The organism is Pelomonas sp. V22 (assembly GCF_030014915.1).
Lineage (GTDB): Bacteria > Pseudomonadota > Gammaproteobacteria > Burkholderiales > Burkholderiaceae_C > JAUASW01.
This window is the reverse complement of sequence record NZ_JAGIXS010000001.1, coordinates 565,336-620,829: the sequence shown is the minus strand read 5'-3', so window position 1 is coordinate 620,829 and position 55,494 is coordinate 565,336. Positions and strand designations below refer to the sequence as shown.

General features: G+C 67.0%; 49 protein-coding genes (2 of these 49 cut by a window edge). 24 read left to right on the top strand and 25 right to left on the bottom strand.

The window, feature by feature from the left end; genetic code table 11:
- The 4 genes from soxX to J7U46_RS02715 form a co-directional block, all read left to right on the top strand.
- On the top strand, window positions 1-286 hold the 3' portion of the coding sequence (gene soxX / locus J7U46_RS02730; protein WP_282823291.1) for a sulfur oxidation c-type cytochrome SoxX. 350 nt of this gene lie to the left of the window's left edge; the window shows 286 of its 636 coding nt (coding positions 351-636); its start codon lies beyond the left edge, outside the window; it ends in the stop codon at window positions 284-286.
- Between the two features lie 16 nt (window positions 287-302).
- Window positions 303-2,036 carry a thiosulfohydrolase SoxB gene (soxB, locus tag J7U46_RS02725; RefSeq protein ID WP_282823290.1) on the top strand — a complete coding sequence of 578 codons (1,734 nt, stop codon included), beginning with the start codon at window positions 303-305 and terminating at the stop codon, window positions 2,034-2,036.
- A 4-nt stretch (window positions 2,037-2,040) separates the two neighbouring features.
- A complete protein-coding gene (locus tag J7U46_RS02720) occupies window positions 2,041-3,138 on the top strand; it encodes a YeeE/YedE family protein (protein WP_282823289.1) in 1,098 nt (365 codons plus the stop codon).
- A gap of 65 nt (window positions 3,139-3,203) precedes the next feature.
- On the top strand, window positions 3,204-4,103 hold the full coding sequence (locus J7U46_RS02715; RefSeq protein WP_282823288.1) for an MBL fold metallo-hydrolase: 900 nt from the start codon (window positions 3,204-3,206) through the stop codon (window positions 4,101-4,103).
- Here the strand turns inward: J7U46_RS02715 and J7U46_RS02710 are convergent, their stop codons facing one another.
- Complete coding sequence (locus tag J7U46_RS02710; RefSeq protein WP_282823287.1) at window positions 4,104-4,475, bottom strand: carboxymuconolactone decarboxylase family protein; 372 nt, start codon at window positions 4,473-4,475, stop codon at window positions 4,104-4,106. It abuts the gene before it with no gap.
- 139 nt (window positions 4,476-4,614) lie between these two features.
- Here J7U46_RS02710 and J7U46_RS02705 point away from each other — a divergent pair, with 139 nt between their 5' ends.
- Entirely contained in the window at window positions 4,615-4,971 is a 357-nt protein-coding gene (locus J7U46_RS02705; RefSeq protein ID WP_282823286.1) for a metalloregulator ArsR/SmtB family transcription factor, read from the top strand.
- Window positions 4,972-5,001: 30 nt separating this feature from the next.
- Here J7U46_RS02705 and J7U46_RS02700 read toward each other — a convergent pair whose 3' ends face one another.
- Window positions 5,002-6,570 (bottom strand): HAMP domain-containing sensor histidine kinase, encoded by a 1,569-nt coding sequence (locus J7U46_RS02700; RefSeq protein ID WP_282823285.1) that lies wholly within the window; start codon window positions 6,568-6,570, stop codon window positions 5,002-5,004.
- A 92-nt stretch (window positions 6,571-6,662) separates the two neighbouring features.
- A complete protein-coding gene (locus J7U46_RS02695; RefSeq protein WP_282823284.1) occupies window positions 6,663-7,688 on the bottom strand; it encodes a GGDEF domain-containing protein in 1,026 nt (341 codons plus the stop codon).
- A gap of 215 nt (window positions 7,689-7,903) precedes the next feature.
- Between J7U46_RS02695 and J7U46_RS02690 the strand changes: the two genes are divergently transcribed.
- The 8 genes from J7U46_RS02690 to J7U46_RS02655 all read left to right on the top strand — a co-directional run bounded on the left by J7U46_RS02690 (window position 7,904) and on the right by J7U46_RS02655 (window position 18,416).
- The gene (locus tag J7U46_RS02690) at window positions 7,904-8,290 is read left to right on the top strand and encodes a VOC family protein (RefSeq protein ID WP_282823283.1); all 387 of its coding nucleotides are present in this window, start codon (window positions 7,904-7,906) and stop codon (window positions 8,288-8,290) included.
- Between the two features lie 158 nt (window positions 8,291-8,448).
- Window positions 8,449-10,023 (top strand): peptide MFS transporter, encoded by a 1,575-nt coding sequence (locus tag J7U46_RS02685; protein ID WP_282823282.1) that lies wholly within the window; start codon window positions 8,449-8,451, stop codon window positions 10,021-10,023.
- A 172-nt stretch (window positions 10,024-10,195) separates the two neighbouring features.
- Complete coding sequence (locus J7U46_RS02680) at window positions 10,196-11,305, top strand: ABC transporter substrate-binding protein (protein WP_282823281.1); 1,110 nt, start codon at window positions 10,196-10,198, stop codon at window positions 11,303-11,305.
- Between the two features lie 71 nt (window positions 11,306-11,376).
- Window positions 11,377-12,591, top strand: coding sequence for a nitronate monooxygenase family protein (locus J7U46_RS02675; protein ID WP_282823280.1), 1,215 nt, complete (start codon window positions 11,377-11,379; stop codon window positions 12,589-12,591).
- Window positions 12,592-12,660: 69 nt separating this feature from the next.
- Window positions 12,661-13,518, top strand: a complete 858-nt coding sequence (locus tag J7U46_RS02670) for a DMT family transporter (RefSeq protein ID WP_349239481.1) — start codon at window positions 12,661-12,663, stop codon at window positions 13,516-13,518.
- A gap of 82 nt (window positions 13,519-13,600) precedes the next feature.
- Window positions 13,601-15,946 carry a penicillin acylase family protein gene (locus J7U46_RS02665; RefSeq protein ID WP_282823278.1) on the top strand — a complete coding sequence of 782 codons (2,346 nt, stop codon included), beginning with the start codon at window positions 13,601-13,603 and terminating at the stop codon, window positions 15,944-15,946.
- A 99-nt stretch (window positions 15,947-16,045) separates the two neighbouring features.
- Window positions 16,046-17,005 (top strand): SH3 domain-containing protein, encoded by a 960-nt coding sequence (locus J7U46_RS02660; RefSeq protein ID WP_282823276.1) that lies wholly within the window; start codon window positions 16,046-16,048, stop codon window positions 17,003-17,005.
- Window positions 17,006-17,138: 133 nt separating this feature from the next.
- Window positions 17,139-18,416, top strand: coding sequence for a CsgG/HfaB family protein (locus J7U46_RS02655; RefSeq protein WP_282823275.1), 1,278 nt, complete (start codon window positions 17,139-17,141; stop codon window positions 18,414-18,416).
- A 6-nt stretch (window positions 18,417-18,422) separates the two neighbouring features.
- On the opposite strand, the gene J7U46_RS02650 is transcribed toward J7U46_RS02655, so the two are convergent.
- A complete protein-coding gene (locus J7U46_RS02650) occupies window positions 18,423-19,340 on the bottom strand; it encodes a DMT family transporter (protein WP_282823273.1) in 918 nt (305 codons plus the stop codon).
- Window positions 19,341-19,421: 81 nt separating this feature from the next.
- Between J7U46_RS02650 and J7U46_RS02645 the strand changes: the two genes are divergently transcribed.
- A complete protein-coding gene (locus tag J7U46_RS02645; protein WP_282823272.1) occupies window positions 19,422-20,411 on the top strand; it encodes a quinone oxidoreductase in 990 nt (329 codons plus the stop codon).
- Here the strand turns inward: J7U46_RS02645 and J7U46_RS02640 are convergent.
- The 3 genes from J7U46_RS02640 to lspA all read right to left on the bottom strand — a co-directional run bounded on the left by J7U46_RS02640 (window position 20,391) and on the right by lspA (window position 23,332).
- Window positions 20,391-21,890 carry an ATP-binding protein gene (locus J7U46_RS02640; RefSeq protein WP_282823270.1) on the bottom strand — a complete coding sequence of 500 codons (1,500 nt, stop codon included), beginning with the start codon at window positions 21,888-21,890 and terminating at the stop codon, window positions 20,391-20,393. The genes J7U46_RS02645 and J7U46_RS02640 overlap by 21 nt on opposite strands.
- A 76-nt stretch (window positions 21,891-21,966) precedes the next feature.
- Window positions 21,967-22,752: a DUF2189 domain-containing protein gene (locus tag J7U46_RS02635; RefSeq protein ID WP_282823269.1), complete on the bottom strand. Its 786-nt coding sequence runs from the start codon at window positions 22,750-22,752 to the stop codon at window positions 21,967-21,969.
- An 88-nt stretch (window positions 22,753-22,840) separates the two neighbouring features.
- The gene (gene lspA / locus J7U46_RS02630) at window positions 22,841-23,332 is read right to left on the bottom strand and encodes a signal peptidase II (protein ID WP_282823268.1); all 492 of its coding nucleotides are present in this window, start codon (window positions 23,330-23,332) and stop codon (window positions 22,841-22,843) included.
- 160 nt (window positions 23,333-23,492) lie between these two features.
- On the opposite strand from lspA, the gene J7U46_RS02625 reads away from it, so the two are divergent.
- The gene (locus tag J7U46_RS02625; RefSeq protein WP_282823267.1) at window positions 23,493-24,005 is read left to right on the top strand and encodes a DUF1269 domain-containing protein; all 513 of its coding nucleotides are present in this window, start codon (window positions 23,493-23,495) and stop codon (window positions 24,003-24,005) included.
- A 59-nt stretch (window positions 24,006-24,064) separates the two neighbouring features.
- On the opposite strand, the gene ileS is transcribed toward J7U46_RS02625, so the two are convergent.
- From ileS to J7U46_RS02585, 8 genes are all read right to left on the bottom strand, one after another.
- Entirely contained in the window at window positions 24,065-26,911 is a 2,847-nt protein-coding gene (gene ileS, locus J7U46_RS02620; RefSeq protein ID WP_282823266.1) for an isoleucine--tRNA ligase, read from the bottom strand.
- Window positions 26,912-27,015: 104 nt separating this feature from the next.
- On the bottom strand, window positions 27,016-28,050 hold the full coding sequence (locus J7U46_RS02615; protein ID WP_282823265.1) for a bifunctional riboflavin kinase/FAD synthetase: 1,035 nt from the start codon (window positions 28,048-28,050) through the stop codon (window positions 27,016-27,018).
- Window positions 28,051-28,081: 31 nt separating this feature from the next.
- Window positions 28,082-29,902 (bottom strand): ATP-binding protein, encoded by a 1,821-nt coding sequence (locus J7U46_RS02610; protein ID WP_282823264.1) that lies wholly within the window; start codon window positions 29,900-29,902, stop codon window positions 28,082-28,084.
- 184 nt (window positions 29,903-30,086) lie between these two features.
- Entirely contained in the window at window positions 30,087-30,803 is a 717-nt protein-coding gene (locus J7U46_RS02605; RefSeq protein ID WP_282823263.1) for a 16S rRNA pseudouridine(516) synthase, read from the bottom strand.
- A 30-nt stretch (window positions 30,804-30,833) separates the two neighbouring features.
- Window positions 30,834-31,796 carry a P1 family peptidase gene (locus J7U46_RS02600; RefSeq protein WP_282823262.1) on the bottom strand — a complete coding sequence of 321 codons (963 nt, stop codon included), beginning with the start codon at window positions 31,794-31,796 and terminating at the stop codon, window positions 30,834-30,836.
- Window positions 31,796-32,338, bottom strand: coding sequence for a DUF3617 domain-containing protein (locus J7U46_RS02595; protein WP_282823261.1), 543 nt, complete (start codon window positions 32,336-32,338; stop codon window positions 31,796-31,798). Before J7U46_RS02595 ends, J7U46_RS02600 begins: the two co-directional genes overlap by 1 nt.
- Before the next feature lie 39 nt (window positions 32,339-32,377).
- Window positions 32,378-33,487 (bottom strand): acyl-CoA dehydrogenase family protein, encoded by a 1,110-nt coding sequence (locus J7U46_RS02590; protein ID WP_282823260.1) that lies wholly within the window; start codon window positions 33,485-33,487, stop codon window positions 32,378-32,380.
- Window positions 33,488-33,510: 23 nt separating this feature from the next.
- On the bottom strand, window positions 33,511-34,689 hold the full coding sequence (locus J7U46_RS02585; RefSeq protein ID WP_282823258.1) for an acyl-CoA dehydrogenase family protein: 1,179 nt from the start codon (window positions 34,687-34,689) through the stop codon (window positions 33,511-33,513).
- A 145-nt stretch (window positions 34,690-34,834) separates the two neighbouring features.
- Between J7U46_RS02585 and J7U46_RS02580 the strand changes: the two genes are divergently transcribed.
- Complete coding sequence (locus tag J7U46_RS02580; RefSeq protein ID WP_282823257.1) at window positions 34,835-35,806, top strand: isoaspartyl peptidase/L-asparaginase; 972 nt, start codon at window positions 34,835-34,837, stop codon at window positions 35,804-35,806.
- 80 nt (window positions 35,807-35,886) lie between these two features.
- Here J7U46_RS02580 and J7U46_RS02575 read toward each other — a convergent pair whose 3' ends face one another.
- From J7U46_RS02575 to J7U46_RS02560, 4 genes are all read right to left on the bottom strand, one after another.
- Window positions 35,887-36,777 carry a PEP-CTERM sorting domain-containing protein gene (locus tag J7U46_RS02575; RefSeq protein WP_282823255.1) on the bottom strand — a complete coding sequence of 297 codons (891 nt, stop codon included), beginning with the start codon at window positions 36,775-36,777 and terminating at the stop codon, window positions 35,887-35,889.
- 164 nt (window positions 36,778-36,941) lie between these two features.
- Window positions 36,942-39,752 (bottom strand): XrtA/PEP-CTERM system TPR-repeat protein PrsT, encoded by a 2,811-nt coding sequence (gene prsT, locus J7U46_RS02570; protein WP_282823254.1) that lies wholly within the window; start codon window positions 39,750-39,752, stop codon window positions 36,942-36,944.
- A gap of 68 nt (window positions 39,753-39,820) precedes the next feature.
- Window positions 39,821-40,480, bottom strand: a complete 660-nt coding sequence (locus tag J7U46_RS02565; RefSeq protein WP_282823253.1) for a retropepsin-like aspartic protease — start codon at window positions 40,478-40,480, stop codon at window positions 39,821-39,823.
- A 21-nt stretch (window positions 40,481-40,501) separates the two neighbouring features.
- Window positions 40,502-40,996: a YajQ family cyclic di-GMP-binding protein gene (locus tag J7U46_RS02560; protein WP_282823252.1), complete on the bottom strand. Its 495-nt coding sequence runs from the start codon at window positions 40,994-40,996 to the stop codon at window positions 40,502-40,504.
- An 87-nt stretch (window positions 40,997-41,083) separates the two neighbouring features.
- On the opposite strand from J7U46_RS02560, the gene murB reads away from it, so the two are divergent.
- Window positions 41,084-42,112, top strand: coding sequence for a UDP-N-acetylmuramate dehydrogenase (gene murB / locus J7U46_RS02555; protein WP_282823251.1), 1,029 nt, complete (start codon window positions 41,084-41,086; stop codon window positions 42,110-42,112).
- Here murB and J7U46_RS02550 read toward each other — a convergent pair whose 3' ends face one another.
- A complete protein-coding gene (locus J7U46_RS02550; RefSeq protein ID WP_282823250.1) occupies window positions 42,113-43,660 on the bottom strand; it encodes a carboxypeptidase in 1,548 nt (515 codons plus the stop codon).
- A 65-nt stretch (window positions 43,661-43,725) separates the two neighbouring features.
- Entirely contained in the window at window positions 43,726-45,060 is a 1,335-nt protein-coding gene (gene argG, locus J7U46_RS02545) for an argininosuccinate synthase (RefSeq protein ID WP_282823249.1), read from the bottom strand.
- A 155-nt stretch (window positions 45,061-45,215) separates the two neighbouring features.
- Between argG and J7U46_RS02540 the strand changes: the two genes are divergently transcribed.
- Window positions 45,216-46,922 (top strand): long-chain fatty acid--CoA ligase, encoded by a 1,707-nt coding sequence (locus J7U46_RS02540; RefSeq protein ID WP_282823248.1) that lies wholly within the window; start codon window positions 45,216-45,218, stop codon window positions 46,920-46,922.
- Between the two features lie 10 nt (window positions 46,923-46,932).
- Here the strand turns inward: J7U46_RS02540 and J7U46_RS02535 are convergent, their stop codons facing one another.
- A complete protein-coding gene (locus J7U46_RS02535) occupies window positions 46,933-47,781 on the bottom strand; it encodes a DUF924 family protein (protein WP_282823247.1) in 849 nt (282 codons plus the stop codon).
- Window positions 47,781-49,838 (bottom strand): prolyl oligopeptidase family serine peptidase, encoded by a 2,058-nt coding sequence (locus tag J7U46_RS02530; protein WP_282823246.1) that lies wholly within the window; start codon window positions 49,836-49,838, stop codon window positions 47,781-47,783. Before J7U46_RS02530 ends, J7U46_RS02535 begins: the two co-directional genes overlap by 1 nt.
- A 241-nt stretch (window positions 49,839-50,079) precedes the next feature.
- Between J7U46_RS02530 and J7U46_RS02525 the strand changes: the two genes are divergently transcribed.
- Window positions 50,080-50,865: a TlpA disulfide reductase family protein gene (locus J7U46_RS02525; protein ID WP_282823245.1), complete on the top strand. Its 786-nt coding sequence runs from the start codon at window positions 50,080-50,082 to the stop codon at window positions 50,863-50,865.
- Between the two features lie 12 nt (window positions 50,866-50,877).
- Here J7U46_RS02525 and J7U46_RS02520 read toward each other — a convergent pair whose 3' ends face one another.
- Window positions 50,878-51,441: a YaeQ family protein gene (locus J7U46_RS02520; protein WP_282823244.1), complete on the bottom strand. Its 564-nt coding sequence runs from the start codon at window positions 51,439-51,441 to the stop codon at window positions 50,878-50,880.
- 121 nt (window positions 51,442-51,562) lie between these two features.
- On the opposite strand from J7U46_RS02520, the gene J7U46_RS02515 reads away from it, so the two are divergent.
- The 5 genes from J7U46_RS02515 (at window position 51,563) to J7U46_RS02495 (ending at window position 54,970) form a co-directional block, all read left to right on the top strand.
- The gene (locus J7U46_RS02515) at window positions 51,563-52,264 is read left to right on the top strand and encodes a hypothetical protein (RefSeq protein ID WP_282823243.1); all 702 of its coding nucleotides are present in this window, start codon (window positions 51,563-51,565) and stop codon (window positions 52,262-52,264) included.
- Window positions 52,265-52,358: 94 nt separating this feature from the next.
- Window positions 52,359-53,420: an ATP-dependent 6-phosphofructokinase gene (locus tag J7U46_RS02510; protein ID WP_282823242.1), complete on the top strand. Its 1,062-nt coding sequence runs from the start codon at window positions 52,359-52,361 to the stop codon at window positions 53,418-53,420.
- A 156-nt stretch (window positions 53,421-53,576) separates the two neighbouring features.
- Window positions 53,577-53,870: a hypothetical protein gene (locus tag J7U46_RS02505; protein WP_282823241.1), complete on the top strand. Its 294-nt coding sequence runs from the start codon at window positions 53,577-53,579 to the stop codon at window positions 53,868-53,870.
- A 38-nt stretch (window positions 53,871-53,908) separates the two neighbouring features.
- The gene (locus J7U46_RS02500) at window positions 53,909-54,673 is read left to right on the top strand and encodes an SDR family oxidoreductase (RefSeq protein ID WP_282823240.1); all 765 of its coding nucleotides are present in this window, start codon (window positions 53,909-53,911) and stop codon (window positions 54,671-54,673) included.
- 24 nt (window positions 54,674-54,697) lie between these two features.
- Entirely contained in the window at window positions 54,698-54,970 is a 273-nt protein-coding gene (locus tag J7U46_RS02495) for a hypothetical protein (protein ID WP_282823239.1), read from the top strand.
- Window positions 54,971-54,973: 3 nt separating this feature from the next.
- Here the strand turns inward: J7U46_RS02495 and rsgA are convergent, their stop codons facing one another.
- Window positions 54,974-55,494, bottom strand: the 3' portion of a protein-coding gene (gene rsgA, locus J7U46_RS02490; protein WP_282823238.1) for a ribosome small subunit-dependent GTPase A. The gene runs 385 nt beyond the window's last position; 521 of the gene's 906 nt are visible here — the last part of the coding sequence; its start codon lies beyond the right edge, outside the window; it ends in the stop codon at window positions 54,974-54,976.

Sequence of the window (55,494 nt, the reverse complement as noted above, 5' to 3'; positions counted from 1 at the left end):
TGGCGCCAGCTGCTACAACTGCCACCAGATCAGCAAGGAAGAGCTGTCCTTTGGCAGCATCGGCCCCAGCCTCTACAACTACGGCAAGATCCGTGGCGTCAAGGACGTGGCCGACCCAGCCACTGCGCCCATCGTCCAGTACACCTGGACCAAGCTGTGGAATTCCAAGGCCTACAACGCCTGTTCCAACATGCCGCGTTTCGGCCACATGGGTCTCCTGGACGAGCAGCAGATCCGCCATGTGATGGCCTTGCTGCTGGACCCGCGCTCGCCGGTCAACCAGTGAGCGCCGGCAGCCCAGCATGAGCCTTTCCAAGCGCGAATTCCTGCAGACCTTGTCGGCCGCTGCGGTAGCCGGCCTCAACCTCGGCCGCCATGCCGAGGCCGATGCGGCCACGGCCGAAGCGGGGCTCTACGAGCTGCCACGCTTCGGTCAGGTGTCCTTGCTGCACATGACGGACTGCCACGCGCAGTTGCTGCCGCTGCGCTTCCGCGAGCCCAGCGTCAACCTGGGCGTGGGTGGCATGCGCGGCCAAACGCCACACCTGGTGGGCGAGGCCTTGCTGAAGAGCGCGGGCCTGCGCCCGGGTTCGCTGCCTGCCCATGCCTTCAGCTGCCTGGACTTCGAACGCGCCTCCAAGCGCTACGGCAAGGTCGGCGGCTTTGCTCACCTGTCCACCCTCGTCAAGCGCATGAAGGCCAGCCGCCCCGGCGCGCTGCTGCTGGACGGCGGCGACACCTGGCAGGGCTCGGCCACCTCGCTGTGGACGGCGGGCCAGGACATGGTCGATGCCTGCAAGCTGCTCGGCGTGGACGTGATGACCGGCCACTGGGAGTTCACCTATGGCATGGAGCGGGTCAAGGAGATCCTCGACAAGGACTTCAAGGGACGGCTCGACTTTGTCGCCCAGAACGTCAAGACCGCCGATTTCGGCGATCCGGTGTTCAAGCCCTATGTGATGCGCGAGATCAACGGCGTGCCCTGCGCCGTCATCGGCCAGGCCTTTCCCTACACGCCCATCGCCAACCCGCGCTACCTGGTGGCCGACTGGTCGTTCGGCATCCAGGAAGAGGGCGTGCAGGCCATGGTCGATGAAGTGCGCGGCAAGGGAGCCCAGGTCGTGGTCCTCTTGTCGCACAACGGCATGGACGTGGACCTGAAGCTGGCCTCTCGCGTGCGCGGCATCGACGCCATCCTCGGTGGCCACACGCATGACGGCGTGCCGGTGCCGGTGCCGGTCAAGAACGCTGGCGGCACGACGCTGGTCACCAATGCTGGCAGCAACGGCAAGTTCCTCGGCGTGCTGGATTTCGAGGTGAAGGGCGGACGGGTCAGCGACTTCCGCTACAAGCTCCTGCCGGTCTTTGCCAACATGCTGAAGCCCGATGCGGAGATGCAGGCGCTGATCACCAAGCTGCGCAAGCCCTACGAGGCGAAGCTCTCCGAGCAGCTCGCCGTCAGCGACGGCCTCTTGTACCGGCGCGGCAATTTCAACGGCAGCTGGGACCAGCTGATCGTCGATGCGCTGATGGAGCAGCAGGGCGCCGAGATCGCCTTCTCGCCGGGCTTCCGCTGGGGCAGCAGCCTCTTGCCGGGCGAGGCCATCACGCGCGAGCTGATGATGGACCAACTGGCCACCACCTACTCCTACGCCACGCTGACCGAGATGACGGGCGAGACCATCAAGACGGTGCTGGAAGACGTCTGCGACAACCTCTTCAACCCTGACCCCTACTACCAGCAAGGGGGCGACATGGTGCGTGTGGGCGGTCTCAGCTATGCCTGCGAGCCGGGCGCCGCCATGGGCTCGCGCATCCAGGACATGCGCTTGAACGGCAAGCCCATCGAGGCCGGCAAGCGCTACAAGGTGGCCGGCTGGGCGCCAGTGGCCGAAGGCGCGCGTGAGCAGAGCGGCGGCCGCATGGTCTGGGACCTGGTCGAGCCCTGGCTCAAGAACCACGGCCGTGTCAGCACGCGCCGCATCAACACGCCGAGGCTGATCGGCGTGCAGGGCAACCCCGGCCTGCTGGCCTGAGCCCGTGGGCCTGCTGGAAACCTGGATCGAGTCGCTGGGCCAGGCACGGGCCCTGGGTGTGGGTGGTTTGCTGATAGGCCTGGCGTTCGGCTTTTTCGCCCAGCGCTCGCGCTTCTGCCTGCGGGCCGCGACCATCGAGTTCGCGGCCGGCATGCCGGGTGGCAAGCTGACGGTCTGGCTGTTTGCCTTTGCCACTGCCTTGCTTGCCACACAAGGTCTGCTGGCCCTGGGGCTGGCCGATGTGAGCACGGCACGCCAGTTGGCGGCGCGCGGCAGTCTGTCGGGCGCGGCCGTGGGCGGTGCGCTGTTCGGCGTGGGCATGATCCTGGCGCGTGGCTGCGCCAGCCGCCTGCTGGTGCTGGCCGCCCAGGGCAATCTGCGCGCGCTGCTGTCGGGCCTGGTGTTCGCCGTGACGGCACAGGCCGCCTGGACGGGCATGCTGGCGCCGCTGCGCGGGTGGATCTCGGGCTGGTGGACCGTCGAGGGCGGCCCCGCCCGCGACCTGATTGCCATCACCGGCCTGGGACGCGCCGGCGCGCTGGCCCTGGGCCTGCTCTGGCTGCTGGCCGCGATCCGCTGGGCCCGTCGCCAGCGCGTGCCTCCTTGGGGTTGGCTGGGCGCCGTGGTGATAGGCCTGTGCGTCGCGGCAGCCTGGGCCTACACCTCCTTTGTTGCGAGCCTGGGGTTGGAGGCCGAAGCCGTGCCCGTGCAGGCGCTCAGCTTCACCGGCCCCTCGGCCGAGCTGCTGGTGCGCGTGCTATTTGCTTCCGACCGACCGCCCAGCTTCGACCTCGGCCTGATACCCGGCGTCTTCGTTGGCGCGCTGCTGGCGGCTGCGCTGTTCGGCGAGCTGAAGCTCGAAGGCTTTTCAGGGGGCGCCAGCATGCGCCGCTACCTACTCGGTGCCTTGCTGATGGGCTTCGGCGGCATGTTGGCCGGGGGCTGCGCGGTCGGCGCGGGCCTGTCGGGTGCGGCGGTGTTCACGGTCACGGCCTGGGTCACGCTGTCGGCGATCTGGCTGGCGGCGGCCGTGACGGACCGGCTGGTCGACCATCGCGCACCGGGCGTCGAGCATCCGCCGCTGGACCAGGCCTTGCCCTAGGATTTTCGATGCCCCTGTGTATGCCCCCTCGCAGTCTCCGCAGCCTGCTGCCTGTCTTGCTGGCGATGCTGCTGCTCCCGCTGAACGTATCGGCCCAGTCCCTGCAACTTCAGCAACTCAATGCCCAGGCCTGGATGGTGCAGGGCGAATCGGCTCTCGGCACGGCGGCGAACCGCAACAACATCTCCAATGCGGCCTTCGTCGTCACCAGCGAGGGCGTGCTGGTCTTCGATGCGCTCGGCTCGCCCGCGCTGGCCGAGGAACTGATTGCCGCCATCGGCCGGATCACGCCGCAGCCGATACGCAAGCTGGTGCTGAGCCATTACCACGCCGACCATGTCTACGGCCTGCAGGCCTTCAAGGCGCTGGGGGCCGAAGTGATTGCCCATGAGCAAGGGCGCACCTACCTGTATTCCGAGACGGCGGCGCTGCGCCTGCAGGCCAGCCGCGAGCAGCTGAAGCCCTGGATCAACGAGCAGACCAGGCTGGTGCCGGCGGACCGCTGGATAGCCGGCCCGCTGACGCTGACGCTGGGCGGCCTCGATTTCCAAATCATGCCGGTGGGCCCGTCCCATACACCCGAGGACCTGGTCGTCTACGTGCCCCAGCTCAAGCTGCTGCTGGCCGGCGACCTGGTGTTCCGCGGGCGGATTCCCTTCGTCGGCCAGGCCGACAGCGGCCGCTGGATCGTTGCGCTGGACCGCTTGCTGGGCTTCGATGCCGAGCTGATCGTGCCCGGCCATGGGCCGCTGTCGACGACCGCGCGGGCCGACCTCCAGTTGACCCGCGACTACCTCGCCTACCTGCGCCAGACCATGGGCGCGGCGGCGCGCGAGATGGAGCCTTTCGACGAGGCCTACGCACGCACCGACTGGTCGCGCTTCGAGAAGCTGCCGCTGTTCGGCGCAGCCAACCGCATCAACGCGTACAACACCTACCTGCTGATGGAGCAGGCAAGACCGTGATCAGGCTTGCCGGCTGAGCGGCGCAGCGGCCTCGCCACCGTATTGCTCGAAGGCATCGAGCGCATGGGCTGCGTACATCAGCGCAGGCCCGCCGCCCATGTAGACGCACATGCCCAGCATCTCCTCGAACTCGGCGCGGCTGCACCCCAGCTTGACCAGGGCCTCGGCATGGAAGCCGAGGCAGGGGTCGCAGCGCGCCGCCACCGACAGCGCCATGGCGATCAACTCCTTGTGCTTGCGGTCGAGGGCACCTTCGCGCCCAGCCGCCTGGGCCAGGGCCGAGAAGCCGCGCAGTGTGTCGGGCATGTCGGCGCGCAGCCGCGCCAGCGAGGCCGAGACCTCGGCGGTGATCTCACGGTATTGCTTGGGCATGGTGTCGTGTCCATCAGTTGATGCGCATATGTTCGGCCGTGCGCACCGCAGACAGCTTGATCCAGGCCAAGGCCGTGTCGCCAAGCGCAGCGGCGGCAAAGAATAGAATCGCGCCACCGCCTCTGGAGCACCGCCGTCCATGGATGCCAATCCGCTGCAAGACAAGGTTTTCGAGTCCGTCGCCGAGCTGTTTTCGCTGCTCTCGACGCCGATTCGCCTGAAGATCATCAGCGCGGTCTGCCACGGCGAGAAGAACGTCTCCGAGCTGCTGGGCGAGATCGAGACCACGCAGCCCAATATGTCGCAGCACCTCTCCACGCTGTACCGCAGCGGCGTGCTGGCCAAGCGGCGCGAGGGCACCCAGATTTACTACCGATTGCAGAGCGAGCGCACGGCCGCCTTGTGCCGGGCCGTCTGTACCCAGGTGGCCATTGAGCTCGACCCCGGCGCCGAGCTCGAGGTCAAGGAAAGGCTGATGCCGGCCACGGCGCGCTGAAACCGGCGCGGCCCGTTTTCTTGCAGCGGCTCAGCCGCCGGCCTCGTCAGCCGATGCCCGCTCGGGCGCTACGCGTGGGATGCGCACCAGCATGTGGCAGCCCTTGCCGGGCGCGCTGATCACCTCGATGCTGCCGCCCAGCACATTGGTGACGATGTTGTGCACGATGTGCATGCCGAGGCCCGAGCCGCCGGTGCCGAGCTTGGTGGTGAAGAAGGGGTCGAAGATCTGGCGTCGCACTGATTCGTCCATGCCGCGGCCGTCGTCTTCCACGCTCACTTCCACCTCGTCGTCACTGATGCGCCGACTGCTGATGCGCACCTTCCCTTGCTCCAGCCCGTCGAAGCCATGCAGCAGGGCGTTCATCAAGAGGTTGGTGAGTACCTGGCCGAGGGCGCCGGGGTAGCTGTCCAGCAGCAGGCCGGGCTGCAGCTCGGTGACGATCTCGTAGCGCGTGCGCTTGAAGCTGGGTTCCACCATCACCAGCTGGCTCTCGACGACGCGGGTCAGGTCGAACTCGCCGCGCGCATCGTTGGTCTGGTTGATCGCTACCTGCTTGAAGTCGCGCACCAGGTCGGCGGCCTTTTGCACATTGCGCTGCAGGATGTCCTGCCCCCGCCGCGTGTCCTTGACCAGCTCCTCGAGCAGGCTGCGCCGTATCGGCGTCTGCGAGCTCATCATCTGGTCGAGCTGGTTGTAGCGGTCTTCGAGGGCCGAGACCACGGTGAGGGCGTTGCCCAGCGGCGTGTTCAGCTCATGGGCCACGCCGGCCACCAGGCGGCCCAAGGAGGCCAGCTTCTCGGCCTCGACCAGCTCGCGTTGCGCGGTCTGCAGGTTGCGCAGTGTGGTCGTCAGCTCGTTGTTGGCGCGGGTCAGTTCATTGGTGCGCTGGGAGACCTGGTCTTCCAGCGTGTTGTTGTGCATGCGCAGCGATTCGAAGGCCGCCAGCAGGGCCTGGCGCATGCGCTCCATGGCGGTGCCGACGCGGGCGATCTCGTCGTCGCCGCCGGCCACCTCCAGCGGCTTCTCGAGGTGGCCGGCGGCCAGCTCTTCGGCGGCGGCGCTGAGCCGGCTCATGGGCTGCAGCACGCGAGTGCGCAGCGCCACCAGCGTAGCCAGCGCGCAGATGATCAAGGTGGCGGCGGTGCGCAGCACCTGGTTCCAGAGATCGGCCCGCTTGCGCGCCAGGAAGGGCTCGGCGCTCATCACCACGGTCAGCTTGGCGATTTCGCGGCCGTCGCGTTGCACCGGGCGGGTTTCGCTCAGCGTCAGCTTGGGGTCGACGTCGGCGCGCTGCGGCGTCTCGTAGAAGGGCTTGGGATTGGAGGGCTCGACCACCAGCACCGAGACGAAGCGCGGGTCGTTAACCTGGGCCTTGATCATCGGCTCGGCCAGGTCAGGCGAGACCTGCCAGACCGGCTCGGCCAGCGACAGGGCCAGCACCTCGGTGCTGCGGCTCAGGTCACGTTGCAGGTCTTCCTTGGCCACGCTCTCGGCGTAGTTCATCTCGAGCACCAAGGAGGCGATGGTGGGCAGCAGCAGGCCGAGGCCCAATGCCGCTACCACCGCATAGCGCAGGGAAGACTGTTTCAGCAGCAAGACGACTCACTCCCGAGTAATCGCCGCTCGCAGGCGGCTGTGCGGGCCGAGATTAGCAGATAGTCGCCGCGCTCAAGACCTGGTTCGCCACATCAGGCCGCTGCGCGTGCGGCCAGCACCGTCACGCAGTTGCGGCCGCTGCGTTTTGATGCGTAAAGCGCACGGTCGGCACGATCAAAGAACTCGTTGGCGCTCTCGCCCATGGCGAGCTGGGTGACGCCGAAGGACAGGGTGACGCGCTCGTCGTCCTGCTTGCTCGAGCCCCGGCGTATGCGGCCGGCGGCGATGCTGGCCCGCAACTGCTCGGCGAGGGCCTGGGCCTGTTGCAGCGTGCTGCCGGGCAGCAGCACGGCGAACTCTTCGCCACCCACGCGCGCAGCGAGCGCCGGTGCAGCGGCCAGGCCCTTGAGGGTCTGGGCCACACCGCGCAGCACCTGGTCGCCGAAGGCATGGCCGTAGCTGTCGTTCAGGCGCTTGAAGAAATCGATGTCGCCGAGCATCAGGCAGGGCGCCTGCAGGCTCTCACCGCTCTGGATGGCCTGGGCCAGCTCCTGGTCGAAGGCGCGGCGATTGGCCAGGCCGGTGAGGGCGTCCACCAGCGCTTCATTGCGCGCCTGTTCGACCTCGCGGCGCAGTTCGGCGATCTCATGGCGGCTGGCATCGAGCTTGTGCTGCAGCGACTCCATCACCCCGCTCAGCTCGCGCACGCCGGAGAGGATCTCGCGTACCGTCTCGGCCGGTGCGGCATCCTTCTCCAGCTTCAGCGACAGCTCGTTCAGCTCGTTGCCGAAACGTGCCGTGTGGTCGCCCGCATGGGCGGCCGAGGCGGAGATGCCGTTCAGCACGCGCTGAAAGCCTTCGCTGATGCGGCGGGCGCCGGGCGTGTCCCATTCACCCACATGGCTGGTGTAGAGGCTCCAGGTCTGGGCCTCGTCCAGCGTGGCGCCGCCTTGCAGCGCCTGGTTCATCGCGTGGCGCAGGTCGGGGTTGCGGCCACTGACGTACTCGTACCAGATGGCGTAGCTGGTGGGATGCAGGGCGGCGCTCTGGCGCGTCATCTGCGCCAGGGCTGCGCGCAGGTGCTCGGCACTGCGCTCCATGCTGTCTGTGTATCTCATCGGTCGAACTCCATACGACGACTCCCCGGCGACCACGCCCCAAGGCTCTCGCGGCCGGGGTCTGACGAATTCAAGGTCGGAGCATCGGCCAAGCGAGGGCGGGTTTGTAAGGATCTTGGGGGCGTTGACCGCACGCGATGGCGATAGGCGTGCGGACTTCACGGCCCCGCGCCCGAGTGGTTGCAAAATTGCCGCACTCAACACAGGAGACGGTCATGAGCGAACGAGTGAGCGGCATCGGCGGCATCTTCATCAAGGCGCGCGACGCGGCCAGCCTGCGCGATTGGTACCGCAAGCACCTGGGCCTGGACATCGCTGCCTGGGGCGGCGCGGCCTTCATGTGGCAGACGCCGGAGCGCCATGAGCCTGACGGCATGACGCTGTTCACCATCTTTGACGGCGACACGAAGTACTTCGCGCCGAGCAACTCGCCCTTCATGATCAATTTCCGTGTGCCCGACCTGCAGGGCCTGCTGGCCGCGCTGCGGGCTGAGGGCTGCCAGGTGGACGACAAGGTGGACGAGAGTGAATACGGCAAGTTCGGCTGGGTGATGGACCCCGAGGGCAATCGCATCGAGTTGTGGGAGCCGCCCCGCAGTTGAGGGGGAAGGGCAGGTGGCGGGGGTGGGGAATGCCCCGGGGTAACCCTGAGTAACCAGCGGCGACAATCCGGCCCGGTTGTTTTTTGACCCCCGAGCGAGGCGGCGGTGCCATCAGCACCCGGCCCTCGCAGTTTGTCTTCCTCTACTGAGGTTCAGATTTGAGCTCGACCACCACCATCCTGAAGCCGGGCGCCGCCGCGTCTGGCGCCGGCAGCGCGGCCACGCCGCACACCATCCTCGGACACCCCGACGCACTGTTCGTCCTCTTCTTCACCGAAATGTGGGAGCGCTTCTCCTACTACGGCATGCGCGCGCTGCTGGTGCTGTTCCTGACCGCCACCACGCTGAACGGCGGCTGGGGCTGGACCACCCAGGAAGCCGGCAAGCTCTACGCCTGGTACACGGGCCTGGTCTACCTCACGCCCATCATCGGCGGCTACCTGGCCGACAAGGTGCTGGGCCTGCGCCGCGCCATCGTGATCGGCGGCCTGATGATCGCCGCCGGCCACATTTCGCTGTTTCTTGAGAGCAAGCCGAGCTTCTTCCTCGGCCTCTCCCTCGTGGTGCTGGGCACCGGCCTGTTCAAGCCGAACATCTCGGCCATCGTGGGCCAGCTCTACGGCAAGGACAACGAAGGTGGCCGTGACAGCGGCTACACGCTGTTCTACATGGGCGTGAACTCGGGTGCCTTCTTCGGCATCCTGCTGTGCGGCTACATCGGCGAGAAGATCTCCTGGTCTTACGGCTTCGGCCTGGCTGCGGTCTTCATGATCCTCGGCGCGCTGCAGTTCTATTTTGGCCAGGGCATCTTCGGCAAGATCGGCCTCAGCCTCTCGCAAGCCAAGGCTGAAGAGGCGCCGGTGGTCGAAGAGGCGCCGGCCAACGTGGTGAAGGACCGCCTGAAGGCCATCTTCACCTTCTCCTTCTTCACCATCTTCTTCTGGTTCGCCTTCGAGCAGGCCGGCGGTTCGATGACCATCTTCGCGCGTGACTTCACCGACCGCAGCCTCACCGGCTCGACCGGCACAACCTTCAAGATCGTCAACACGCTGATCACCGTCATCCCGCTCTTGATCCTGACCTGGCTGCTGATCAAGCTGTTCTTCGGCACGGCCAAGCGCTACCTGCTCTCGAACCTGCTGCTGGTCGGCTGCATTGGCGGCATCTGGTACCTGACGGTCTGGATGCTGAGCCGCGAGTTCGCCAACCAGGATTCCAGCGTGCCGGCCAGCTGGTTCGGCATCCTGAACAGCCTGTTCCTGGTGGTGCTGGCACCGATGTTCTCCAAGCTTTGGGGCAAGTACTGGAACCCGAGCGGCCCGATCAAGTTCGGCCTCGGCCTGGTGATGCTGGGCCTTGGCTTCGCCTGCCTGTCCTATGGCGCCGCCGGCATCCCGAACGGTGCCAAGACGGCCCAGGTCAGCATGATCTGGCTGACCCTGGCCTACCTGCTGCACACCATGGGCGAGCTGTGCCTGTCGCCGGTGGGCCTGTCCTACATCTCCAAGCTGGCGCCGCCGCGCCTGCTGGGCCTGATGTTCGGCGTCTGGTTCCTGAACACCTTCATTGGCAACTTCCTGGCCGGCATGACGGGCTCCTACATCGAGCACATCGCCCACGCCTACTCGATGTCGACCTTCTTCCTGATCTTCACCATCATCCCGATCGCCGCCGGCCTCGTGATGATGCTGTTGAACAAGTGGATGCAACGCAAGATGCACGGCATCCATTGACCTGAGCCTAGCTTCATGAGCACCGCCGCCCCTGGTTCAGGCCACGGGCGGCGACTTTCTTTCGGCACTGCAATTTCTTCACGTTTTGCCGGCAACGGCACCGGGATTCCACCGGTGTTCGTGCGAGACCCGCCCGCCACAATGCGCCACATTTCAACAAGAGGGGTGGGCGATGAGGAAGCTGGGCCTGATGGTGTCCGCCGTGGCGATGGCATTGCTGGGCAGCGCTGCCCAGGCGCAGATCAAGATCGGGCAGACCGCTGATTTCAGCGGCCCCTCGGCCTTGATCGCGCAGCAGAACCGCGATGGCGCCAAGCTCTATTTCGACCAGATCAATGCCACCGGCGGCGTGGGCGGCCAGAAGATCGAGCTGCTGACGCTGGACGACAAGTTCGACCCCAAGAACAGCGCCGCCAATGCCAAGACCCTGATTGACCAGGGCGTGCTCGCCTTGTTCATGACCGGTGGCACCTCGCAGAACGAGGCCATCCTGCCGCTGCTGGCCCAGCACAAGCTGGCCCTGGTGGCACCCACCAGTGGCGCCTTGCTGCTGCATGACCCGGTCAATCCTTATGTGTTCAATGTGCGCGCCGGTTACCACCGCGAGGCCGAGCGGGCCGTGGCCCATCTGCGCAACATGGGCGTGCAAAGCCTCACCGTGCTGCAGTCCGAAGACAAGTTCGGCAACGACGCGGCCCAGGCAGCACTGCGTGGCCTGAGCGCTGCCGGCATGCGGCCGCGTGCGCACCTGAAGTTCTCGCCGAATGCGGCGGCCTACCAGGCCCTCGCGCAGCAACTGGCCAAGGCCGACATGCAGGCCGTGCTGCTGGTCTGCGAGGCCGATGCCGCCGCCGGTTTTGTGGCCGCGCTGCGCAATGCCGGCTCCATGGCTCAGGTCGTGACCCTGTCCAACAATGCGAGCCCGGCTTTCGTGAAGCTGCTGAAGGAGCAGGGCCGGGGCGTCATCGTCACCCAGCTGTTCCCGAACGAGCGCTCCGCCTCCACCGAGCTGGTGCGCCAGGCCCAGGAGCAGGCCAAGGCGCGCGGCCTTGGTGAACTGAGCGCGGCCCACCTGGAAGGCTTTGCCTCGGCCAAGGTGCTGGTGGAAGGCCTGCGCCGCGCCGGCAAGGACCTGAACCGCATCGGCCTCGTCAAGTCGCTGGAGAGCATCCAGCGCTACGACCTCGGCGGCCTGGAGCTGAGCTTCAACAGCAAGAAGCACAGCGGCCTTGATTTCGCCGACATCGCCATCATCGGCCCCGACGGAAAATTTTGGCGTTGATGATGTGCTGATGCACATCAAGGACGGCGCGCGCTCGCGCCGTCAGCATGGCGGCTTTTCTCCAAGCCGCCATGCCTGCCACTTCCATTCCTGCCGATCTTGATTCGCTGCTGCAGCGCAGCGGCCTGCGTGCGCTGAGCCTGCGTGGCCGGCGCCTGCTGCCCATCGTGCAGGGCGGCATGGGCGTGGGAGTGAGCGCCCAGCGGCTCGCGGGCAGCGTGGCCGCCTTGGGCGCGATGGGCACCTTGAGCTCGGTGGACCTGCGGCGCCACCATCCCGACCTGATGGCTCGCACCGAAGGCCATTGCCATGGCGATGAAGCCAAGCGCGTGATCAACGAGGCCAACATCGAGGCCCTGGGCCGCGAGATCGCCGGTGCGCGCGAGCGCAGCGAAGGTCGGGGCCTGGTGGCGCTGAACATCATGCGCGCGGTCAGCGAGTACGCGGCCTCGGTCAGGAAGGCGTTGGAGTGCGGCATCGACGCCATCGTGGTCGGCGCCGGCCTGCCGCTGGACCTGCCCGAGCTGGCCCAAGACCATCCGGACACCGCCCTCATTCCCATCCTCAGCGATGCGCGCGGCGTGCAGCTGATCGTCAAGAAATGGGAGCGCAAGAAGCGCCTGCCGGATGCCATCGTGATCGAGCATCCGCGCCTCGCAGGCGGCCACCTGGGCGCGGCCCGCATCGCCGACCTGAACGACCCGCGCTTTGATTTCGAGCGCGTCATTCCCGAGTGCCGCGAGTTCTTCCAGCGTGCGGGCCTGGACATTCCCCTGATCGCTGCCGGCGGCGTGCGCAGCTTCGAGGACATCGCGCGGCTGCAGGCCCTCGGCGCAGCCGGCGTGCAGCTGGGTACGCCGTTCGCGGTGACGCTGGAGTGTGACGCGGATGAGGCCTTCAAGCGCGTGCTGGCCGAGGCCCGCGATGAAAACATGGTCGAGTTCACCAGCGTGGCCGGCTTGCCGGCCCGCGCCGTGGCCACGCCCTGGCTGCGCGCCTACCTGAAGGCCGAGCCCAAGCTGCAGGCCGTGGCCCAGCTGAAGAGCCGCTGCACCAAGGCCTTCGACTGCCTGGCCCAGTGCGGCCTGCGCGACGGCCTCAAGGACTGGGGCCAGTTCTGCATCGACAACCAGCTCGCCGCCGCGCTGCGCGGCGACACGGCCAAGGGTCTGTTCTTCCGCGGCCAGGGCAGCCTGCCCTTCGGCAAGCAAGTGCGCAGCGTTCGTGACTTGATGAGTCGGCTGCTCACGCCGTTGGAAGCGCCCTTGGCCGCACAAGGCCTCTGACAGAATGGGCCGATGCCCGGCTCGCCTTCTTCGTCTTCCAGTCCTGCTGCTTCCGTTGTCCCTGGGTTGATGCTGGCGGGTGCCGGCTCGATCGCCTTCTCGGGCAAGGCCATCATCGTCAAGCTGGCCTACCGCCACGGCGTCGATGCGGTCACCTTGATCATGCTGCGCATGCTGTTTGCGCTGCCGATGTTCCTGCTGCTGGCCTGGTGGGCGGGGCGCGGCAAGCCGCCGCTCACGCGGCGTGACTGGCTGGCCTTGCTGGGCCTAGGCTTCTCGGGCTACTACCTGGCGAGCTACCTTGACTTCGCGGGCCTCGCCTATATCAGCGCCAGCTTCGAGCGCCTGATCCTTTATCTCAACCCGACCCTGGTGCTCTTCCTCAGCTGGGCCCTGCTTGGCAAGCGCGTGCAGGCGCGCCAGCTGTGGGCGCTGGCCATCAGCTATGCCGGCGTGCTGGTGGTGTTCGGCCAGGAGCTGCACCTGCAGGGCAGCGATGTGATGCTGGGCGCGGCCCTGGTGTTCGGCAGCGCGCTCAGCTATGCGCTCTACCTGATGTACAGCGGTGAGGAGGTGCGCCGGCTCGGCGCGCTGCGCCTCACCGGCCTCGCCACCTCGGTGGCCTGCGTGCTGTGCATTGCCCAGTTCCTGCTGTTGCGGCCGGTCTCGAGCCTCGCGGAGGTGGCGCCGACTGTGCTGTGGCTGTCCCTTCTCAATGCGACAGCCTGCACCTTCGCGCCTGTGCTGATGGTGATGATGGCCATCGAGCGCATAGGCGCCACGCTGGCCGCGCAGACCGGCATGATCGGCCCGATGTCCACCATCCTCATGGGCGTGCTGATACTCGGCGAGCCTTTCACGCCCTGGGTGGCGGCCGGCACGGTGCTGGTGATGGGCGGCGTCTGGCTGCTGACGCGTTGGCGCTGATCCAACAGTCTGTGGATGGGGGCTCCCGGCGAGCTGCATGCCGGGCTGAGAATCCCTGGCAGGTCATCGTTGGGACTTGCTGATGCTGTGGATACGCCGCGTACTTTGGGGTCTGTTGCTGCTGATTGCCTTGCTGGCGGCGGCTTTGTATCTGGGGCTGAGGGGCAGTCTGGCGCAACTGGACGGTGAGGCCACCAGCGCCGTCCAGGCACCGGTGGAACTGCTGCGCGACGAGCGCGGCTACCTCACGGTCAAGGCCGAGAGCGAGCTCGATGCCGTGCGCGGCCTCGGCTTCGTGCATGGCCAGGAGCGCTTCTTCCAGATGGACCTGATGCGGCGCAATGCCGCTGGCGAGCTCTCCGCCCTGGTCGGCGCCAAGGCCTTGCCGCTGGACCAGGGGCGGCGCCTGCATGCCTTCCGCCAGCGTGCCGAGCGCATCCTCGCCGGACTGCCGGCCGAGCAGCGCCGCCTGCTCGAGGTCTATGCCGAGGGCGTCAACGAAGGCCTGCAGCGCCTCACGGTGAGGCCCTTCGAATACGGCCTGCTGCGCCAGTCGCCCTTGCCCTGGCCGCCGCCCGACTCGCTGCTGGCCGTCTATGGCATGTACCTGGACCTGCAGAGCGCCCAGGGGCGCGACGACCTGGCCATGGCCTTGCTGAAATCCAGCGTCAGTGCCGACTGGTACGCCTTCCTGACTCAGCACAGCGCCGACTGGCAGGCATCGCTGGATGCGAGCCCGGTGCAGGCCCTGGCCATTCCCGCAAGCCCGTGGCCCTGGCGTGCGCTGAGCACGGCCTGCAGCGATTGCGAGCTGCGCGACAGCCGCGACATCGGCAGCAACAACTTCGCCGTTGCCGCCTCGCGCAGCCGCCATGGCGGCGCCATCCTCGCCGACGACATGCACCTCGGCCTGCGCGTGCCCGGCACCTGGTTCAAGGCCAGCCTGCAATGGAAGCGCGATGGCCGCGAGTGGCGGGTCAGTGGCGTCAGCCTGCCCGGCACACCGGCCATCGTGGCCGGCAGCAATGGCCACATCGCCTGGGGCTTCACCAATGCCACGGCCGACTGGGCCGATGTGGTGGCCTTGAAGCTGAATGCCGCTGGCACCCACTACCAAACGCCGCAGGGCGAGAAGCCGCTGCAGCGCCGCGTCGAGCGCATTGCTGTGGCCGGTGGGGCGCCGGTGGAGGTGGAGTTCAAAGACAGCGAATGGGGTCCCTTGCTCGCCGCGCCCTTCGAAGGCTATGCGCTGCGCTGGGTGGCCCACGACCCCCAGGCGCTGAACTTCCGCGTGCAGGACCTGGGCCGCGCCGCCAGCCTCGACGAGGCCATGAAGATCGCCGTCGGTGCCGGGCTGCCCGCCCAGAACATGCTGGTGGCCGATGCCAGTGGCCGCATTGGCTGGACCCTGGCCGGCGCCGTGCCGCTGCGCCACCTGCCCGACCTCGACACGCCGCAGGACTGGAGCGTGGCCGGCCAGGGTTGGCAGGGCTATGCCGGCTTCGAGCAGCATCCGCGCCTGCTCGATCCGGTTGACGGGCTCTTGTGGACGGCCAATGCCCGCGTGGTCGGCGGCGAGATGCTGGCTCTCATCGGCAATGGCGGCTATGACCTCGGCGCGCGCGGGCAGCAGATCCGCGACGACCTGCGTGCTGCGCCCAAGCATGAAGAGGCCTCGCTGCATGCGATCCAGCTGGACCGGCGTGCCGTCTTCCTGCAGCGCTGGCGCCAGCTGCTGCTGGAACAGGTGCTCAAGCCCGAGTTCATGGCGGCGCATGACCTGGGGGCGTATCGCGGCTTCGTCGAGAGCAGCGCCGCAGAGGCCGCGCCCGATGCCGTGGGCTACACGTTGGTGCGCGCCTTCCGTGATCGAGTGCTGGAGCAGCTGTTCGCGCCGCTGGCGGCCCAGCTGGAAGCGAAGCAGCTGCGCGTGCGCGACCTCAAGTGGGTGCCTGAGACGCCCGGCTGGGCCCTGCTGCAGGCCCGCCGTGAAGATGCCCTGCCCAAGGGCTTCAAGACCTGGGACGAGTTCCTGCGTCAGGCCGTGCTGGACAGCCGCAACGCCGTGCTGAAGAAAACGCCCGCGCTCGCCGATGCCGGCTGGGGGCAGCACAACCGTGCCGCCATCCAGCATCCCTTGAGCAGCGCCGTGCCTTGGCTTGCGGCCTGGCTGGACATGCCGGCCACACCCATGGGCGGCGACCGCCACATGCCGCGCGTGCAGGTGGGCAGCCATGGCCAGAGCGAGCGCATGGTGGTGTCGCCAGGCCGCGAGGAGCAGGGCATCCTCGCCGTGCCAGGCGGCCAGTCGGGCCATCCGCTGTCGCCCTTCTACCGGGCCGACCACGAGGCCTGGCTGCAAGGGCAGGCCTTGCCCTTCATGCCGGGTGAGATGCGGCATCGCCTGCTACTGCGGCCGGGCTCCTGAATCGGCCTGAACTGCATATCGGCTTCAGGGGCTGGCGCCGATTTCCGGGCGGCGCAAGAATCCGGGCGATCCCTCACTTTGCAATCTTGGAGTCTTGCGATGAGCATCCTGAACAAGAAGACCTCGGCCCTGCTGGCAGCCCTCGGCCTGTTGCAACTGGCCCTGCTGCCCACGGCCGCACGTGCCGAGGACGAGTCCAAGGTCGAAACCTGCCCCAAGAAGCTGGGCGCGATCGCGGTGGTCGAGCCGCAGCAGGGCTGGGCGCACATCTCGTCCTACGGCCTCGGCTCGCCCTCGGCGCTCTTGCGCCTGATGATCCAGAAGTCCGGCTGCTTCGACGTGGTCGAGCGCGGCCAGGCCATGGCCAATATCCAGCAGGAGCGCGCGCTGGCAGCGGGCGGCGAACTGCGCCAGGAGTCCAACGTCGGCAAGGGTCAGATGCAGACGGCCGACTTCGTGATGACCCCGAATGTGCAGGTCGGTGCCAAGACCACCGGCGGCATCGGCGGCTTCCTGGGCGGCAAGCTCGGCGTGCTCGGCGCCATTGCCGGTGGCCTCAAGTTCAAGGAAGCCTCCACCAGCCTGATGATTGCCGATGTGCGCTCCAGCATCCAGGTGGCGGCCGCCGAAGGCAAGGCCAGCAAGACCGATTTCTCGGTCGGCAGCTGGGGCTATGGCGGCGGCGTGGTCGGCGGCATGGGCGGCTACACCAGCACGCCCGAGGGCAAGGTGGTGGCGGCCAGCTTCCTCGACAACTACAACAAGATCGTCGTCGAGATCCGCGACAAGGACAGCCTGATCAAGACCAGCAGCGCCTCCAGCGACGTGAACGCCGCCGGCTCCACAAAGGCCGAGGCACCGCAGCAGGCCGGCCAGGTCCTGCATGCCAAGATCGCCAACGTCAAGGTCTATGCCGACGCTTCGCGCGACTCCAAGGTCGTGGCCACGCTGAGCAAGAACGACGACCTGGTGGCCAGCGGCGAGGCCAAGAACGGCTTTGTGCGCGTTGATGCGGCCAACTTCAGCGGCTGGGTGCAGCGCACCCTGGTCGGGCCCTGATCAGGCGCGGCAAGCGCTTCTGAACTTGCCGTAGGAATTGGTTACGCCGCCGGATTCCCGAAGCGAAACGCTGCGGCAGAATGCCCCGCTGATTTGGGTGACCCCCACCCATGACAGCGGAGGCGTTCCATCAATGAAAAGACAAATGCTGGTCCTGGTCGCAGGACTGATGCTGGCCGCAGCGGCGGCCCGTGCCGAGAGTGATTCCAAAGTCGAGACCTGTGCCAAGAAGCTGGGCACCATTGCGGTGGTCGAGCCTCAGCAGGGCTGGCATCACATCTCCTCCTATGGCCTTGGTTCGCCGGCCGCGCTTCTCCGCCTGATGATCCAGAAGTCCGGCTGCTTCGACGTGGTCGAGCGCGGCCAGGCCATGGCCAATATACAGCAGGAGCGGGCCCTGGCGGCCGGCGGTGATCTGCGTGCCGAGTCGAACGTCGGCAAGGGCCAGATGCAGGCGGCCGACTTCGTGATGACACCCAATGTGCAGGTCGGCTCGTCCAACACCGGCGGCATCGGCGGCTTCCTCGGGGGCAAGCTCGGCGTGCTGGGCGCCATTGCCGGCAGCCTCAAGTTCAAGGAAGCCTCCACGAGCCTGATGGTGGCCGACGTGCGCTCCAGCATCCAGGTGGCAGCGGCCGAGGGCAAGGCCAGCAAGACCGATTTCGGCATCGGCGGCTGGGGCTTTGGCGGCGGCGTGGTCGGTGGCCTTGGCGGCTACACCAGCACGCCGGAGGGCAAGATGGTCGCGGCCGGCTTCCTCGACAACTACAACAAGATCGTGCTCGAGATCCGCGACAAGGAGCAGCTGATCCGCACCAGCAGTGCCTCCAGCGACGTGAACGCGGCCGGCTCGACCAAGGCCGAGGCGCCGCAGCCGGCCGGCCAGGTTTTGCATGCCAAGATCGCCAACGTCAAGGTCTATGCCGAGGCTTCGCGCGAGTCCAAGGTCGTGGCCACGCTCAGCAAGAACGACGACCTGGTGGCCAGCGGCGAGGTCAAGAATGGCTTCGCGTTCGTTGACGCCGCCAATTTCAGCGGCTGGGTGCAGCGCACCCTGGTCGGTGCCGAGCAGCAGACTGCAGCAGCACCGCAACCGCCGGTCGTGCAGCCCGTGGGCACAGGCATCGCGGGCCAATTCTCTGGCAATTTCGGTGGCGCCGATCAGGGCAGCTTCCAGGTCAGCGTCAGCGCCAATGGGCTGGTGCGCGGCCAGGGCGTCTCCAACGCCACCGGTGCCTTCAGCATCGTCGGCCGGGTCGACCCGTCTGGCCAGCTGAACCTCGCCGCCACCGGCAATGCCGGCGCCGCCATCTTCAGCGGCCGCATCGATGGCGCCAGCGGCGCGCTGAGCGGCACCTGGCGCTTCGGCGGCGCGCCGGGCAGCGGCACCTTCAGCGGCCAGCGGATGTAAGAGTGCTCAGCGCCGGCCGGCCGAGACGACGATGCCGCCGGCAATCAGTGCAAAGGCCGCGCCGTGGTACCAGGCCGGCCACTCGCCCAGCAGGGCGGCCGACATCAGGGCCGCGAACAGCGGCGTCAGGTTGACGAAGAAGGCCGCCAGCGCCGGCCCCGCCTGGGCTACACCGAGGCCCCAGCAGCGGTAGGCGATCAGCGAGGGCCCGATGGCCACATAGGCCAGCACCCAGGCAAGACCTGGCCCCCAGTGCACCGCCTGCTCGGTGTAGCCCTGTTCGATGCCCGCCATCGCGAGGGCAATCGGCGCACCGAAGGCGATCTGCGCCATCAGCATGGCGGCCCAATCCCAGCCGGGCGCCTGCTCGGCGCGCAGACTGGCGGGCGGCCTGGCGAGCAGCCAGCTGTAGATCGACCAACTGAGCACGGCCAGCAGCATCAGCAGGTCGCCGGCCACGAAGTGCACCTGCAAGAGCGCTGCCCAGGAGCCGCGTGCCAGCACCAAGGCCACGCCGACCAGCGACAGCAGGGCGCCCGCGAGCTGGCGTCGCGTCGGCCGTTCGCCATAGACCAGGGCGCCGACCATCATCATGCCGAGCGGCATGCTCGCGGCGATCAGGGTCACGTTGAGCGCCGTGGAACTGCGCAGTGCCTGGTACTGCAGCGCGTTGTAGCAACCCATGCCGAGGAAGCCGACCACGGCCAGATAGCCCCAGCGCTGCCACAGCGGCGCCGGGCTGCGCAGCAAGGCCCGTGCGCTCGGTGCGATGAGCAGCAACAGCAAGCCCGCCAGGGCCCAGCGCAGGCCATTGAGCAGGAGCGGCGGAATCTGGCTCGCCATGTGGCGGCCCACCACGGCATTGCCGGCCCACAGCAGGGGCGGCATGGTCAACAGCAGGGCCAGGCGGGGGGACAGCTTCATGGAATGGCGCGCTCGGGCAGGAGCGGGCGGGAACAGGCAAAGGCTGGCACGATAGCGGAATTCCCAAACCGGAGTGATGCGATGGCGACAGAGACCGCAGTGCGAATCCACCAGGCTGGTGGCGTGGAGCAGATGAAGCTGGAGAGCGTCGAGGTGGGCGATCCCGGGCCTGGCGAGATCCGCATCCGCCACCGGGCCTGCGGCCTCAACTACATCGACATCTACCACCGCAGCGGCGTTTATCCGCTGCAGCTGCCGCAGACGCTGGGCATGGAAGGCGCCGGCGTGATCGAGGCGGTGGGCGAGGGTGTCACGCACCTGCGCGTGGGCGACCGCGCGGCCTATGCCAGCCAGCCCATCGGCGCCTATTGCACGGCCCGCGTGATGCCGGCCCGCGCGGTGGTGCGCTTGCCGGACGAGATCAGCTTCGAGACCGGCGCCGCCATGATGCTCAAGGGCCTCACGGCCCAGTACCTCTTGCGCCGCACGCTGCCACAGGATGGGCTGCAGCCGGGCGACTACATCCTGTTCCATGCCGCCGCCGGCGGCGTGGGCCTGATCGCCTGCCAATGGGCGCGGGCCCTCGGCCTCCAGCTGATCGCCACCGCCGGTTCGGACGAGAAATGCGCGCTGGCCCTCGCGAATGGCGCCAGCGTTGCGATCAACTACCGCAAGGAAAAGTTCCCGGAGCGGGTGCGCGAGATCACCGGCGGCCAGGGTGTGAAGGTGGTCTACGACTCGGTGGGTGCCGACACCTTCGAGGGCTCGCTCGATTGCCTGCGCCCCTTCGGCCTGATGGTGAGCTTCGGCAATGCCTCGGGCGTGGTGCCGCCGTTCAACACCGGCCTGCTGGCGGCCAAGGGCTCGCTCTACCTGACACGGCCCACGCTGTTCGCCCACCTGGCCACGCGTGAGAACAGCCAGGCCATGGCCGACGATCTGTTCTCGGTGGTGGCGAGCGGCCAGGTCAAGATCCACGTCTCGCAGCGCTACCCGCTGGCCGAGGTGGCCCAGGCGCACCGCGAGCTGGAGGCCCGCACGACGACGGGCTCAGGCGTCCTGCTCGTCTGAGGCGGCCAGCGCGGGGTCGGGGCCGCGCAGCAGGGTGATCTCGAAGCTGAAGCTGCTGCCGGTGCCGACCTGGCTTTCCACATGCACGCGGCCGCCCATCAGGGCCACCAGGCGCTGCACGATGGTGAGGCCGAGGCCGGTGCCGCCAAAGCGCCGCGTGATGCTGGCGTCGCCCTGGGTGAAGGGGTCGAAGATGCGGGCGATCTGGTCGCGGCTCATGCCTGGGCCGGTGTCGCTGACCGAGAAGCACAGGTGCACCGGCTCCGGCCCGCTGCCGGCTCGGCCCTCGTCGAGGCGGCGCACCTCGATGCGCACCTCGCCGCGTTCGGTGAACTTGACCGCGTTGCCGACCAGGTTCGTCAACACCTGGCGCAGGCGCAGCGAATCGCCGACCAGGAAGGGCGGCACACCGGGCTGCACGCGCGCGCCCAGCAGCAAGCCCTTTTCATGCGCCTGCAGTTGCAGTGGCTGGGTCGATTCGCGCAGGCAGTCGTAGAGGGTGAAGGGCTGGTGCTCGATCGCCACCTTGCCGGCTTCGATCTTGGCCACGTCCAGCAGGTCGTTGATCAGGCCCATCAGCGACTTGGCCGAGTCGTGCGCCATCTGCACGAACTTGCGCTGGCGCTCGTCCAGCTCGGTTTGGAGCACCAGCTCGGTGAGGCCCAGCACGCCATTCATGGGCGTGCGGATCTCGTGGCTCATATTGGCCAGGAAGGTGCTCTTGGCCTGGCTCGCGGCGACGGCGGTTTCGCGCGCCACGGTCAGTGCCTGCTGGGCGAGGCGGAAGTCGTTGATGTCGCGTGCGTTGAACTGCAGCACCGGGTCGCCGCTGACCGGGTCCCGCATCGGGCGGGCATCGATGCTGTGCCAGCGTATGCCCTCGACGGTGTTGAGCTCCAGCTCGGCCTGGAAACTCTTGCCACCCTGCACATGGCGGCGTACCAGGGAGGCGAGGTCGGGGCTGGCGAAGACATCGGCAAAGCCGAGCGCGCCAGGCGTGGCCTGCACGCCGAAGGCCAGGGCGGCGGCCGGGTTGAGGAAGAGGGTCTGGCCATCGCGCAGGCTGAACATGGCGATGCGGGCCGTTGTGTGCTGCAGCGCCTCGACGCCGCGCAGCATGCTCTTATCCGTGCCATGCGGCAGGGACTGGGCGGCCATCAGCATGACGAGGCGCCGGTCCGGCGTGTGGATGCCGCGCGAGGCCAGCATCACCGTGACCGGCTGGCCCTTGGGATAGAGCGTCCACTGCTCGCGCACGATCTTGCCCTGCACATGGTCGGCGGCCGTCACAGCCAGGCGTTCGCGTACGGCCTCGGTCGGGTCCTGGAAGTTGCGCGAGAGGAACATCTCGGCGCTCTCCACCTGCCAGAAGCTCAGCGCAGCCGCATTGGCCCAGAGATTGCGCTCGGCCTTGGGGTCGAACACCCACATCGGGGTGTCGAGCCAGTCGTAATGCGTCAGGCTGGAGAAATCAAGCATGGGTGGTCGGTGCGGCAGCGCGCATTGTGGCGCGTATTTGAGGCCTCCAATTGAGACAGCTTGTGAGTGCGCCGCTTCATCGCGCGCCGAGGGCCGCGCGGTAGGCATGCCAGCTTGCATGGCCGATCACCGGCCCGACCACCAGGAGGCCGGCAAAGCCCGGCAGCATGGCCAGCAGGACCAGCAGCGTGATCAGGGCGCCCCAGACCAGCATCACGCCCGGTTGGGTCAGGCACAGGCGCAGGCTGGTCAGCGCTGCGGTGATCGCGTCGACCTGCTCATCGAGGATCATCGGTATCGAGATCACGCTGATGGCAAAGATCAGGCCGGCGAATACCGCACCGACGCACAGGTAGCTGATGATGAAACCGTAGTTCTCGGGCTCCAGCAGCTTCAGCAGCGAGCCGCCCAGCTCGGGCATGCCGTCGAAGCTGACCGCGAACACCACCAGGGCCGAGCGGCCCCACAGCATCTCGAGTATCAGCAGTGCAAAGCCGAAGATGGCGAGCTGGCTGGTGCGGGTGCGCCAGGCCGTCATTGAGTCGGCCAGCGAAGGGGGCTGGCCGCGCTCCAGTCGCAGGCTGACCTGGTACAGGCCCATGCACAGCAGCGGACCGAGCAGCAGGAAGCCGGCCGACAGCCAGAGTATCCAGGCCGGCGAGCGCTGGTAGGTCTCGAGCAGGGCCCAGCCCATGGCCATGAAGCAGAAGCCGTAGAACAGGCCGATCAGCGGCTGGCGGCGGAAATCGCGCCAGCCCAGGGCGAGCCATTGCAACGGCTGCGTGAGGCCGAGCGCGTTCAGGGGCAGGTCGAAGGCGGAAATCTCGTCGGCCTTGCTGCTTTCTTTCCCAGGGTCTGCCATCTTGCTTGTGCGCTCCTTTGCGCCAGCAGCCTAGGTCGGTGGGCCGGCCTGCACCAGCGTAGTTTCCAGCAGCCGTCGCCGCGAAGAATCAGCCGCGCTTGACGCGCCGCAATTCGTCAAGGATCAGCAGCACCGCGCCCAGCGTGATCGCGCTGTCGGCCACGTTGAAGGACGGGAAATACCAGCCGCCGGCGTGGAACTGCAGGAAGTCCACCACATAGCCATGCCAGAGGCGGTCGATCACATTGCCGAGCGCGCCGCCAAGGATCAGCGAAAGCGCCCAGGCGAACAGCGTCTGGTGGCCGTGGCGGCGAAGCAGCCAGACGATGAAGCCGGTGGCCACGAAGCCGAGGCCGACGAAGAACCAGCGCTGCCAGCCGTCGTGATGGGCCAGGAAATTGAAGGCGGCGCCGGTGTTATGGGCCCGCACCAGGTTGAAGAAGCTGGTGACGAAGCGGCTGTCGCCGTACTGGAACTGCGAGACGATCAGCACCTTGGTCAGCTGGTCGGTGATGATCACCAGCAGGGCGATCATCAGCCACTGGATCAGGCGGGGCGAGCTACTCTGTTTGAAGGCCATGGGCAAGCGAGCTGAGGAGATTCGGTTGTCGTAAGTGGCCGCTACTGTAGCGTTTTCCCCCGCGCCTCCGGTCTTGCGGACCCTTGGGGGCAGGAGTAAAAAGATCGCACCCGGCCGCGCGGCGAGCGCCGCCCCAACCCCCCGGGGCTAGGAGTGATTCATGCGCAAACGCATCTATTGGTTGCTGCCCGACCTTGAGGCAGCCCGCAAGACGATGAACGAGCTGCTGCTGGCCCGGGTCTCGGATCGCCATATCCACTTCGTCGCCGCAGACGGAGCCGACATGACCGGCCTGCATGCGGCCAACATCCTGCAGACCTCCGACCTCGTCGAGGCGGCCCAGACCGGCCTGCTGGTCGGCGCTGGCCTCGGTGCCGCCGGTGGCGTGGTGGCCGCCTACGTGCTCACCGGCACGGGCGCCGCGCCGCAGGCCGTGGTGATCGCGTTGGCCGGCCTCGGTGCCGTGCTGGGCACCTGGTCGTCCAGCATGATCGGCAGCTCCACCCCAAGCCGGCGCCTGAAGCGCTTCGAGGAGCCGATCTCCAAGGGCATGTACTTGCTGATGGTCGACGTGCCCCGCACGCGCGTGACCGAGATCGAGGAACTGCTCGAGCGCACCCATCCGGAGGCGCATTTCGAGGGCCTGGAGCCCAACGTACCGGCCTTCCCGTGAGGCCATGACAAAGGGGCGCCGCGAGGCGCCCCTTGTTCTTTGGCCGTTCGCCTGATGGATCAGGCGATGCTGCGAGCTTCGCCTTCGCCGTACAAATTGCTGTCGCAACGGCTGCACAGGGTCGGGTGGGCGGCGTTCGCGCCCACGTCGGCACGGTAGTGCCAGCAGCGCTCGCACTTCTGGTGAGCAGATGGGGCCACCGCCACGCTCAACTCCTCGGCCGCAGCAATTGAAGCCGCCGAGGTGATCAGCACAAAGCGCAGGTCTTCGCCCAGGCTTTGCAGCAGGGCCAGATCGTCGGCCGGGAGACCCAGGGCCACCTCGGCTTGCAGCGAGGAACCGACCGCACCGGTGGTGCGCACCGCTTCAATCGCCTTGTTGACCGCTTCCCGGATCTCGCGGATGCGGGCCCAGTTGGCGAGCGAGGCTGTGTCGTCGGCACCGGCACCGAACTGCCAGTAGGTCTCCGTGAAGATGCTCTTGCCGGCGTGATCGCCGTCGAACACCTGCCAGGCTTCCTCGGCCGTGAAGCTCAGGAAGGGCGCCATCCAGCGCAGCATCGCGTGCGTGATCTGCCACAGCGCAGTCTGTGCGGAGCGGCGGGCCAGGCTCTTGGGTGCCGTGGTGTAGAGGCGGTCCTTCAGCACGTCCAGGTAGAACGCGCCCAGGTCCTCCGAGCAATAGACCTGCAGCTTGGCCACCACCGGATGGAACTCGTAGCGCTGGTAGTGCGACAGGATCTCGGCCTGGAACTCGGCCGCACGGGCCAGCGCGTAGCGGTCCACTTCCAGCATCTGCTCCAGCGGCACGGCGTCGTTCTTGGCATCGAAGTCCGCCACATTGGCGAGCAGGAAGCGCAGGGTGTTGCGGATGCGGCGGTAGCCGTCCACCACGCGGGCGAGGATCTTGTCGTCGATGCCCAGGTCGCCCGAGTAGTCGGTCGCAGCCGTCCACAGGCGCAGGATCTCGGCGCCCATCTTGTCGCTGACCGTTTGCGGCGCCACCACATTGCCCACCGACTTGCTCATCTTGCGGCCCTGGCCGTCCACGACGAAGCCGTGGGTGAGCAGGCCCTTGTAGGGCGCGCGGCCATACAAGGCGCAGGCGATCAGCAAGGAGGAATGGAACCAGCCACGGTGCTGGTCATGGCCTTCCAGGTACAGGTCGGCTTCCGGGCCTTCCGCGTGAGCGGCACCGGCATGGCTGCCCTTCAGCACATGCTGGAACGTGGAGCCCGAATCGAACCACACGTCCAGGATGTCCGAGCCCTTGCTGTAGGCGTCGGCTTCCGCGCCCAGCCAGTCGGCCGGGTTCAGCTTGGCCCAGGCTTCCACGCCGCCGGCTTCCACCAGTTGCGCGGCGCGCTCGATGAACTCCAGCGTCTGCGGGTGCGGCAGGCCGCTGTCCTTGTGCAGGAAGATGGGCAGGGGCACGCCCCAGCTGCGCTGGCGCGAGATGCACCAGTCGGGCCGGCCGGCGATCATGTCGCGCAATCGGGCACGGCCGTTCTCCGGGTAGAAGCTGGTCGCATCGATGGCTTCCAGCGCGGTCTGGCGCAGGCTCTTCGGGGCCTTGTCCTGCGTGAACAAGCCTTCGCCTTCATCCATGCGCACGAACCACTGGGCGGCGGCGCGGTAGATCACCGGCGTCTTGTGGCGCCAGCAATGCGGATAGCTGTGCGTGATCTTGACGTGCGAGAGCAGGCGGCCGGCGTTCTCCAGCGCCTCGGCGATCACCGGGTTGGCCTTCCAGATGTGCAGGCCACCGAACAAGGGCAGCTCGGCCTCGTAGGCGCCATTGCCTTGCACGGGGTTCAGGATGTCCTTGAAGGCCATGCCGTGCGAGACGCAGCTCTGGAAGTCATCGAGGCCATAGGCCGGTGCCGAATGGACCACGCCGGTGCCGTCTTCGGCCGTGGCGTAGTCGGCCAGGTAGACCGGGCTTTCGCGGTCGTAGCCGGCATCCACGTGCGCCAGCGGATGCTTGAACTTCAGCATCGCCAGGTTCTTGCCGACGGTGGTGGCCAGCACCGAGCCTTCCAGCTTCCAGCGCGCCAGGCACTTCTCGACCAGCGCCTCGGCCACCATGAAGATGCCGCGCGGCGTGTCCACCAGCGCGTAGCTCAGCTCGGGGTTGAGGTTGAGCGCCTGGTTGGCCGGGATGGTCCAGGGCGTGGTCGTCCAGATGACGGTGAAGGCCTCCTTGGCGAGCGAGCTCAAGCCGAAGGCAGTGGCCAGCTTCTCAGGCTCGGCGCACAGGAAGGCCACGTCGACGGCGGGCGACTGCTTGTCCGCATACTCGATCTCGAACTCGGCCAGCGAGGAGCCGCAGTCAAAGCACCAGTAGACGGGCTTGAGACCGCGATAGACGAAGCCACGCTCGAACAGGCGCTTCAAGACGCGGATCTCGCCGGCCTCGTTCTTGAAGTCCATCGTGCGATAGGGGTTGGCCCATTCGCCGAGCACGCCCAGGCGCTTGAAGTCTTCGCGTTGTGCGTCGATCTGCTCGCCGGCGTAGGCACGGCTCTTGGCCTGCACTTCATCGCGCGGCAGGCCGCGGCCGAAGGTCTTCTCGATCTGGTTCTCGATCGGCAGGCCATGGCAGTCCCAGCCGGGGATGTAGGCCGCGTCAAAGCCTTCCAGCTGGCGGGCCTTGACGATCATGTCCTTCAGGATCTTGTTGGCAGCATGGCCGATGTGGATCTGGCCGTTGGCGTAGGGCGGGCCATCGTGCAGTACGAACTTTGGGCAGCCGACGCGAGCATCGCGCAGGCGCTGGTAGGTGCCTTGCTCTTCCCACTGCTTGACCCAGCCCGGCTCGCGCTTGGGCAGGTCGCCGCGCATGGGGAAGGGGGTGTCGGGCAGGTTCAGGGTCGAGCGGTAATCGGGCTTGGCGGCGTCGGTCATGGCGTGCGATCAGAGGCGGCGGGCCGGACGACCCGCGGTAAGGAGGAGGGCGCGCGTAGAGTCAGCGCGCCGGCAGCAAGCAGCGGGAGCGGCACAGGGCCGCTTCAAATTCGGTCGCGCGTGGTCTGGCGACTGACCTTGACGTAGGAGGCGGCCTCTTGGGCCAGGTAGGCGCGGGCCTGCGCCACGTCCTGACGAATCGCTTCGGTCAGGGCCGGGAGGCCGTCGAATCGGGCCTCGTCACGCAGTTTGTGCAGCAGTTCCACGCGCACGAGTTTACCGTAGGCCCCATCGGGGCCCAGCGCGGCTGGCCAGTCGAGGCAATGCACCTCCAGCAGCACGCGGCCGGCGTCTTCCACCGTGGGGCGCACGCCCAGCGAGGCCACGCCATCGACCGGCCCTTCGGCGAGGCCATGGACGCGCACGGCAAAGATGCCTTGCGCGGCCGGCTTGTCGTGGTTGAAGCGCAGGTTCAGCGTGCGAAAGCCATCCGATGCGCCCGGCGTCGATTCGGCCAGTTGGCGGCCCAGCTTCTGGCCGTGAACCACATGGCCGGAGATTGAGTAGGGTCGGCCCAGCAGGGCAGCGGCGGCCTCCATCTGACCAGCCGCCAGCGCCTCGCGCACGGCAGAGCTGGAGACACGCAGGCCGTGCACCTCGTAGCTCATCATTCGTGCCACGTCGAAGCCCTTGGCGCGGCCAGCGGCATCCAGCGTCGCGTAGTCGCCCTGGCGCTTGGCGCCGAAGCGGAAGTCGTCACCCACCAGCACATAGCGGGCGCCCAGGCCTTGCACCAGCACCTTGTCGATGAAATCAGGCGCCGGCAGGCTGGACAGCCGCTCGTCGAAGCGCAGGACGATCACCTGGTCGATGCCGCAGCGCTCCAGCTCACCGAGCTTGTCGCGCAAGGTGGCGATGCGAGCCGGTGCCATCTCGGGCTTGTTCAGGCGCGCCGCGAAGTAGTCGCGCGGATGCGGCTCGAAGCTCATCACGCAGGAGGGCAGGCCGCGATGCCGGGCCTCGGAGCGCAGCAGCGCCAGCATGGCCTGGTGGCCACGGTGGACACCGTCGAAATTGCCTATGGTCAGCGCGCACTCGGGCGCAAGCCCCTGGTGGTGGAAACCTCGGAAGACATGCATGCCCTGGATTATCCCCGGCAGCCGCCCGACCTCAGGCCGCGAGGGCAATGCCCGTGCGCAGGTGGCGGGCCAGCACGGCCGTCAGGTCGCTCTGCTCGAAGGGCTTGAGCAGGTAGTCGTCCATGCCGGCGGCGAGGCAGCGCTCGCGGTCGCCGTTCACGGCGCTGGCCGTCAGCGCCACGATGGGCAGGCGCTCGCGGCCTTGCTCAGCCTCCAGCGCGCGCCAGCGGCTGGTGGTCTCGAAGCCGTCCATGCCGTGCATCTGGCAGTCCATCAGCACCAGGTCGAAGCTTTGCGACTGCAGGCGGGAGAGCGCCTGCATGCCGGTCTCGGCCTGGTCGACCTGCATGCCACTGGCTTCCAGCATGGCCGAGGCCACGAGCAGGTTGACCGCGCTGTCGTCGACCACCAGCACGCGGCCGCTCAGCCTCGGGCCGCTGCTGGCCTCGTCGTTGGCGGCGGGCTCGCCCACCGGGGGCGCCACGGCGCGCAGCGGCAGCGTGAACTCGAACTGCGAGCCCTGGCCGGGGATGGAACTGCAGCAGAGGTCGCCGCCCATGGCACGCGCCAGCTCACGCGAGATCGTCAGGCCGAGACCCGCGCCCTCCTGGCGGCGCAGGCCGGTGGCGGCCTGCTCGAAGGGCGCGAAGATGCGCTCCAGTTGGTCGGCGGCAATGCCTTCGCCGCTGTCCTGCACTACAAAGCGCAACAGCGTCCCGGCGCGCATGTCCAGCACGGTGTTGAGCCGGACCAGCACCTGGCCGCGCTCGGTGAACTTGATGGCGTTGCCAATCAGGTTGTGCAGCACCTGCTTGATGCGCGAGGCGTCGCCCAGCACCAGGGCGGGCAGGCCGGGGCTGGTCTGCAGATCGAAGGCCAGGCCTTTCTCGCGGGCACTCTGGCCGAGCAGGGCGCAGACGTCGCCGACCACCTCCCGCACATCGACCGGCCCGGCGTCCACCGCCAGCTTACCGGACTCGATGCGGGCCAAATCGAGGATGTCGTTGACCAGGGCGAGCAGATGGCGGCCCGAGCGCCGCACGATCTCGACCTGCTCGCGCTGCTGCATGCCGAGTTCGCTGCGAGACAGCAGCTGCGTCATGCCGAGGATGCCGTTCAGCGGCGTGCGGATCTCATGGCTCAGCATGGCTACAAAGCGGCTCTTGCTGGTACTGGAGTGCTCAGCCGACTGCAGGGCCGTCTGGCGCTCCTCAGCGATCAGCGCGTTCTCGAAGCGCAGGCGCAAGAGCTCGTCGTGATGGGCTTCCAGCCGCCGCGACTCGAAGGACAGCGTGGCCAGCAGCATCAGAAAGCCACCCGCCACATAGGCGCCGGTGGCCGTGCCGAGGCTCAGCTGGTAGGCGGCCAGCGGCGCGAAGGCCAGGCTGCAGAACAGCAGATTGGCACGCCAGTGGCTGCCCAGCGAGATCAGGCCGATGGCCCCAAGGCCCACGACCGAGGCGAGCACGATGCCGTCGAGTTCCGGCACGGCCGGTGTGTGGAAGAACCAGCCCATGGCGCCCCAGGACAGCGCGTCCAGGGCCATCAAGACCAGGTAGCGGCGCTCCCAGGGCAGGGCGGCGGCGCCGCTCGGTCGGGCACGGCGGAACTGCAGGACATCGGCCACACGCACCAGCACCAGCAGGGCGCGGGCAGCGAGCCAGGGCAGCAGGACGGGGGCGGCCAGGTGCGGCCACAGCATGAGGGCGGCGAAGCCGCTGAACAGCAGGCCCAGCAGCAACGGCGGCATGCTCAAGGCATACAGCGTGGTGATGCGCTCGGCGCGCACCTGCTCGGCGATCTGGGCCATCCGGCCCGGGTTCCCTCGGCCCAACGTGGGGGCTATCGTCATCGGCATCTCTTGCCCGCTGGCGGCCGGCCTGATCTTGGCGCGGTGTCTTCTCCGTTGCCTGCCGGCGGGTGGCTCAAGCTCCCAAACTCACTGGGAGTGATTTCGGCACAGGGCCCGAGCCGCTCAGCCTAGGAACAACCCCCGAACGTGGTGCGGGCGCCGCAGCGCACGCATCGTCACGAAATCAGGGCGAAATCTGTGCTGGGCTGGCGATCCAGATCCAGCCGCCGGGCGGCAGATCGGCCGGAATCGTCAGCGCACCGAACTGCGGCCGGTGCAGGGCTTCGACGCGGTTGCCCACGGCCGCCACCATGCGCTTGACCTGGTGGTATTTGCCTTCGATCAGAGTCAGGCGCAGCAGGTGCTCGTCGACCTTCTCGGCTCCTTCGGCGCGCGCCGGCTCGGGCTTGTAGTGCGCCGGCGCATCGGGCTCGCGCAGCTCCACGCCATCCAGCAGGCGCTGCACCTGCTCGTCGGTCAGCGGATGCTTGCAGCGCGCCTCGTAGACCTTGGGTACATGGTGCTTGGGGCTGGTCAGCTTGTGGATCAGGCTGCCGTCATCGGTCAGCAGCAAGAGGCCGGTCGTGTCTTCGTCAAGCCGGCCCACCGGCTGCACGTTGCGCTCGCGCAAGGGGCCGGGCAGCAGGCTCATCACGCTCGGATGGTGCTTGGGCTTTTGCGAGCATTCGTAGCCGCTCGGCTTGTTCAGGAGGATCAGGGCCTTTTCGTAAAAGGGCCAGGTCTTGCCGCTGACCTCGAACACGAAGTCTTTGGTGTCGAACTCGGCATCGGGGTCATCGACGACCTCGCCATTGACCTTGACCTCGTCGTTGTAGATCAGGCCGTTGCAGAGGCGGCGGGTGCCGAAGCCTTGGGAGTAGAGGATCTGGGAGAGACGCATGGCCACATTATCCAAGCTCGCTGTTCCGTCTCACTTCGCCAGTTCACTCAGGGCCGGCAGTCCGGGCAGGCCGCTGGCGCTTTGGATGGCGTTCAGCACGGCCTGCGCAGTGACCTCGGCGGCCAGGGCGCCGAGCCAGGTCAGGTCGGCGCTGCGGCCTGCGCCTCCGGTCGCCAGCGCGAACATCACGTCGCCATCGCTGGGCGTGTGGACCGGGTTGATCGCCCGGGCCAAGCCGTCGTGCGACATCTGGGCCAGCTTGGTGGCCTCTGCCTTGTTCAGCCGAGCATCGGTGGCCACGACGCCGATGGTGGTGTTGGCGCCAGCGAGCAAGCGCCCGGGCACCTGGCCGGCCTTCACAGCCGCCATCGTGCCGAGCATCCGGCCATCGGGGCCGCGCGCGCCAGCGAGCACCTGGCCCGTGGCTGGATCGACCACATCACCCACGGCATTGACGGCCACGAGCGCGGCGACGCAAATGCCAGCGAGCGTCAAGGAGGCCGCGCCGATGCCGCCCTTCATCGCCTGCTGCGGGCCGAACAGCTTGCCCACCGTGGCACCGGCACCAGCGCCCACCGAGCCGGTGGCGGCCTGCTGGCTGGCCGCTTCACAGGCGGCGTAGCCGGCGGCGGCATCGGGCGTGATCTGCGGGTCGCCCAGCCAGAGATCGAACAGCACGGCGCCCGGCACGATGGGAACGCAGGCCGGCCCGACCTGCAAGCCATGGCCGCGCTCGCGCAGCCAGCGCATCACGCCGGTGGCGGCATCCAGGCCGAAGGCGCTGCCGCCGCTGAGCAGGAGGGCATGCACCTGTTGCACCGTGTTCTCGGGGCGCAGCAGATCGGTCTCGCGCGTGCCTGGCGCAGCGCCCCGCACATCAACACCAGCCACGGCGCCTTGCTCACAGAGCACGACGGTGCAGCCGGTGGGGCGGCGTGAATCGCTGAAGTGGCCGACGCGCAGGCCGGCAATCTCGCTGAAAGGGCCGCTCATCAACGCTGGTGTGTGGCCTGCGGTTTGATGTCGCCGCAGTCCGCGCCCAGCCAGCGGGCCTCGCCGGTGATGACCATGGTCTTGTCGCCGCGCTTGATCGTCAGCTTGTTGCTGTAGTGCTCGGGGCTGTCGAAGGTGAATTCGCCGTCACCCTCGGAGGCCGGATCGGTGCAGACGAAATGCGAGCGCACTGTCTTGCCGCTGCGCTGTACGTCGTGCTTGCAGCGGCCGTTCTCGCTGACCGGCATCTCGTGTCGCTCGGCCTGCTCCTTGCTGATGCAGCTCTTGATGCTGATGACACCGCCGGCCATCGCGCTCATGGACATGCCGCGCTGGCTCATCATCTGCTCCATCATCTTGCGCTGCTCGGCCGGCATGGCCGCCATCTGCTTTTGCGCCTGCTCCATCTTGGCCTGCTGGGCCGGATCGAGCTGGGGCTTCTGGCTCATTTCCCAGAGGCCGGGTTTCATGGACTGGGCCGCGGCCAGGACGGGCAGGCCGACGAGGCAAAGGACCAGGAAACGGGCAAGAGACTTGTGCATCGCAGACTCCTCAGGTTGGCCCGAGGAGTCTAGGGGCGCTCAGGCAAACACGCCAGCCTGGTCCTGCATGCGGCTGCTGACCTCGGCGAGCTGGTGCAGGCTGTCGCCGAACTGCATCTCCATCGCGGTCAGGCGCTTGAAGTAGTGGCTGGAGATGTACTCGTCGGTCACGCCAATGCCGCCGTGCAACTGCGTGCATTGCTGGCCTACGAAGCGGGCCGAGTGGCACAGCTGCAGCTTGGCTTGCGCCAGGGCACGGCGGCGGGCCGGCGCTTCCTCGCCGAGCTTGAGGCTAGCGAAATAGCTCATCGAGCGTGCCAGTTCCAGCTGCATCTTCACGTCGGCCATGCGGTGGCGCAGGGCCTGGAAGCTGGCGATGACCACGCCGAACTGCTTGCGGGTGTTCAGGTACTCGGCCGTGATGGCGACCAGCTTCTCCATCGCGCCCACGCCCTCGGCGCAAAGTGCGGCGATGCCCACGTCGACGGCCAACTCCAGCACCGCCAGGCCTTGCTCCGGACCGACCAGCAGGGCGGCCGGTGATTTGTCGAAGCTGACTTCGGCAGCGCGCGAGCCATCCTGCAGGCTGTAGCCGCGGGTGGACACGCCAGTGGCCGAGCGCTGGACCAGGAAGAGGGCGACGCCGGAGCCGGTTTCGGCCGGCACGATGAAGGCATCGGCCTGGTCACCGCCCGGCACCAGGCTCTTGGCGCCGGTCAAGACCTGACCCTCGGCCCGGGTCGTCACTTTGTCGAGCCTGTAGCGGGCACCACGCTCCTGGTGTGCCAGCACGATCAGTGCTTCGCCGCCGGCGATCTTGGGCAACCAGTCGGCCTGCACCGCAGCCGGCGCGTGGCGCAGCACGGCCGGGGCGATCAGGCCGGCCTGGGCATAGGGCTCCATCACGATGCCGCGCCCCAGTTCTTCCATCACCACCATCGCATCGACGGCGCCAAAACCCATGCCGCCCTGTTCTTCAGGCACGGCCAGGGCCGTGAGGCCGAGGCCTACCAGACCGTCCCAAGCCTCGCGCGAGAAGCCGCCCGCCTTGACGATGGTGCGGCGGTGCTCGAAGCCGTAGTCCTTGTCCACCCAGCGGCGAACCGCGTCGCGCAGCGATTCCTGGTCGTCGGTGAAATCGAAGTCCATGTCTTGTCTCCTCGTTCGCTTGCTCAGCCCAGGACCGTCTGCGCCACGATGTTGCGCTGGACCTCGTTGGAGCCGCCGTAGATGGTGGTCTTGCGGTAGTTGAAGTAGTGGCTGGCGAGTGGCGCGCAGTGCGCGGCGCCCACGTAATCGCCCTGCCAGCCCGCCTCCATCGCCTCATGGATGAAGGGCAGGGAGAAGGGACCGCCCGCGAGCATCAAAAGCTCGGTGTAGCGCTGCTGGATCTCGCTGCCACGTATCTTCAGAAGGCCGGCCACGTCCAGCGACTGCTTACCGGATTTCTCAGCCGAGAGCACGCGCAGCACCATCATCTCGAGGGCCACGATGTCGACCTCGAGCAGGGCGATCTGGTCACGGAAGCGGGTGTCGTCGTAGACGCCCTCGGCCTTGGCGATGCGCTTGAGCCGCTCCAGCTCGCGCTTGGCGCGGTTCACGTCGGCGATGTTGGTGCGCTCGTGGGCCAGCAGGTACTTGGCATAGGTCCAGCCCTTGTTCTCCTCGCCGACGAGGTTCTCTGCGGGCACCTCGACGTTGTCGAAGAACACCTCGTTCACCTCATGCTCGCCGTCCAGCATGATGATGGGGCGCACGGTGACGCCGGGCGACTTCATGTCGATCAAGAGGAAGCTGATGCCGGCCTGCGGCTTGACCGTGGGGTCGGTGCGGACCAGGCAGAAGATCCAATCGCCGAACTGGCCGAGCGTGGTCCAGGTCTTCTGACCGTTGACGATGTACTTGTCGCCCTGGCGCTCAGCCCGGCACTTCACCGAAGCCAGGTCCGAGCCCGAACCGGGCTCGCTGTAGCCTTGGCTCCACCAGACCTCGCCGCTCATGATGCCGGGCAGGTGGCGCTGCTGCTGTTCGAGCGTGCCGAAGGCCATGATCACTGGCGCCACCATCACCGGGCCGAAAGGCACGATGCGCGGCGCACCGGCCAGCGCGCATTCCTCCTCGAACAGATGGCGCTGCACGGCATTCCAGCCCGGGCCGCCGAATTGCTGGGGCCAGGCCCAGCCATGCCAGCCCTGCTTGCCGAGCAGCTTGGCCCAGCGCTGCAGATCGTCCTTGTTGAGACGCAGCGCGTTGTGTACCTTGTGGCTGATGTCGGCCGGCAGATTCGCGGCCACCCATTGCCGGATTTCGGCTCGGAAGGCCAGCTCTTCGGCGGTGAAGTTGAGGTCCATGTGGGCGTCTCCATCCATAGCGACCCGCAGGCAGCGCGGGCGATGGCGATTTTTAGCACGACCGTTCGCATTTGCCTTGTCTCTGTCGAGACAAGGGGCGCATTGCCTACACTGCCCAGCCGTCAAAACTCCGGATTCGCCCGCCATGCCAACTCCCGTCCTCGCCATCCATGGAGGCGCCGGCACCCTGCTGCGCAGCACGATGTCGTCCGAACTGGAACAGCAGTACCGCGCCGAGTTGCAAGCCATCCTGACCGCCGGCGAGCGCATGCTGGCAGCGGGTGCCAGCGCGATGGACGTGGTCTGCGAGGCCGTGCGAAGGCTGGAGGAATGCCCGCTCTTTAATGCCGGCAAGGGCGCGGTCTACACGGCCGATGAGCGCCATGAGCTGGATGCCAGCGTGATGGACGGCCGCACGCTGGCCGCTGGCGCGGTGGCTGGCGTCAGCCGCATCCGCAATCCGGTGCTGGCGGCCCGCGCGGTGATGGACCAAGGCGCGCATCTGCTCTTCATCGGCCCGGCCGCAGAAACCTATGTGGAAAAGCTGGGACTGGAGATGGTCGATCCCGGCTGGTTCGGCACGCCGCAGCGCCTGGCGCAGTTGCATCGAGCCCGGGCCGAAGCCGCCGGCGCGTTGCTGGACCATGATGGCCAGGCCCGCACGCCCATCGATGAAGGCAAGAAGTTCGGCACCGTCGGCGCCGTGGCCCTCGATGCAGCCGGCCATCTGGCCGCCGCCACCTCGACCGGCGGCATGACCAACAAGCTGCCCGGCCGGGTCGGTGATTCACCGCTGATCGGTGCGGGCTGCTATGCCAGCGACGAGAGCTGCGCCGTGTCCTGCACTGGCACCGGCGAGGCCTTCATCCGCGTTGCGGCTGCGCGGGAGGTGGGGGCGCTGATGGAGTACGCCGGCCAGGGTCTGGACGAGGCTGCGCGGCGTGTGGTGTTCGAGAAGCTGGGCCGTGTGGGTGGGCAGGGCGGCTTGATCGCTGTGAGCCGCGATGGCGAGGTCAGCCTGCCGTTCAATACCGAGGGCATGTACCGCGGTATGGTCCGCGCGGGTGGGCAGCCCGTCGTCGGTATCTACGGCGAAGCACAGGAGGCAACGGGCTGAAGCTCGTCCGGGCTTGCTGCCGAGCAGACAAAGAAAAAGCGGCCCGAACGGGCCGCTTTCTGAAGCTGAAGCGCTGAGGCTCAGGCTTGCTTGGCCTTGCGGCGCAGGCCGACCATGCCGAACAGGGCCAGGCCAGCCAGGGCCAGGGAGCCCGGTTCCGGCGTGCGCTTGGTCGTTTCGCCGGTGCCGGCTACGGTCAGCAGCTTGAAGGCGTCGGCATTGCCGTCCATCGTCGTGGTGTTGGCGGCCGTCACCAGCCACCAGCTGGAGCTCTTGCCCGTGTTGCCCAGGTTGACCGTGTTGTTGGCGTTCAGGCCCACGTCGTTGTAGGTGCCCAGCAGCAGCCAGCCGTTGACGGCAACAGTGGTGGTCGCGCCCTTCAGGCTGGCGGCACTGACGAGGCCCATATTGGGATCACTGGAGCCGGTGTAGTAGTACACCGAGATGTCAGAGTCGCAGTAGCCGGTGCAGGCGTTGCCCTTGGTGCTGGTGGTGACGCCCTTGTCATCGCTGCCGTTCCAGCCAATCTGCACGGACTCCAGGGCCACCTTGACGATGTCGCTGGGGCCGTTCGAGAACTTCATCAGGAAGCCGTCGAGATTGCTCACGCCATCTGCAGCGTGGGGGCCGGTGCCGGGGTCGCAGACCGTCGCGCTGCCGACCGCACATTCCTCGCGGTTCACGATGCCGAAGCCGGCAGAAGACCCCCAGGGGTAGACGGCGGCCGGCACGAACGTGGTGGAGGGGCTCAGGTCGGAAGACCAGCCCGAGATGTTCATCTTGGCATCGTTCGGCAGTGCCGAGTCGGTGCAGTTGTAGGAATTGCCCCAGGTCACGGCGGCACCCAAGTTGCTGCAGCTGTCGTAGTTCCAGGTGCCGTTCCAGGTGGCGGCATGGGCTGCTGGTGTCGCGGCCAGGCCCACCAAGCTGGCAGCCACCAGCAGGACGGAACGCAAGATTTGTTTTTTCATCGGATTCTCCAGCTTGGCTAAGCGGACCATTTTTTGGTCTGTTGGCACATTTGCTTGCAAGGATTGGGCCATCTATCTTGTTTTCAATTGAATCAAGGACTTAGAGGCTTCTTGCAAGCTTGCCATGGGCGGACTGTAAAGCGTCCCGACGGATTGCGCCCCCCTCACTTGAGGGTTTGGAGCAGCTTGGCCGCCTGTTCTGCGGATTCCTTGTCCTGTTTGCTGGCGGCCGCCACTTCGAGCTCGGCCCGCGCTTCGGCATTGCGGCCCAGTTTGGCCAGCACGGCACCCAGGTGCCAGCGGATCTCGGCATTGCCCGGGTTGCGCAAACGAGCGTCGCGCAGCATGGGCAAGGAGCGCTCTGACTGGCCAAGCTGGAACTCGGCCCAGCCCAGGGTGTCCAGGTACATGGGATTGTTGGGATCGAGCTGCACCGCGTGCTGGGCCAGGGCGATGGATTTGGTGTTGCGTTGCGTCAGCAGCACCGAGGCCAGGCTGTTCATCGCCTCGGCGTCATTGGCGTCTGCTGCGAGGGCTCGCTCATAGGCCTTGATGGCGGCGTCCGGTGCTTTGTTGCGGACATGGGCGTCGCCCACGGCGCGCAACACCTGACCGTCTCTCGGACGCAGCTTCAGCCAGGTCTCGGCGCTTTGGACAGCAGCCCGAACGCCCTCGACACTCTGCTGGACACTGAACAGGCGCAGCAAGCCAATGCTGGTGGGCTCCAGCTGTTGAGCGCGCTTGAGCGGCTCGATGGCGGCGGCCGGCTGGCGCTTGGCCAGGGCGATGTCGGCCAGCAGGTGGTAGCCCACCGACGACTTGGGATGGCTCTGCACCAGTTGGTTGGCCCGGCGCTCGGCCTTGGCCAGCTCGCCTTGCTGAAGCTCGACACCAGCCATCAGGGCCTGTCCCCGGATCGAGTTGGGCTCCACGCTCAGCACCTTCTCCACCGAGTAGTTGGCGCCGGTGGCGTCGCGGGCCTGCATCTGCAGTTCGGCGATGGTCAGCAGCGATTGCACGACCACGCCGGCGCGGCGCGCGGCGCCTGCCAGCGTGGTGCGGGCGCCCTGGACGTCGCCATTCAGCAGCTGGACGCGCCCGTGCAGGGCCATCACGTCCGGGTCTTCGGGGGCCTTGCTGAGCAGCTTCTTGGACGCCTCCAGTGCCTGCGGATAGTTCTTGAAGCGCATCCGCGTATGGACCTGGGCCAGGCCGGGCCGCAACTCGCCGACACCGGCGTTGTCATCGGCCTTGAGCAGCCAGCGCTCGGCATCGGCCGGCTTGTTCTGCATCTCGGCCACGTTGGCCAGTTCCAGCATCACCTCGATGTTCTTTTCGTCGGCCTTGTACAGGTTCAAGAGCCGCGTGTTGGCAGCGTCGAAGGCGCGGCTCCCGACGTCGAGCCGTGCCAGGCCCAGCTCGGCCTCCGGCAGGCCGGGGCTGAGCTTCAGTGCGGTGTCGAAGGCCTGGCGAGCGCCCTTGGCATCGCCCGAGCGCGACATGGCCGTGCCTTGCAGCATCCACAGGCTGGGATTCTTGGGCGACTTGCGCACCATGGTTTCAGCGATGGCCACGGCCTTGGCCTTCTGGCCTTCGCGCAGGTAAAGAGTGACCAGGGCTGAGCCAGCATAGGTCTGGCCGGGGTCGGCCTTGAAAGACTGCTCCAACGAGCTGATGGCATCGCCAGTCTTGCCGCCGCGCAGCAGGCTGAGGCCCAGCACGGTGCGGAAGGCCGGGTTGTCCTTGCCGGCGAGGGCTTCGCGCATCAGGTTGGTGGCCTTGGCATGGCGCCCCTGCGAGGTGTGGATGGAGGCCAGCAGGGTCAGGGCATTGGCGTCGCCAGGTGCGGTCCGCAGATAGGATTCCAGCACTTCAACCGCTCGGTCCGGCGCGCGGTCTTCCAGGTAGACCCGCGCCAGCAGCTTGGCGATTGGGCTCGGACCCTGGGCGCGCTGGGCCGCTTCCAGGTAGGGCTTGGCCTTGCCCAGCGAGCCCTGGCCGTAATGCGCGAGGCCGGCGAGCAGCAGCAACTGCGGGCGGTAGCGGATGAAGTCCAGCGGCACCGGGTCCATCAGGTTGGTGATCTGAGCCAGGGCGGCCTTGGACGTGGCACGGTCGCCGGTGCGGTCGGCCTGCAGGGCTTTCAGGTAGAGGGCGCGCGGCTCGTTGGGCTTCTTGGCCAGCAGGGCTTCCAGCTCGCGGGCGGCGTCCTTGTCGCGGCCCAGGTCCACGTAGATGCCGATGCGGGCCAGGGCCGCATCCAGGTGTTCGGGCTCCAGTTCCAGCGTCTTGTCGTAGGCGGCGAGGGCGTCGGCCAGCTTGGCCTGCACATGCGCCAGCGAGGCGCGCTGGAAGTACAGATCGGCGGTAGGCGGGCCCAGCTTGGCAGCGCGATCCAGCGCCGTGGCCGCTTCGGCGAACTGGCGGCCCTTGATGCGCTGCGGCACTTCGGCCAGCCAGGGCTCAGGGGCTTGCGGCGTCAGCGCCTTGGCATCTTCGATCGCCTTCAGGGCCTTGGGAATCTGGCCCAGGTCGCCAAAGGCCTGGGCTTTGATCAGCAGCAGCTGCTGCTGGACCTCGGGCGGCAGGCCTGCGGAGTCGAGCTGGCGCGATTCGACCAACTGGTTGTGCTTGCCCTGGTTGTACATGGCCTGGGCCAGCGGCACGATAACCTCGACCCGGCTGACTCCCAGGCGCAGCGCCTCGTTCAGGGCCACCTCGGCGCCCACCGGGTCCGAATTGGCAAGCAAGGCTTTGCCGAGCAGCACCTGGACCGGCAGCATGGCCTTGTTGATCTGCAGCGCGTTCTTCAGCTGGACGATGGCGCCGGTCATGTCCTTCTTCTGGTAGCGCGTCAGCGCATCCTCGTAGTAGCGAGCGGCCTTGTCGTTGTTGTCGGCGGCGTGCAGCAAGGGCGTGGCGCTGGCCAGCACGGCGGCGGCGAGCAGCGAGGCGAGTGGCGTCAGGCGCGTCATTCGGTCCGTTCGGTGGAGGTGGTGGCGCGCGATTCTTGCACGGGCTGCGCGGCGCCCGCCAGGGCCTGTCAGTAGCGCAAGTCCAGCGTCATGACATCGTTCTCGCGCTTCATCAGGAAGCGGGTCAGGAAGCTGTTGCCCAGCAGCACGTGGCTCATCTGGCCAGGGATAACGATGGCCTCGACATTGCGCACCTCGACATCGCCAACGCGAATGGAGTCGAGCACGGTCAGGTGGGCTGGCACCACGCCGTTGGCCGTCTGGGTCAGCACGCGGCGGCCGTTGCGGTAGCGCAGGCCAATGCGCTCGGCCTCGGCCTGGGTGATCGAGACCGAGGTGGCGCCGGTGTCGACCAGGAACTGGATGCTGTGGTTGTTGATGCTGCCGGTGGGCGTGAAATGCCCGCCGGGCCCCGAGGTCATGATGATCTGCTTGGCGGCGCCGTTGTCCGACCCGCTGGGGTTCAAGCGGCCCGGCGAAGCCCCCAGCACCAGCACCTGGCGCCGGCCGTCAATCTCGACCGTGGCACGGTCCTCCTCGATGGCCAGCAGCTTGACGCCATTGACCATCTGACCCAACTGCACCGTGCGGGCCTCACCGTCGATCAACAGCAGGGCCGCCTTGCTCCCGAGGCTGCCGTTGAAGCTGACGCCGCCGGCCGCGGCGCCCGCATGCCAGCAGAGCAGGGCACTCACCAGCAGAATCAGGCGGGGCAGGGTGGAGCGCATGCGCTGGGCGGCTCGCGCCAGTCAGTCCCGGAAGTTGTCGTAGGACAGCGGCGTTTCCGGGAATTCCTTCTTGAGCATGGCGATGGCCTGCTGCAGGTCGTCACGGTTCTTGCCGGTGATGCGCACCGTGTCGCCCTGGATCGAGGACTGCACCTTGAGCTTGCTGTTCTTCACGGCCGTGGTGATCTTCTTGGCGAGGTCGGACTCGATGCCGTTCTTGACCTTGTAGACCTGCTTGACCTTGTCGCCGCCCAGCTTCTCGACCTTGGCGTCCATGTCCAGGTAGGTGATCGAGACCTTGCGCTTGGTCAGCTTGTCGATTAGCACGGTGCTGATCTGCTCCAGCTGGAAATCGCTGTCGCCATACAGCACGATTTCCTTTTCCTTGTCCTTCAGCTCGATGCGAGCGCCCGTGCCCTTGAAATCGAAGCGGGTGGCGATCTCCTTGGCGCTGTTGTCCACGCCATTGCGGATTTCGACCATGTCGGGTTCAAGAACGGTATCAAAGCTGGGCATGGGGAGGTTTTCTGCAGTGAGCGATAAGAAACAGGGGAAAATTCTGCCATGTCGTCTCCCTCTGTGAACCCCCTGAATGGGCAGGCTTTGACCGTCGAATCCGACGTCAACCTCAAGCCCTACAACACTTTCGGCCTGCCGGCGACCGCCAAACGCCTGGTGCGCATCCGCTCCGAGGCCGATGTGCGCCGGGTGGTGGACCACCCTGAACTGGGCCGGACCCAGAAGTTCGTGCTGGGCGGCGGCAGCAACCTGGTACTGACCCGGGATGTCGAGCCCGTGGTGCTGAAGATCGAGATTCCTGGCATCCGCCTGCTCGAGGAACGCGAGGACGCCTGGATCCTCGAGGTCGGTGCCGGCGTGCCCTGGCATGAGGCGGTGGCCTGGAGCATCGAGCAGGGCTTTCCGGGGCTGGAGAACCTGGCTCTGATCCCCGGCACCACCGGCGCGGCGCCGGTGCAGAACATCGGCGCCTACGGCATCGAGCTGAAAGACCGGCTGGAAGCGGTCGAGGTGGTGGACCTGGTCACCGGCCGCAAAGCCCTGCTGCCAGCCGAGGTCTGTGCCTTCGGCTACCGGGACTCGATCTTCAAGCAGACCGGCTTCGGCGGCCTGGCGGGCAAGAGCGTGATCACGCGGGTGCGGCTGAAGCTGCCCAAGCCCTGGCAGCCCTCGCTCGGCTACCTGGACCTGGAGCGCAAGATGCAGGAGACCGGCATCACGGCACCGGATGCCCGCCAGATCTTCGACTGGGTCTGCGCGATCCGCCGCGCCAAGCTGCCCGACCCGGCCGTGATCGGCAATGCCGGCAGCTTCTTCAAGAACCCGGTGGTGAGCGAGGAGCAGTGCCGCGACATCATCGGCCGCGATCCCCACATCGTTCACTACCCCATGCCCGATGGCACGGTGAAACTGGCCGCTGGCTGGCTGATCGATGCCTGCGGCTGGAAGGGCAAAAGCGTCGGCGGCGCGGCCGTTTACGAGAAGCAGGCCCTGGTGCTGGTCAACAAGGGCGAGGCTCGGGGCGCCGAGGTGGTGACGCTCGCGCGGGCCATTCAGGAGAGCGTCTACGGCCGCTTCGGCATCCGGCTGGAGCCGGAGCCGGTGGTGGTCTGATCAGTACTTGGCTGCCTGGCCCGGGGCCGGTGTGGCCTTCTTGATGAACTCGCGGATGTGCTCATTCGAGCTGGCCAGGTCCTCGGAGCGCAAATACATCATGTGGCCGCTGCGGTAGCCCTTGAAGTCCATGCGGTCCCTCATGCGGCCGCTGGGGTCGAGCTGCCACATCGTGTACTTGGCGTCGAAATAGGTGGTGGCGCCGTCGTAGTAGCCCGACTGTACCAGGAGGCGCAGATAGGGGTTCTCGGCCATGGCGAGGCGCAGGTTCTCGCCGGTCTGGTCGTCGCTGTTGTCCCAGGGGTTGACCGGGCCGAACATGTTGTACTTCAGGTCGGTCTTGTACTTCAGCGTCTCGCGCAGGTAGTGGTTGATGGCCGGCGTGAATGAGTGCAGCCAGGAGGTCAGCTCGGCGTTGTAGTCGGGTGAGCTGCCGGCTTCCATGCGGTCGATGCCGAGGTAGCGCGAGTCAAGCCGGCCCACGGTCTGGCCGCGCGTGCGCAGCAAATCCTTCCAGAAGTAGGACGGCGGCACGGCCAGGTTGTGCTGCAGCACCGTGGTCTCGGACAGGCCCGAGTAGCGCGCAATCTTCGCGGCCAGGGCCTTGCGCTGATCCGACTCGATGAAGCCGCCCTTGGCCAGGGCGGGAATGAATTCATTCAGCGTGAATGCCTCGACCTCGGCCAGCACCGGCGTCAGGTCGCGCTGCTGGAGGTCTGATGGCAGCACCTTGTGGTGCCAGGCAGTGGCGGCGTAGTAGGGCAGGCTCAGCGCGTCACGCACCGGGCCGTCGCGCTTGATGCCGAGGCCGGTGGGCGAGACCAGGATCACGCCGTTCAAATACATCCAGTGGTTGTTCTGCAGCTCCTTGGCAAGACCTGACACCCGGGCCGTGCCATAGCTCTCGCCGATCAAATACTTGGGCGATTGCCAGCGGCCCTGGCGCGAGACGAAGGCGCCCAGCCACTCGGCGAGGTAGGAGATGTCGGCGTTGACGCCGAAGAAGAACTTGCGGTCGGTCTTCTGGTCGAGGATGCGCGAGAAGCCGGTGTTGACCGGGTCGATGTAGACGATGTCGGCCACATCGAGGATGGAGTGCGGGTTGTCCTTGACGCCATAGGGCTGGAGCGGATAGCCCTCGGCATCGATGTTCAGCACCTTGGGGCCGGTGTAGGCGATGTGCATCCACACCGAGGCCGAGCCGGGGCCGCCGTTGAAGGACAGGACCAGCGGGCGCAGGTCCTTGTTGGCCACGTCCGTGCGCTGGTAGTAGGTGTAGAACAGCGAGGCGACGACCTTGCCGTCCTTGTCCCAGACCGGCTGGGTGCCGGCTGTCACCTTGTAGGGCACGGCCTTGCCCTTGATCATGACCTGGCCGGTCGAGTGGATGACCGACTCGGCCGGCAGCTGGCGCTCGCCGGCCCCGGGCTTGCTCCGCTCAGCGGGCGCCGAAGCCGCCTCGGCGGGGCGCGCAGCTTCCTGCGCTTGGGCGCTGGCCGCCCACAGGCTGGCCAGCAGGATCGTCACGGACACCATCGTCTTCTTCATCACCGCTCCCTCGGCCTTGATGGCCTGGCGGCGCTGATTCTCTACGCCGGTGCCCCGGCTGTGGATCAGTCTTTGCCCTTGAGTTGCGGCAGGCTGTGGGTGCCGCCCGAGGTCAGCAAGCCGGCCTGGGTGTAGGTGCGCAGCTTGTCGCGGGTGTCGACGATGTCCAGGTTGCGCATGGTCAGCTGGCCGATGCGGTCCAGCGGCGAGAAGGGCGCGTCCTCGACCTTTTCCATCGACAGGCGCTCGGGCTTGTAGGTCAGGTTGGGGCTTCGCGTATCCAGCAGCGAGTAGTCGTTGCCACGGCGCAGTTCCAGCGCCACTTCGCCGGTGATCGCGCGGGCCACCCAGCGCTGGGCGGTCTCGCGCAGCATGATGGCTTGCGGGTCGAACCAGCGGCCTTGATAGAGCAAGCGGCCGAGCTTGAGGCCGTTCATGCGGTACTGCTCGATCGTGTCCTCGTTGTGGATGCCGGTCACCAGGCGCTCGTAGGCGATATGCAGCAGAGCGAGGCCCGGAGCTTCATAGATGCCGCGGCTCTTGGCCTCGATGATGCGGTTCTCGATCTGGTCGCTCATGCCGAGGCCGTGGCGGCCGCCGATGCGGTTGGCTTCCAGAATCAGGGCCACCGGGTCGCGGTACTCGACACCATTCAGCGCGACTGGCACGCCTTCCTCGAAGCGCACCGTCACTTCTTCAGCCTTGACGACCACGTCGTCCTTCCAGAAGGCCACGCCCATGATGGGGTTGACGATCTTGATGCCCGAGTTCAGGTGCTCCAGGTCCTTGGCCTCGTGCGTCGCACCGAGCATGTTGGAGTCAGTGGAATAGGCCTTCTCGGCCGACATCTTGTAGCCGAAACCAGCCTTGGTCATGAAGGCCGACATCTCGGCGCGGCCGCCCAGCTCGTCGATGAAGAGCTGGTCCAGCCAGGGCTTGTAGATCTTGAGTGCCGGGTTGGTCAGCAGGCCGTAGCGGTAGAAGCGCTCGATGTCGTTGCCCTTGAAGGTCGAACCGTCGCCCCAGATGTTGACGTCATCTTCCTTCATCGCCGCGACCAGCATGGTGCCCGTGACGGCACGGCCCAGCGGCGTGGTGTTGAAGTAGGTGATGCCGCCGGTGCTGATGTGGAAGGCGCCGGCCTGCAGCGCTGCAATGCCCTCGTGCGCCAGCTGGGCGCGGCAATCGACCAGCACGGCCTTCTCGGCGCCGTATTGCATGGCCTTGCGCGGGATCTCGTCGTAGTCCGGCTCGTCGGGCTGGCCCAGGTTGGCCGTGTAGGCGTAGGGCAGGGCGCCCTTCAGGCGCATCCAGTGCAGGGCGGCGCTGGTGTCGAGGCCGCCGGAGAAGGCGATGCCGACCTTCTGGCCGACGGGGAGGTGCTGAAGAATGGTGGACATGGCGGGCTAGGGAGAAGGGATCCGGCATTTTCTGTCAAAAACCGGGTGTAACCCTGGGGCCGACTGTCGAGTTCATGTCGAGTGAGCGACAGGTGCAAAGTAGGGGCTGCGGCAAGAATGGCCCGAAGCAAGCAGCAATAGCGGAGACAAGCCCGATGAGCAGCACCCCGTCCCTGAGCCCTCAGCGCATTGCGCAGCGCAGCCACTGGCCGCGCCGGTTGCCGCGCGAATTGGCGATTCCCGAGACCACGCTATGGTTCAACCTCGAGGTGGCGGCGGCGCGCTATCCGCACAAGGCGGCCACGTTCTTCTGCGGCCAGACGATCAGCTACGCGGAGATGCGGGACCAAGCCCTGGCGCTGGCTGGGTGGCTCCAGTCCCAGGGCGTGCAGCGGGGCGACCGTGTGGCGCTCTATATGCAGAACTGCCCACAGTTCCACATCGCGTTCTACGCGATCAATCGGGCCGACGCCGTGGTGGTGCCGGTCAACCCTATGAACCGGGCCGAAGAGTTCGGCCACTACCTTACCGATCCCGACACCCGGCTGGTGATCTGCAGCGCCGACCTGGCGGCCATCGTCGACCAAGCCAATCAGCAGCTGCAGGCCGACAAGCGGGCGAAAGTGTTGGTGACTCAGTACCAGGATGCGCTGCCCGCCGGTGGCATTCCGCCCGAGCTGGGTTTGCCGGAGGCGATGGCTGCCTGGTTGACTCGCGAAGTCGCCCTGCCTGAGGGCGCGATGCACTGGGCCGATGCGCTGGCAGCCGGCCTGAAGCCGAGCGCTCAATGCAATGGACCTGACGACATGGCCCATCTGCCCTACACCTCGGGCACGACCGGCCTGCCCAAGGGCTGCATGCACACCAACCGCACGCTGATGAGCAACTCGGTGGGCGGCGGGCTCTGGGGCCATGCCTCGGCCGAGTCGGTCTGCCTGGCGGTCGTGCCCTTCTTCCACATCACGGGCCTGCTCTATGGCGTGCTGGGTCCGGTGTTTCTTGGCGCGACCGTGGTCATCATGCCGCGCTGGGACCGCGAGCTGGCGGGGCGACTGATCTCGGCGAAGAAGGTCACGCACTGGACCTGCATCCCGACCATGATCATCGACCTGTTCGGCAGCCCGAACTACAAGAGCTTCGACCTTTCCAGCCTGCAGTACTTGAGCGGTGGCGGCGCCGCCATGCCGGCGGCGGTGGCCGAGCGGCTGCAGCAGGAGTTCGGCCTGACCTTTGCCGAGGGCTATGGCCTGACCGAGACCGCCGCCCCCACGCATGGCAACCCGCCCGAGCGGGCCAAGCTGCAGTGCCTCGGGATCGGGATCTACGGCGTGGACTCGCGCATCATCGATCCGGTCACGCTGGAGGAGATGCCCATCGGCGAGGTGGGCGAGATCGTCAGCCACGGGCCCATGGTGTTCAAGGGCTACTGGCGCCAGCCGGCGGCGACCGAAGCGGCCTTCATCGAGATCGACGGCAAGCAATTCTTCCGCACCGGCGACCTGGGGCGCATGGACGAGGAGGGCTACTTCTTCATCACCGACCGCCTGAAGCGCATGATCAACGCCAGCGGCTACAAGGTCTGGCCGAGCGAGGTGGAGCTGCTGCTCTACAAGAACCCGGCGGTGCAGGAGGCCTGCATCATTTCGGCCAAGGACGAATACCGCGGCGAGACGGTCAAGGCCGTGGTCGTGCTGCGGGCCGAGGCCAAGGGCAAGACCACGGCCGAGGACATCGTGGCCTGGTCACGCGAGCACATGGCGGCCTACAAGGTGCCGCGCATCGTCGAGTTCGTCGACGCCCTGCCCAAGAGCGGCGCCGGCAAGGTGATGTGGCGCGTGCTGCAGGAGCGCGAGCCGCGTTGATCGCCGTAAGTCAGAAGCCGGCGCCGGGCTGGGCCAGGTAGGCCAGCTCAGCCGCCGTGCTCTCGCGGCCGAGAAGGGCGTTGCGGTGCGGGAAGCGGCCGTATTGCGCCACCACCTCGCGGTGCTTGATCGCGTAGTCCAGCGCGCCTGTCATCCGCTCGTCCTCGGCTGCCAACTGTTCGAAGGCGGCCACCGAACGGTCCTGCATCGCCAGGTCTTCCGCATGCTCCAGCGGCATGAGGGCGAACCAGCGCTGAAGCGTCGTCAGCGACTTGAACTTGCCGCTTTCCAGCAAGGCGAGGCTGACGCGCAGCGCCTCGGCATCGCCGGCAAATGCGCGCGGCATGTTGCGGAAGGCATTGCGGGTGAACTGGTCCAGCAGGACGATGCGGGCCAGGCTGCCATGGCTGCTCCGCTCCCATTCCTTCAAGCCGCCGGCCAGCGCCTGCTCCAGCAGGGCACCGAAGCGGGACCGGATCTCTTCATCAAAGACTTCGCTCTTGCGGAACCATGCGCCGCGCAGCTGATCATCTTCTGCACTGCCCAGGGAGCCGAACCAGAAGTTCAGCACTTGTTGCACCGGCGTGGGCTCGGTCACGCGCTGCCAGGCCGGATGGCGGTCCAGCCAGGCGGCCACATAGCTGCAGGCGGCCACGACCGGGCGCTCCTGCTCGGCCGCCCAGCGCAAGCCATGCTCGACCATCTGCCCAGCCAGGCCGCGCCCCCGCAAGGCATCGGCGGTGAACGTGTGGTGGAAGACGATCTGCCCGCCGCTTTGCATGTAGTCGAGCTCAAGCGCTTCGCCTTCGACCTCGGCCGAGAAGCCACCCATGCGTTGAACAATATCGAGGGGTTCCATCAGCGTCCCAGTTGCTGCCACAGATAGCTGTACTCGAGCGCGAGCAGGGTGGCGGACTGCTCGTTGTCGGCCGCGCCACCGTGGCCGCCCTCGATGTTCTCGTAGTACAGCAGCTCATGGCCCTGGGCCTGCATCAGCGCCGCCATCTTGCGGGCGTGGCCGGGGTGGACCCGGTCATCGCGCGTCGAAGTGGCGAAGAAAACCTTGGGGTACTTCACGCCCTTCTTGACGTTCTGGTAGGGGCTGTACTTGGAGATGAAGGCCCACTCGGCCGGATCGTCCGGGTTGCCGTACTCGGCCATCCAGGAGGCGCCGGCCAGGAGCTGGTGGTAGCGGCGCATGTCCAGGAGCGGCACCTGGCAGACCACGGCATTGAACAGCTCGGGGCGCTGCACAAAGGTGGCTCCGACCAGCAGGCCACCATTGCTGCCGCCCATGATGCCGAGGTGGCGCGGGCTGGTGATCTTGCGCGCAATCAGGTCCTCGGCCACGGCGGCGAAGTCGTCGTAGCTGCGTTGCTTGTTGGCCTTGGTGGCCGCCTGGTGCCAGCCTGGGCCGAACTCGCCGCCGCCACGGATGTTGGCCAGCACATAGACGCCGCCACGCGCCGACCAGGCCCGGCCCACGCCGCCCGAGTAGCTGGGCTGCAGCGAGACCTCGAAGCCACCGTAGCCATAGAGCAGGGTGGGGTTCTTGCCATCGGGCTTGGCACCCGCAGGCCAGACGACGAAGTAGGGTACTTTGGTGCCGTCCTTGCTCACGGCCTCCAACTGCTCGGCGCGCATGCCCTCGGTGTTGAAACGGGGCTGGCGGGTCTTGAGCAACTCGCGCTGGTCGCTGCCGGCCTTGGCCAGCGAGAGATTGCCCGGGTTCAGGAAGTCGGTGTAGCTGACCAGGTAGTGTTCGCCGAGTTCGTCCTTGGGCAATTCGCTGTCATAGAGGCTGACCGTGTTCAGCGTGCCTGGGAAGGGCGCCTGGATCTCGCGATGCTGCGGCTCTTTGTCGGCAAAGCTCCATTCCTCCAGCCGGCTGGCGACCTTGTCGCTGATGTTCAGGACCAGGTGCTGGCGCGTGAAGGTGTAGCCGGCCAGCGAGCGGGTGGGCGTGGGCGAGAACAGGATCTGCAGCTTGCGCTCGCCGCGCAGGTAGGCGGCGCTGTCGGCCAGCAGCAGGCTGCCCGCAGCAAAGGTCTGGCCGCCCACGGTCCAGGGCTTGCGCGGGGAGAGCAGCAGGCGCGGGCCCCAGAAGCTGGTGCTGACGTCGGTGGGTACGTCCAGCTTTTGCAGCTTGTCGCCCTGCAGGAGGAAGCTGAGCTGGTTGTAGAAGTCCAGCGCACGGCTGAACTGGATGCGTTCATGGCCCGGCGTGTGATCGACCTGGGCCGAGACCGACACGTCCTTGGCCTCGCCCTCGAAGACGACTTTGGCCTCGGCCAGCTTCTGGCCGCGCTGCCAGCGCTTGATCTGGCGCGGATAGCCGGAGTCGGTTTGTGAGCCGGGGCCGAAGTCGCTGCCGATGAAGAGGGTGTTCTCGTCCAGCCAGGCCACATCGGTCTTGGCCTCGGCCACGAAGAAGCCGCCGTCGGCCGGCGCGATGAACTTTTTGGCCACCGCATCAAACTCGCGCACCACCACCGCGTCGGCGCCGCCGCGCGAGAGCATCAAGAGGCAGCGCCGGTAGTCGGGCGCCAGGCATTGCGCGCCGCCGAAAACCCAGTTCTCGCCCTCGGCCTTGCCGAGCGCGTCGATGTCCAGCACGGTCTCCCATTTCGGCTCCGGCTTGCGGAACTCGGCCAGGGAAGTGCGGCGCCACAGGCCGCGCGGCTGCTTGTCGTCCGTCCAGAGGTTGTAGAGCCAGGTGCCCATGCGGCTCACGCTGGGAATGCGGTCCTTGGCGTTCAGCAGCTCCAGCATCTCGGCTCGGATGGGCGCGTAGTCGGGGCGGGCCTGCAGTTGCTGGGTCGAGGCGGCATTGCGCTCGCGCACCCAGCTGAGCGCGCGCTCGCCCTGGACTTCTTCCAGCCATTGATAGGGGTCGGTGGGGGCGGTGTCAGCCATGGCGGGGGTGGTGATGTGAGTCTGGCAGCACAGCAGCAGGGCGGACAGCGTCCGGCGAGGGGATGTGGACAAGCGTCACCATGAGAGCGGTTGAATCGGGTGGCTGGAGTCTAGTGCGCGAGCAGGCGACGATGGGCTCACCCGAAGGAAGGACGCGAAAGCCCGGGCCGCTGGCCCGCTCTCAGCGCGCAGGAATGCGGTTAGCATGCGCCCGCCTGCGAACACCAACGAGGACGCAACGATGAAGAGAATCCTGCCCGCACTGCTCAGCTGTGCGCTCGCCCTGGGTGCGGCCGCCGCCCATGCTGGTACGTTTGACGTGCCCCCCACGCCCGAGGGCGAGCGACAACTGCTCAAGCAGTTGTCCATCGATGCCGACGCCAAGCTCAGCTACCTGGACATCCAGGGCAAGTCCCTCACGTTTGTCGAGTTCCTGGCGCAGGTGAAGGGTGGGCAGGGCTGGTCGCTGACCAAGACATCGCCCGGCAATCTGGTCAAGTTCCAGATCCAGAAGAAGCTGACGGCCGAGGAGGCGGCGGCCTTGCGCGAGAAGGAGACGGCTGCCTTCAAGGTCAAGGCGGGCCAGCCGCTGCCCGATTTCCTGCTGAAGGGCCTGGACGGCAAGCTGCATGACAAGGGCACGCTGGCCGGCAAGTACAGCGTGCTCAGCTTCTTCTTCGAGGCCTGCGCGCCCTGCATCGCCGAGGTTCCCTCGCTGAACAAGTTTCGTGAGCTCCACCCAGAGCTGAACCTGTTGGCCGTGACCTTTGACGACCAGGCCAAGGCCCAGCGCTTCCTGGACCGTCACAAGCTGAACTGGCCGGTGCTGATCGAGAGTCGGGCTTTCAACCAGAGCCTGGGCATCAACAGCTATCCGAGCTTCGTGGTGCTCGATCCGCAGGGGCGCCTGCTGGGTTTCAAGCAGCTGGGCCAGACGCCCAGCGAGGATGAAGCCGCCGGCCGCGCCGAGCATGCGGCGTTGGCGGCCTGGGTGAAGCAGCTGCTTGCCAAGGACAAGGGCGGCTGACGCCCTGCGTGATCAGCGGGCCTCGGCCCGGCGCAGCGCCTGAGGGTGGATTTCGACCGAGGCATTCGCGGTCGAGACGTAGATGCTGCCGTCCTGGATGCTGATCTGCAGTTGCATGCTGCGCTCGGCCAGGGCCGCGAGGGCTTGCGACTGCTCGGCAGGGATCTGCCAGACATCCAGCTTGGGAGCGCGTATCAGCTTGCCCTCGAGGTTGCCCCACCAGACCGGCGTGCTGGAGGCATAGCTGATCACCGTGACGCGCTCGGCCCTGCCATGGGCCTTCATGATGCGGCGCTCGTCGGGCTGGCCGAGGTCGATCCAGTGCACCACGTCGCCGGTCAGGTCGAGCTGCCAGAGTTCGGGCTCATCCACGTCCGACAAGCCCTTGCTGAACTCCAGGCGGCCGCGCATCTCGTCCGCCGGCACGTGCAGCGCGTAGGCCAGCACGCGGATCATCATGCGCTCGTCGGTCTCGGACGGATGGCGGGCGATCACCAGGTTGTGTTCGCCATAGACATGGCGGTCCATGTCGGAGATCTGCAGCTGGGCTTTGTGGATGGTGGCTTTCAGTGCCATGGGCGCTTTCAGAGTCTTACGCTTGCGGGAAGCCGCGCATTATCCGCAGCCACGGCTCGTGGCATGATTCGGCCCTTGTTTTACAGCCCGGCTTGGCCGGGCGCCAACCGAGCTGTCAGACATGAAACGTCTCCTGATCTCCGTCACCGTCGTCGCCCTCGTGTCCACGCTGGCGCAGGCCCAGACCACCGCCAATCCCAAGGCCAAGGTCGATCCCAAGAACAACAAGGTCAGCAAGCCGGTCGTGGACAAGCCGAAGCCGGTGCTGATGTCTCGCAACCAGATCCGCGAGTGCCAGGAGATTGATGAGCGCATCGAGGCCGAAGAGCAGGTGTTGCCGGCGCTGATCAAGGCTTTCGAGGCCAAGCAGGAAGAACTCAAGTCGGCGATGGACGCCAGCAACAAGGCAACCGAAGACTTCAACAAGGCTGGCGCCGTGCTGAATGAGGATGTTCTGGGCCTGAACAAGGCCAACGACCTTCTTATCGCGGAGCAGAAAGAAGGCAAGATCAAGAAAGAAGAGTTGCTCAAGAAGGTCAATGACATCAATGAGCGTCGGACCGCCCTGCAGGCACGCATCGAAGACTACAACAAGCTGCGTGAGACTCTGCTGAAGGAGAAGGCGGCGCTCAATGTGAAGGTTGAGCCGCACAACGAAGCCAAGGCTGCGCTGAACGAGCGCATTGAGGCGCTGAAGGACGACAAGACCGACCTCAAGGCCAAATGCCTGGGCAAGGAATACGATGACCTCGACTGGAAGGCCGTCAAGGCCGAGCGCGCCAAGGCCGCCGCTGCTGCGGCTGCCGCTTCGGCCGCCAAGTGAGCCTTTCCTGACCCTGCTCAAGCGGCGCCGGGATGGCGCCCTTGAGCTTGGCTGACCCTGGTGGCAGGATGCCCTCAGTGAGGAGGGTTCTTCCATGCGAGTCGGCATCCTGACCGGCGGGGGCGATTGCCCCGGGCTCAACGCCGTCATCCGGGCCATCAGCCTGGCCCTGATCGAACAGCACGGCGCCGAAATTCTGGGTATCGAACGCGGCTTCCTCGGCCTGATCGAGGGCCGGGTGCGCCCGCTGGACGTGGCCGCCGTGCGCGGCATCGTCAACGAAGGCGGCAGCTTGCTCGGCACACACAACCGTGCGGACCCGTTCCATTACTTCGGATCCGGTGGCAGCGACGTATCGGCCCGCGCGCTGGAGACGCTGGGCCGGTCTGGTGTTGACGTGCTGGTAGCCATCGGCGGCGACGGCACCATGACCATCGCCGAGCGCTTTGCCCGCCTGGGCGTGCCCGTGGTGGGGGTGCCCAAGACCATAGACAACGACATCGCCCACAACGAGCGCAGCTTTGGCTTCGACAGTGCCGTGGCCGTGGTGGCGGAGTCCCTCGGTCGCCTGGAGACCACGGCGCGCAGCCATGGCCGGGTGATGATTGTCGAGACCATGGGCCGCTTCGCCGGCTGGATCGCCCTCGAAGGCGGCCTGGCGGGCGGCGCCGACGCCATCCTGATCCCCGAGCGCGGGTACCGGCTCGAAGCGCTGGCCGAGCAATGCCTGAAGCGCTGCGCCAATCAGGGCTATGCCCTGGTCTGCGTGGCCGAAGGCGCTCGCGAGGTGGGGGGAGAGATGGTGCTGCAGTCAGCACCCGGCGCGCCGGCTCGGCTGGGCGGGGTGGGGCAGCGCCTGATGGAAGGCCTGCAAACCCAACTGGGTGCCGGCAGCAGCCTGGAGATTCGCCATACCTTGCTAGGCCATCTGCAGCGCGGCGGTTCGCCGACGGCGTTCGACCGTGTGCTGGCCACCCGCTTCGGCGTGCAGGCGGCCCGCATGGTGGTGGAGGGGGCTTTCGGCCGCATGCTGGCCCTGCAGCAGGGCCGCTGTCTCAGTGTGCCGCTGGCCGACGTGGCCGGACACAACCGCCAGGTGCCGGAGGGCGATGAGCTCGTGAGTGTGGCCCACGATCTAGGGGTTTGCCTGGGTTGACCGTCTCGGCGGCCCGACGCTCGTCGCTGCCGGCTGCAGTTCGTCGGCCGATCCGGCCCTTGATCGCATTCGGATTTTGACTAGGGTTTGCCCTTGGCATAGTTCGCTCCATCGCAGCACCAGAAGAAACGCTGCACGGCTTAAGGAGGCCTGGAGATGAACACTGTTTACTGCTACGACCGCAATGCCCAGATCAAGCGCCTGGGTGTCGTTGTTGCCATCATGATCGCCGCCGTCGGCGCCGGCGCGATGAGCGCTCAGGATGACCGCCACGTGGCCGTCAACCAGCTGCCGCGTGTCGAGATCACTGGCCAGAGTATTCCGACCCAGATCGCGATGGCCCGCGAAACGAACACCGTGGCCCAGCTGCCGCGCGTCGTCGTCGAAGGCCAGCGCACGGTCGACGGCCAGCGCATTGCTCAGCAAGCCCCCTCGTCCACGGCTCAGTGAGAGCCTGACTATCATCTCGCCTGACCACAGGCGGATGCATGACAAATAACGATAGCTCCAAGAGGATTGCCCTCGTGACCGGTGCCGGCAGCGGCATAGGCCGGGCCGCAGCACTGGTGCTGCTGGAGCGGGGCTGGACGGTGGTGCTGGCGGGCCGGCGCATGGCAGCCCTGCAAGAAACGGCCGCGCAGTCCGCCGACCCAGCCAAGGCGCTGCCCCTGGCCGCCGACGTCAGCCGCCCGGAGGACGTGAACGCGCTCTATGCCCGCATCGACGCCGAATTCGGCCGGCTGGACCTCTTGTTCAACAACGCCGGCATCTTCGTGCCCTCCGTGCCTGTCGACGAACTGCCGGTCGAGCACTGGCGTCAATCGGTCGACGTGAACCTCACCGGCGCCTTTCTCAGCGCCCAGGGCGCCTTCCGCCTGATGAAGAAGCAGTCGCCGCGTGGCGGCCGCATCATCAACAACGGCTCGATCTCGGCCCATGCGCCGCGCCCCAACTCCGCCCCCTATACCGCGACCAAGCATGCCATCACCGGCCTGACCAAGTCGCTGTCGCTCGACGGCCGAGCCTTCGACATCGCCTGTGGCCAGCTCGATATCGGCAATGCGCTGACCGAGATGGCGCAGCCGATGACCAAGGGCGTGCGCCAGGCCAATGGCGAGATCGCCATCGAGCCGACCATGGACGTGGCCCATGTGGCCAGTGCCGTTCTCTACATGGCCGAGCTGCCGCTGTCGGCCAATGTGCAATTCATGACCGTGATGGCTTCGGCCATGCCCTTCGTCGGGCGCGGTTGAACCGTCTTTCTCTGAGGAAATCTGATGTCCGGACTCTTGACCATCGTGATCCGTGTGCTGCTGGGCCTGTTCACGCTGGTGTTCGTGCTGGCGCTGTTGGGTGTCGCTGTCGTGACCATGGTGGGCCTTCTGATCTGGAGCCTGCTGCGCGGCCGCAAGCCGGTGATCGACATGGGCCGATTCCGCCGCGCCAGCCAGTTCCGACCTGGCCAGGCCCGCCGCGCGGCGCCTGTGGGCGAGGTCGTTGACGTCGAGGCTCGCGAAGTGCAGAGCACGCAGCCCCGCCTGGATGCCTGAACCTCAGTAGCGCTTGCTGACCAGCTCGGCGAGGATCTCGCCGTAGATGCGGTAGCGCGAGGCGCTGATCTGGCCCGCATCCACTGCCTCGCGCACACCGCAGCCGGGCTCGTGCTGGTGCGTGCAGTTGTAGAAGCGGCAATGGTCGGCATGGGCGCGCAGGTCGGGCATCAGCAGCGGCAGCTGCTGCGCCTCGATCTGCTTGAGTCCGAATTCCTGGAAGCCCGGTGAGTCGATCAGCGCCGTTTCGCGTGCTTCATCGACCCAGTACCACTGCGTGGTTGTCGTCGTGTGGCGGCCCGAGTTCAGTGCGACCGAGATATCGCCGATCTGAGCCTGGGCGTCGGGGATCAGCAGGTTGATCAAGGTGCTCTTGCCGGTGCCGCTGGGCCCCATCACGAAGGTGCGCTTGCCGTTGAGCCAGGGCTGGAGCTGGGCGGCCGAGCCCTCGCGGTCGGCCTTGAAGGCCACGTCCATCACCTCCAGGCCCATGTCGCGGTAGGGCTGCAGGCGCGTTCGCGCGA

What these genes read in the sequence shown, in the direction of transcription:
- soxB (WP_282823290.1), top strand. Translation starts at nt 303, where the DNA reads ATGAGCCTTTCCAAGCGCGAATTCCTGCAGACCTTGTCGGCCGCTGCG.
- J7U46_RS02715 (WP_282823288.1), top strand. Translation starts at nt 3,204, where the DNA reads ATGCTGCTGCTCCCGCTGAACGTATCGGCCCAGTCCCTGCAACTTCAG.
- J7U46_RS02710 (WP_282823287.1), bottom strand. Translation starts at nt 4,475, where the DNA reads ATGCCCAAGCAATACCGTGAGATCACCGCCGAGGTCTCGGCCTCGCTG.
- J7U46_RS02705 (WP_282823286.1), top strand. Translation starts at nt 4,615, where the DNA reads ATGGATGCCAATCCGCTGCAAGACAAGGTTTTCGAGTCCGTCGCCGAG.
- J7U46_RS02695 (WP_282823284.1), bottom strand. Translation starts at nt 7,688, where the DNA reads ATGAGATACACAGACAGCATGGAGCGCAGTGCCGAGCACCTGCGCGCA.
- J7U46_RS02690 (WP_282823283.1), top strand. Translation starts at nt 7,904, where the DNA reads ATGAGCGAACGAGTGAGCGGCATCGGCGGCATCTTCATCAAGGCGCGC.
- J7U46_RS02680 (WP_282823281.1), top strand. Translation starts at nt 10,196, where the DNA reads ATGAGGAAGCTGGGCCTGATGGTGTCCGCCGTGGCGATGGCATTGCTG.
- J7U46_RS02675 (WP_282823280.1), top strand. Translation starts at nt 11,377, where the DNA reads ATGCCTGCCACTTCCATTCCTGCCGATCTTGATTCGCTGCTGCAGCGC.
- J7U46_RS02670 (WP_349239481.1), top strand. Translation starts at nt 12,661, where the DNA reads ATGCTGGCGGGTGCCGGCTCGATCGCCTTCTCGGGCAAGGCCATCATC.
- J7U46_RS02665 (WP_282823278.1), top strand. Translation starts at nt 13,601, where the DNA reads ATGCTGTGGATACGCCGCGTACTTTGGGGTCTGTTGCTGCTGATTGCC.
- J7U46_RS02660 (WP_282823276.1), top strand. Translation starts at nt 16,046, where the DNA reads ATGAGCATCCTGAACAAGAAGACCTCGGCCCTGCTGGCAGCCCTCGGC.
- J7U46_RS02655 (WP_282823275.1), top strand. Translation starts at nt 17,139, where the DNA reads ATGAAAAGACAAATGCTGGTCCTGGTCGCAGGACTGATGCTGGCCGCA.
- J7U46_RS02650 (WP_282823273.1), bottom strand. Translation starts at nt 19,340, where the DNA reads ATGAAGCTGTCCCCCCGCCTGGCCCTGCTGTTGACCATGCCGCCCCTG.
- J7U46_RS02645 (WP_282823272.1), top strand. Translation starts at nt 19,422, where the DNA reads ATGGCGACAGAGACCGCAGTGCGAATCCACCAGGCTGGTGGCGTGGAG.
- J7U46_RS02640 (WP_282823270.1), bottom strand. Translation starts at nt 21,890, where the DNA reads ATGCTTGATTTCTCCAGCCTGACGCATTACGACTGGCTCGACACCCCG.
- J7U46_RS02635 (WP_282823269.1), bottom strand. Translation starts at nt 22,752, where the DNA reads ATGGCAGACCCTGGGAAAGAAAGCAGCAAGGCCGACGAGATTTCCGCC.
- lspA (WP_282823268.1), bottom strand. Translation starts at nt 23,332, where the DNA reads ATGGCCTTCAAACAGAGTAGCTCGCCCCGCCTGATCCAGTGGCTGATG.
- J7U46_RS02625 (WP_282823267.1), top strand. Translation starts at nt 23,493, where the DNA reads ATGCGCAAACGCATCTATTGGTTGCTGCCCGACCTTGAGGCAGCCCGC.
- ileS (WP_282823266.1), bottom strand. Translation starts at nt 26,911, where the DNA reads ATGACCGACGCCGCCAAGCCCGATTACCGCTCGACCCTGAACCTGCCC.
- J7U46_RS02615 (WP_282823265.1), bottom strand. Translation starts at nt 28,050, where the DNA reads ATGCATGTCTTCCGAGGTTTCCACCACCAGGGGCTTGCGCCCGAGTGC.
- J7U46_RS02610 (WP_282823264.1), bottom strand. Translation starts at nt 29,902, where the DNA reads ATGACGATAGCCCCCACGTTGGGCCGAGGGAACCCGGGCCGGATGGCC.
- J7U46_RS02605 (WP_282823263.1), bottom strand. Translation starts at nt 30,803, where the DNA reads ATGCGTCTCTCCCAGATCCTCTACTCCCAAGGCTTCGGCACCCGCCGC.
- J7U46_RS02600 (WP_282823262.1), bottom strand. Translation starts at nt 31,796, where the DNA reads ATGAGCGGCCCTTTCAGCGAGATTGCCGGCCTGCGCGTCGGCCACTTC.
- J7U46_RS02595 (WP_282823261.1), bottom strand. Translation starts at nt 32,338, where the DNA reads ATGCACAAGTCTCTTGCCCGTTTCCTGGTCCTTTGCCTCGTCGGCCTG.
- J7U46_RS02590 (WP_282823260.1), bottom strand. Translation starts at nt 33,487, where the DNA reads ATGGACTTCGATTTCACCGACGACCAGGAATCGCTGCGCGACGCGGTT.
- J7U46_RS02585 (WP_282823258.1), bottom strand. Translation starts at nt 34,689, where the DNA reads ATGGACCTCAACTTCACCGCCGAAGAGCTGGCCTTCCGAGCCGAAATC.
- J7U46_RS02580 (WP_282823257.1), top strand. Translation starts at nt 34,835, where the DNA reads ATGCCAACTCCCGTCCTCGCCATCCATGGAGGCGCCGGCACCCTGCTG.
- J7U46_RS02575 (WP_282823255.1), bottom strand. Translation starts at nt 36,777, where the DNA reads ATGAAAAAACAAATCTTGCGTTCCGTCCTGCTGGTGGCTGCCAGCTTG.
- prsT (WP_282823254.1), bottom strand. Translation starts at nt 39,752, where the DNA reads ATGACGCGCCTGACGCCACTCGCCTCGCTGCTCGCCGCCGCCGTGCTG.
- J7U46_RS02565 (WP_282823253.1), bottom strand. Translation starts at nt 40,480, where the DNA reads ATGCGCTCCACCCTGCCCCGCCTGATTCTGCTGGTGAGTGCCCTGCTC.
- J7U46_RS02560 (WP_282823252.1), bottom strand. Translation starts at nt 40,996, where the DNA reads ATGCCCAGCTTTGATACCGTTCTTGAACCCGACATGGTCGAAATCCGC.
- J7U46_RS02550 (WP_282823250.1), bottom strand. Translation starts at nt 43,660, where the DNA reads ATGAAGAAGACGATGGTGTCCGTGACGATCCTGCTGGCCAGCCTGTGG.
- argG (WP_282823249.1), bottom strand. Translation starts at nt 45,060, where the DNA reads ATGTCCACCATTCTTCAGCACCTCCCCGTCGGCCAGAAGGTCGGCATC.
- J7U46_RS02540 (WP_282823248.1), top strand. Translation starts at nt 45,216, where the DNA reads ATGAGCAGCACCCCGTCCCTGAGCCCTCAGCGCATTGCGCAGCGCAGC.
- J7U46_RS02535 (WP_282823247.1), bottom strand. Translation starts at nt 47,781, where the DNA reads ATGGAACCCCTCGATATTGTTCAACGCATGGGTGGCTTCTCGGCCGAG.
- J7U46_RS02530 (WP_282823246.1), bottom strand. Translation starts at nt 49,838, where the DNA reads ATGGCTGACACCGCCCCCACCGACCCCTATCAATGGCTGGAAGAAGTC.
- J7U46_RS02525 (WP_282823245.1), top strand. Translation starts at nt 50,080, where the DNA reads ATGAAGAGAATCCTGCCCGCACTGCTCAGCTGTGCGCTCGCCCTGGGT.
- J7U46_RS02520 (WP_282823244.1), bottom strand. Translation starts at nt 51,441, where the DNA reads ATGGCACTGAAAGCCACCATCCACAAAGCCCAGCTGCAGATCTCCGAC.
- J7U46_RS02515 (WP_282823243.1), top strand. Translation starts at nt 51,563, where the DNA reads ATGAAACGTCTCCTGATCTCCGTCACCGTCGTCGCCCTCGTGTCCACG.
- J7U46_RS02510 (WP_282823242.1), top strand. Translation starts at nt 52,359, where the DNA reads ATGCGAGTCGGCATCCTGACCGGCGGGGGCGATTGCCCCGGGCTCAAC.
- J7U46_RS02505 (WP_282823241.1), top strand. Translation starts at nt 53,577, where the DNA reads ATGAACACTGTTTACTGCTACGACCGCAATGCCCAGATCAAGCGCCTG.
- J7U46_RS02500 (WP_282823240.1), top strand. Translation starts at nt 53,909, where the DNA reads ATGACAAATAACGATAGCTCCAAGAGGATTGCCCTCGTGACCGGTGCC.
- J7U46_RS02495 (WP_282823239.1), top strand. Translation starts at nt 54,698, where the DNA reads ATGTCCGGACTCTTGACCATCGTGATCCGTGTGCTGCTGGGCCTGTTC.